Source organism: Candidatus Andeanibacterium sp. (genome assembly GCF_057143545.1).
On sequence record NZ_DBNHSF010000077.1, the window covers coordinates 1 to 51,628 of the forward strand.

The following is a 51,628-nucleotide window of genomic DNA, read 5'->3' on the forward strand; positions in this document are numbered from 1 at the left end:
GTCGACCGCGGTTGTCCCCGCCAGGGGCGGGGGCGCAACGCCGCCGGGCAAGTCATTGGCCAGGATGACCGGGAGCGGGGCGCCTTCTGCGGCGAGCGTGAAATTCCCGCCCTGGTCGGCGAAGCCGACCGCCATGACGGGTGCATAATTGGCAGGCAGGCGAATCGGTATGTCTGGCATTGGTTCAACCTCACATTCAGGAAGAACCAAATCGGTTATACAGCAATTGCGCTGTAGGAAAATGAAAAATCTCCGAAGACGCTTGGCGAAGCGCAGCAATTGGTCGAAGGTCTTGCCATGAACGACAATGGGGAGGGTCGCCAGGAGGGCGTGCAGCCGGCCGGTGCGGGCGGCTTCGTGATGGCCATGGCGGGCCGCCGCGACGGCTACCAATTGCCGCTCGCCCTGCATGAGGCGGAATTGCTCGAATGCCTTGTCACGGATCTCTATTTGCCAGGTGCCCCTGCCGCTTGGGTGCCCGACCTCCTTCGCCGGCGCCATCGAGCGGAACTCGCCGGGGTGCCGGTGAAGAACGTTCCGGCCAGCTTCGGCTTGCTGGCGCTGGGTCAGGCGCTTCGCCTGCCGATGGACAAGATCTATTCACTGACGGACGGTTTGATTTCGCGGGCCGCAGCGAGGCAGGTCCGCAAGCGGGGAACCCACCTCCTCGCCTATTCGTCCTACCTGCCGGATCGGGCCGTGCTTCTTCCCGGCAAGTTGGCGATCGACTTCGAATTCCATCCGCTTCCGGATCTCAGCCTCGAGATTCTGCGCAACGATTTCGAACGCCATCCTGAAATCGCCTGGTCGTTCGAACGGGAAGCGCAAATGTTCGCTACATCGCCCGCCGCGAACCGCTGGCGCGAAGCCGACCACGTGATCTGCGCCAGCACGATGACGGCCAGGTCGCTGGAGTATGCCGGGTGCCCGAAGGATCGGATGTCGATTGTACCCTATGGCATCGACCCGCCGCCGGCAGGCGCACCGCCTCGACATCCGTCGGACCGGACCGAGTTCCTGTTCGTCGGGCAGGGAATCCAGCGGAAGGGGCTTCACCATCTGATCCTCGCTTGGCAACAGGCTGCACCTGGCAAAGCTCGCCTCACGATCGTCGCCTACCTGATCGATCCGGGCATCGAAAGTTTGCTCCAGCAGGCTCAGCAAAATGGGCTGGACGTCCGTCTTCTGAACCGAAGGAGCCATGCGGAGCTGGTGCAGCTCTATCGCGACAGCGATGTATTCGTGATGCCGTCGCTGGTCGAAGGGTTCGGGCTCGTCTATCTCGAAGCGCTCGGCCAGGGGTGCCATGTGATCGCCAGCCGCAACACCGGCATGCCCGATCTCGACCTTGGCGATGGAGCGGTCACGCTGGTCGATGCTGGCGATTTGGAGCAACTTGTCGAGGCGGTCAGGCATGCCATCTGCATGAAAGCCGAAGGCCGGCTCGATCCTGCCGCAATTTCGCAAAGTCACCAGCGGCGAAGCTGGGCGGATTTCAGGCGAGAAATCGGGGACCTTTGCCGGGGATTGATCCCCGCGAACTGAGAAGGGCGGCCTAAAGCGATTTCGAGCCGGATGGATTCATCGGGCGACCTGGCAATCGCGGCAAGACAAGGGCCTGGAGCGCCCGGCCTTGATGCAAACAAGGTCGATCACGCCTAGGTCCCGGCCAGGAACGGGCCCGAGATCTCCGGCGTGATCCGCTGCGCCCGGCCGGTTGCCCGGTCGATCATCGCCCAGGTCGAACGCACTTGGACCAGCATCTTCCCGTCGGCGCCGGTGAAATCGACACAGCGCACAAAGCGCGCGCCCCTCGGCGGGTCGGGGATGAAGGTGTGTGCGGTCACGCTATCGCCTGCGACGATATTGCCGCGATAGTCGATCTCGTGGCGGGTAACGAACCAGACGTATCGCTCGACCTGCTCGGCCGGGGCAACTGCGTGCCAATGGGCATAGGCAATCTCCTGCACCCATTCGAGCCAGACCATATTGTTGACGTGGCCGTTCTCGTCGATGTGTTCGGGCCCGGCGGTGAAGCTGAGGGTGAAGGAATTGCTCATGCTTACTTTCGGCCTGCCACTTCGCTGCTTGAGGCCAGCCCCATCTGCCACAGGATAAAGGCATACTCCTCTGCGGTCTCGGTCAGCGACTGGAACCGGCCCGACTTGCCGCCATGGCCCGCGCCCATATTGGTCTTCAGCAGCAGCTCGTTATCGTCGGTCTTGAGTTCGCGCAGCTTGGCGACCCATTTGGCCGGCTCCCAATAGGTCACCCGCGGATCGTTGAGCCCCGCCGTCACGAGCAGCGGCGGATAGGCTTGGGCCGAGACCAGGTCGTAGGGGGAATAGCTGCGGATCAGTTCGAAAGCCGCCTTGTCCTCGATCGGATTACCCCATTCGGGCCACTCGCCGGGGGTCAACGGCAGGGTCGAGTCGAGCATGGTGTTGAGGACATCGACGAACGGCACATGCGCCACCGCCGCGCCCCACAGCTCGGGGTCGGAATTGAGCACCGCGCCGATCAGCTCGCCGCCCGCCGAGCCGCCCGAAATGCTGATCCTCCCGGCTTCGGTGTAGCCGCGTTCGACCAGGCCCTTGGCGACATCGACGAAATCGTGGAAAGTGTTGGTCCGTCGCTCAAGCTTGCCTGCCTTGTACCAGGCGCGGCCCAGATCGTCCCCGCCGCGGATGTGCGCGATGGCATAGGCGAAACCGCGATCGACCAGCGACAGCCGTGTGGTCGAGAAGCCTGGCTCGATCGCTATGCCATAGGCGCCATAGCCATAAAGGTGCAGCGGGCCGGGTGAGGCGCGGTCCTTGCGGTAGACCAGGCTCACCGGGATCGCCGTTCCGTCGCGCACCGCGATCTCGAGCCGTTCGGTCGCATAGAGCGAGGCGTCATAGCCCGACGGGATCTCCTGCACCTTGAGCACCTCGAGGCGCTTGTCGGCGAGGTGATAGTCGTAGTCCGTCCGTGGCGAGACCATGCTTTCGTATGACAGTCGCAGCTTTTCCACGTCCCATTCGGGATTATTGGCAAGCCCGGCGACGTAGCTCGCCTCGGGAAATCCAATCGGTTCGATCCGCAAGAAATCGTCATAGAAGCGGACCTGCACCTGGTCGAGCCCGGCCAGCCGCCCCTCCGTGACGTAGAAGTCGCGGAACAGCTCGAACCCGGTGAGATAGAAGCTGTCCGATCCCTCGATCAGCGTAATCCAGTTTCCGGGATCGGTCAGAGGCGCGGTCGCCAGCCGGAAGTTCTCGTGGCTGTCGTTGGTGTGGATGTAGAGCACGCCGTCCCGCTCATCGACATCGTATTCGACGCCCTTCTTGCGTGGCCGGACGAGGATCGGCTCGGCCAGCGGGTCCGCTGCCGGAACCAGCCGCACCTCGCTCGTCTCGTGATCGCTGGACGAGATGATTACCCATTGTTCGTTGGCCGAGAGCGAAGACCCGACCCGGAAGCCTTCGTCATCCTCGTGATAGAGCTCGATGTCCTCCTCGTTCGGTTTGCCGAGCCAGTGCAGCCGCGCATTGTCGGTGCGCCATTGCTCGTTGGCGAGCGAATAGACCAGGCCGGTATCGCCGGCGACCCAGACCAGTGTAGAGAGCGTGCCCGGGATCTCGTCCGGCAGAAGTTCGCCGGTAACGAGGTTCTTGATCCGCGCGGTGTAGCGCTCCGAACCATTGTCATCGACCGAGAACGCCAGGAGCCGGCCATCCTGGCTGACCGAAGCGGCCCCGAGGCGGAAATATTCCTTGTCCTTAGCCAGCGCGACTTCGTCGAGGATCAACTGGTCCTCTCCACCGGCAATCGGCCTGCGCCAATGCTTGCGATATTCTGCGCCTTCCTCGAATTCGACCCAATAGAGCCAGTCGCCATCCTTTTGCGGCACCGACCTGTCGGCTTCCTTGATCCGCCCGCGCATCTCCTTGAACAGTGCGTCGACCAGCGGCCGGTGCGGCGCCATCCGCGCTTCGAACCAGGCGTTTTCGGCGTCGAGATGGGCTATCACGTCCTTGTCGGTGACACTCGGATAACCTGGATCGCGCAGCCAGGCGTAATCGTCCGAAATCGTGATCCCGTGATGGGTCGCGAGCGATGGCTTCTTGGCCGCTACGGGCGGCGCAACAGGTGTGGTATCGGGCATTGCGCTGCCCTATGTTGGGTGAAGGCCGACCGCAAGCTGGGACCGCAATCATGCCCGACCCGATCCACGACAACCGCCTTGCCGATCTGCGCAAGGAGCTTGCCGCACGCGGGCTCGACGGATTCGTGGTGCCGATTTCGGACGAACACATGAGCGAATATGTCGGCGCCTATGCCCAGCGGCTCGAATGGCTGACGGGGTTTCGCGGCTCGGCCGGGACGGCGGTGGTGCTGGCCGACAAGGCCGTGATCTTCACCGACGGGCGCTACACGCTGCAGGTGCGCGACCAGGTCAATGGCGAACATTGGGATTATGAATCGGTCCCGGAAACCAGCCCCGCCAAATGGCTTGGAGCCAACGCCCCGCAAGGCGCGAAGATCGGCTACGATGCCTGGCTCCATTCGAAACCCTGGGTGAAAGCCGCATCCGAGGCGCTCGAAGGGCGGGGCGCAAGCCTTGTCGCGGTCGAGAACAATCCCGTCGATGCCGTGTGGCCCGACCGGCCCAAGCCATCCGCTGCCCCGGCCGAGATCCACCCGGAGAGCCTTGCCGGCAAGTCAAGCGCGGAAAAGCGCGCCGCAATCGCCGAATGGCTGAAGGACAAGCAGCTCGATGCGGTGGTCATTGCCGCGCTCGATTCAATCGCCTGGCTGCTCAACGTCAGGGGGCGGGACATCGAACGGACCCCGGTGACGCTGGCTTATGTCCTGGTCCATGCAGACGGGACCGCGGAGCTGTTCATCGCGCCGGAAAAGGTGATCCCGGAAGTTGCCGCGCATCTTGGCAACGCTGTGAAAATCCGTGGCAAGGACGAATTCGTCCCGGCATTGGCATCGTTCGAAGGCAAGCGCATTGCCGCCGATCCCGCAAATTGCGTTGCCGGCATCTTCGCAGCCCTCGAGCGGGGTCGGGCCAAGGTTGTCGAAGCGCAGGACCCTTGCATCCTGCCCAAGGCGATCAAGAACGAGGTCGAGCGGGCCGGAACGCGCGCCGCCCATATCCGCGACGGGGCAGCGGTCACGCGCTTCCTGCATTGGCTGGCGAAGGAAGGCCCCAAAGGAGGCCTGACCGAAATCGCCGCGGCCGAACAGCTCCACCAGTTCCGCCGCGAGGCCGGCGACCTGCGCGATCTCAGCTTCGACACGATTTCGGGCTCCGGACCCAATGGCGCGATCGTCCATTACCGGGTGAGCGAGGCGACCAACCGGACCTTGCTGCCGGGCAGCATCTACCTCGTCGATTCGGGCGGGCAGTATCCGGACGGCACGACCGATATCACCCGCACGGTGTGGATCGGCCCCGGCGAACCGACCCGCGAAATGAAAGACCGCTATACCCGCGTATTACGCGGCCATATCGCGCTCGCGCGGCAGAAATTCCCGGTCGGCACGATCGGCAGCCAGCTCGACACGCTGGCGCGGCAGTTCCTGTGGAACGGCGGAGTCGATTATGCCCATGGAACCGGCCACGGGGTCGGCAGCTATCTCGCGGTGCATGAAGGCCCGCAGCGCATCGCCAAGCCGCGCGGCGGGCAGGCGGGCGGCGAACAGGAATTGCTGCCCGGAATGATCCTTTCGAACGAGCCCGGCTATTACAAGGCCGGAGAGTACGGCATCCGGATCGAGAATCTGGTGCTGGTCGAAGAGCGCGAGGTGCAGGGTGCGGAAGGCGATTGGCTGGGGTTCGAGCAATTGACCCTGGCACCGATCAATCGCGACCTGATCGATTTCGAAATGCTGCGAAGGCAGGACAAGGCCTGGTGGAATTTCTACCACGCACGGGTGTGGGAGGCGCTCTCGCCGCTGCTCGAAGGCGAGGTGCGCGACTGGCTCGACGAGCAATGCGCGCTTTTGTAGCGGACCGTTTGTTCATGTAATGTTCCGAGCGATTCGCAAGGAATGGAAACCATGCTCGGCTATTGCACCATCGGCAGCAACGATCTCGAAGGCACCGGCAAGTTCTATGACGGAATTGCAGCCATCCTGGGAACCGGGCGAGCCTATGAAGGCGAACGGTTCATCATGTGGGGCAAGCCCGGCCAGGGCGCGATGCTCGGAATTATCAAGCCCTACGACGGAAAGCCGGCGACGGTCGGCAATGGCAATATGTTCGGGCTCTATGCACCGAGCGAAGAGCTGGTGAACCAAGTCCACGAATATGCCCTCGCCAATGGCGGAAGCGACGAGGGCGCACCGGGTCCCCGTGGCGATTCCTTCTACGCCGCGTATTTTCGCGATCCCGAGGGCAACAAGCTGATCGTGTTCAAGACGCCAGCGGACTAAGTGAGGCCATTGCCGGTCGCAGAGCTTGCGACTGGCTGAACGCCACGGTCCGGTTGCGACAAATTGCGACAATTTCCCTGTTTCCAGGCATCATGGCGCGACATAGCAGTCTTATGAACAGTGCGTTGAGCTGCGGGGCCTCGTATCCCTCCCCCTCCTTCCGGGCTCCGCAGCTCTCGTCTATGAGACCGGATATTGGAGCACGAACAATGCAACGAACGATTATCTTCCTCTCGGCCGTGGCGCTGACCACAATGACCTTCTCGATTGCCGATGCCGCCATGGCCCAACCCGCCGAGCGGCCCGACCGCGAGCCGATGACACGCGAAGCGGTTGAAGCTCGCAGCAATGAAGCCTTTGCGAAACTTGACGTGAATCGCGACGGCCTCCTCAGCAAGGCCGATCGCGAAGCCAAGGCCCGCGAACGCTTCGAGGCCGCCGATACCGACGGCAATGGCCAGTTGAGCTTCGAAGAGGCGACTGCCGCGCGCGAAGGCGGACGCGACGCACTGCGCGAACATCTCGGCGAAACACGCCGCGGATCGCGAATGGGCGAAGGCCCGATGATGGGCGGCCGCGACGGTCGCGGTTTGCACAGCCTGGCGGGCATTGTCCGCCACGCCGATGGCAATGGCGACGAGCAGATCAGCCGATCCGAATTTACTGCGGCCGCGCTTGCCCGGTTCGATCAAGCCGATGCCGACGGCGACGGAACGATCAGCCGCGAAGAGCGCCGCGCCGCTCGCGGCAAGATGCGGCAGGGGCGCGGGCGCTTCGGCGCCTGACGTCACATCAATGGGGGCAATTGCATGACCGTGCAGGAAACCGCCCAGATCCGCGTCCTGCTGGTCGATGACGAAGCCAGCCTGCGCGAACCCCTGGCAGAATATCTTTCCCGCCAGGGGTTCGACGTAACGGCGGCATCGAGTGCCGCCGAAGCGCGGAGCAAGCTCTTGAAATCGACGCCGGACCTTGTCCTGCTCGATATCATGATGCCGGGCGAAGACGGGCTTTCGCTGTGTCGCCACCTGTCGGAAGCCAAAAACCTTCCCGTGATCATGCTCACCGCGAAGGGCGAAGCGACCGACCGGATCGTGGGCCTCGAAATCGGCGCCGACGATTATGTCGTCAAGCCGTTCGAGCCGCGCGAACTGGTTGCGCGGATCAAGAGCGTGCTGCGTCGCGCGAGCAAGACCGGACCCTCCGCACAGGAGGATGCGCTCTATGAATTCGAAGGCTGGACCCTCGATCCGGTCAAGCGCCGCCTGACCGATCCCGAAGGGGCACTCGTCCCGATCTCGACCGCGGAATTCCGCCTGTTGCTCGCGCTGCTGTCCCATCCACGGCAAGTGCTCGACCGCGACCGGCTGCTCGACATGGTCCAGGGCAGGGAAGCGCATCTGTTCGATCGGGCGGTCGACAACCAGGTCAGCCGCCTGAGGCGCAAGATCGAGGAAGACCGCAGCGACCCCAGACTGATCCAGACGGTGCGGGGCGGCGGCTACATGCTGGCTGCCGATGTCGGCCGGATCGCGGCCGAATCATCGTGAAGCTGCGCCTCGCTCCCCGCAGCCTACTGGGCCAGATGCTGCTGGCGGTTGCCCTCGGCCTGCTCGTTGCTCAGTTCATTGCGGCGGCCCTCCTGCTGCGCGCGCAGGACCAGCGACGCGAGGAGCTGCTCCTCAACTCGGTCGCATTCCGCTTGATCATCCCCGAACGCGACCGGACCCGCGCGAGATTCGGCGACGATCCGCCGCCCCGGATGCGGTTCGGGATCGAACATTCCGACACCTTCACTACGGTTCAGGGCGATGCCCGTCACGAACGGCGCGAAGTTCAGCTTCGCGAGATTCTCGGCGAGCAGGGATATGTTGCGCACGATGTCATGGTCGTGACCCGCCGGGCCCAGGATGATCCGGTGATGTCGGATTGGCTGTCCCGGAGGCCGGAGCGGGCACCTCCGCAAATGCGCAACCAGGAATGGCTCGTCGCCGGGCTAAAATCGACGCCCGACAGCGACTGGGTCATCGCCCGCGTGCCCGTACCCGAGCGCGAAAAGGGAGCGCTGGGCGGGATTATCGGGCAGACCTTGATCCTCTACTTCGTGCTGGTCGGCGGCATGGCCTTGTGGCTCAAGCGGATTACCCGCCCGCTTGCCGCTCTTACCGCCAGGGTCGAACATTTCGCCAAGACGCGCGAGATCCACGGACAGGTCGAACCGGCCGGGCCGTCCGACACACGGCGACTGATCGAAGCGCATAACGAAATGGAATCTCGGATCGCCGCCCTGCTCGACGAGAAGGACGTCATGCTCGGCGCAATCGGGCATGATCTCAAGACGCCGCTCGCGGCCTTGCGGGTGCGGATCGAATCGGTCGAGGACGACATTGAGCGCCAGCGCATGGCCGCCAGCATCGAAGACATCACCAGGACGCTCGACGACATCCTTTCGCTCGCTCGCGTGGGCAAGCCGACCGACCGGCCCGAAAACACCGAGATGGCCGCATTGGCGGCCTCGGTGGTCGAGGAATTCGAAGACATGGGCGAAGATGTCGTGCTCGGCGAGACGACCCGCATTGCCCTGCCGGTGCGCGCGACCTGGCTGCGCCGGGCCCTGCGCAACCTGATCGCCAACGCGCTGCGCTATGGCGGCGGCAGGGCGCGGGTTTCGCTCCACCGTGAAGACGATTTCCTGGCGATCAGGGTGGAGGATGACGGCGAGGGAATTCCCGAAGACGAGATCGATGCGATGCTGGAACCGTTCCGGCGCGGCGATCCTTCGCGCAATCGCGAGACCGGCGGGGCCGGCCTCGGCCTGACACTCGCCAGGGCGATCGCCGACCAGCACAAGGGCAGTCTCAAGCTTGCCAACAGGGTCCGGAGCGACGGTTCGATCGCCGGCCTCATGGCCGAGATCAGGCTGCCGGTCAGTAGCTAGCCGCCGACCGATACGGGTATGAGCATCTGGTTTTCCAGCCGGTAGCGGAAATAGAACCACTTCTCCTTTTCCGAATTCACTTCGTTGCGGAATGCGGTGATCAGGTTCTTGCCGTCGGTCTTGAGGTAGATTGCCCCATCGACTTCGACATTGGTTCGCGCAAGCTCGCGAATCAGGTCCGAGATCTTGACCATTCTCGCTTGCGTCGCGTTCTGGACCTGCTCGTCGATCAGCCTCCTGAGGCTGATCGCAAGCTCCTCGTCCTCGCGTTCGCGGGTCGAACGCTGGAGTTCGGTCGAAAGCAATACCGGCGAAAACCCACGCCCCTGCCGGCCAAGCCGTCCGAGCAGATCCGGCCGGGGATGGACATGGCCTTCCTGGTCGCCCGAGGAGATGACGAACGCCGCCGGATTGACCGCGCTCAGGAATTCGTCGGTGACATCGGCCGCCCCGTGATGACAGACCTTCATCACGTCGGACCGGAACGCCTTGCGCGCTTCGGCGACAAAGATGTCGCGCTCGACGATCGTGCCCGGCCATTTGTCGATCCCGGTATGCTGCATCAGCAGGAATTTTTCGGCTGGCGCGTTGAGATCGCCGCCGAACAACACGCTGAAGCCGCCATATTCGAGCCGCAGAATGACCGAATGCCCGTTCTTGGTCTTGCCGTAGCTGCCGCCCAGCACCCGCAGCTTGTCGCCGTCGCCATCGTTCTCGACCCACGGGCCGAGCACCTCGATCGTGTAGTCGCGCGCGTTCGAGGGAGCGAATTCGGGCAGCCAGCTGCGGCCCGCCTCCTGCTTGCCGTGCCTCGTGGAAACCATCGAATATTTGTCGACCGCCGCGCGCGACAGCGCATGGTCCATCATCGTCGGATAGACGAAATCGCCCGGCGGGCCGGCAAAGGCGGCGCGGGTCGCCTGGTTGTCGACCGCGAGGTCGCGGAGATAGGCATGCTTTTCGCCCGCCTTTTTCGTCTTGCCGCCTACCTTCTCGTAGGTTCCCGGCACCGCGCGCTCGACCAGCCCGCTGTGATAGAGATGCTTGAACCTGGCCTTGGTGTCGCGGAAGATCTGGACGAAACCGCCATAGTGGTCCTCGTCGGGATGGGTGACGATAGCGGCGTGGAATTTGAGATTCTGGTCGTTCTGGACGATCTTGAAGCGATCCTGCAGGAATTCCGCCATATGGTGCTTCTTGCCGGCATCGATCACCAGGATCCGCTCGCCACCGTCGCGCTCGGGTGTGATCAGCACGCAGCCATCGCCCTGTCCGACATCGACGAAGATGATCTCCAGCGGCCGGGTCTGGGCGGTCAAATTGGTCCTGATCTTGAGTTGTTGGGGATTGTTGCCCGAACTGCCCCAAACGACGAATGTCCAGCCGCCGCTCGGCGGCAGGTTGGGATCGAGCGTGAGATAGTCCCCCCACAACACCTGCCGGACCTTGGTGCCGCCATGGGTGAACAGGAAGATCGGCTTGTCGTCTGGCGACAGGCCAACAAACACATGCGCCATTGCTTCGCTCCTTCGACAATAACAGAGCGGCCCAATTCAATTCTTTTATTGACCAGTACTTGTAGCACGACTGGAGCGCGATCGCCCAATCGAACCTGTTTCAGCGCATCAGCCCGCCGACGAGGTTCCTGACAAAGCGTCCGGCGAGGCTGCCGCCGAATTCGGTCGCGATCGTACCGGCGGCCGAAGTCGCTGCGGTGCGCATCGGATTGGCGCGCGATTTCTTGCCGAGTACCGCCGCGGCGGCAACCGACGCAGCCGATCCTGCCGCGGCACCCATCGCGCTCTTGCCAACCCTTTCCCACAGCGAAGTCGTCCTGCGGCTGCGCTTGCGCACCTCGTCCTCGCCCTTCTCTGCGACTTCCTCGGCGGTCGCGGCCGCGTCTGCCGCCTTGGCGAGCAACACCTCCTCGGCGCTCTCGCGATCGATCCGCTCGTCATATTTGCCGTCATGCGGGCTGACCGAGTTGATGATCGCGCGCTCCTTGGCGGTGAGCGGGCCAAGCCGGCTGCGCGGCGGCTTGATGAGGGTGCGCTGGACGACCGAGGGGGAGCCGTCTTCCATCAGCGTCGAAACGAGCGCCTCGCCCACCTTCAACTCGGTAATCGCCTGCTCGACATCGAGGTCGGGATTGATGCGAAAGGTCTCGGCAGCCGCCTTGATCGCCTTCTGGTCGCGCGGTGTGAAGGCGCGTAGCGCATGCTGGACCCGGTTGCCGAGCTGACCGCCCACTTCTTGCGGTATATCGATCGGGTTCTGAGTGCAGAAGAACACGCCCACGCCCTTGGAGCGGATCAGCCGGACGACCTGCTCGATCTTGTCCTGGAGTGCCTTGGGGGCATCGTCGAACAGCAGGTGCGCCTCGTCGAAGAAGAACACCAGTTTGGGCTTCTCGGGGTCGCCCACTTCGGGCAGGCTCTCAAACAGCTCCGCCAGCAACCACAGCAGGAACGTGGCATAAAGCTTGGGGCTGCGCATCAGCCGGTCGGCTGCAAGCACGTTGATATAACCGCGCCCCTGCTCGTCGCAGGCCAGAAAATCGTCGATCTCGAGCGCCGGCTCGCCAAAGAATTGCGCCCCACCCTGGCTGTCGAGGGTGAGCAATTGCCGCTGGATCGCGCCAACGCTGGCCTTGGTCACATTTCCGTATCTCGTTGTCAGTTCGCCGGCATTTTCCGCCGTATGGGCCAGCATCACCTGCAGGTCTTCGAGATCGAGCAGCAGCAGGCCCTGTTCGTCGGCAAAGCGGAAGACGATGTTGAGCACGCCCTCCTGGGTCTCGTTGAGGTCGAGCAGCCGCGAAAGCAGCAATGGCCCCATTTCGGAAACGGTGGTCCGGATCGGATGGCCTTGCTCGCCATACAGGTCCCAGAAGATCGCCGGATTGTCGGAATAGGCATAATCCGACATGCCGAGTTCCCTGGCCCGGCTTTCGAGCTTGTCGGCATGCTTGAAGGTCGGCGAGCCGGGCATCGCGATACCGGCCAGGTCGCCCTTGACGTCGGCGACGAAGACCGGGACACCTTCGGCCGAGAAGCTCTCGGCCAGGCCCTGCAAGGTCACCGTCTTGCCGGTGCCGGTTGCACCGGCGATCAGCCCATGCCGGTTGGCCTTGCCGAGATTGAGAACCTGCCGCTCGCCATTCGCGCCCAGACCCAGGAATATCTCGCCCATCGCGGTCGGTGCCTCCGTTCGATTTCGAAAACGATGTGGCGGATGGACCGGGGCGCGGTCAAGCGCTCGACTTCGCAGCCAAACGCACTAAAGCCGGGGCGATGGCGGCCCGGCAACCCTTTGTCCTGCTCGACGATGCGCGCGAGAACGGCGCAAGCGACGCTCAATTGTTCGAAAACCCGCGAGAAATCTTTGTTGCCCGCAGGCCCGGCGAAGTCGCGCAGGTGCTGGACGCAGCCAATCGGGCTCGCGTGGATACCGGCGGCACACTGGCTGGCTACATCGCCTACGAGGCCGGGTTGGCACTCGAGTCCAGGCTTTTGCCGCTTGCGGAACGGAGCAGCGGCGCTGCCGGACCGCTCGTCTGGCTGGGATTGTTCGAAAAGGCCGAGTCAATCCCAGCGGCCCAAGTGCCGGCCTGGCTGGCGGAACACGCCGGAGCGGGGCCCGCACCGTCGATCGGGCCGATGCAGCCGCAGATCAGCACCGGTGCCTATCTCGAACAGTTCGATGTGCTGCAGGAAGCGATCAGGGCCGGCGATATCTACCAGGCCAATTTCACCATGCAGATGGCCGGTTCGACCCGCGGCGATCCGCTGGCGCTTTATGCCGCGATCCGCCCGGCCGGGAATGCCGGCTATGGCGGGATCATTTTCGACGGTTCGCACTGGCTGCTTTCGTTCAGCCCCGAGCTGTTCTTCACGCTTCGCGGGCGATCGGTAAAGGTCAAGCCGATGAAGGGCACGCGCCCGCGCGGACGAAGCCCGGAGGATGACGGCCACCTTGCCCGTGAACTGGCGGGATCGGTAAAGGACAAGGCCGAGAACCTGATGATCGTCGACCTGATGCGCAACGACCTGTCGCGTGTGGCGGTCGCCGGATCGGTGACGGTCGATGACCTGTTCGCGATCGAGAGCTATCCGACGGTCCACCAGATGGTTTCGACCGTGCGCGCGGAACTTCAGGAGGGCATGGACGCGATCGATGTGATCCGTGCGATCTTCCCCTGCGGGTCGATCACCGGTGCGCCCAAGATTCGCGCGATGGAGTTGATCGACGAGACCGAGCGCGATGCGCGCGGCCCCTATTGCGGGGCGATCGGCCGCATCGATGCCAATGGCGATGCCGCCTTCAATGTCGCGATCCGGACGATCCGCCTGACGCCGGAGGAAAATGGCCGGGGAACGGCGGTGCTGGGCGTCGGCGGTGCGATCGTCGCCGACAGCACCGGCATGTCCGAATGGCGCGAGGCCCTGATCAAGAGCGACTTCGTGCGCCAGGCAGCCGCCGGGTTCGACATCATCGAGAGCATGGGTTTCGACCCGGAAAAGGGCATTCCGCTCCTCGAACTCCATCTCGAACGGATGAAGGCGAGTGCGGAAGAGCTTGGCTTTGCCTATGATCGCCATGCCGCGCGCAACCAGATCCAGGCGCTGTGTTTCGAACTCGATGAGCCGGCCAAGCTGCGCCTCTTGCTGTCACGCAGCGGGGCAACGACGCTCGAAGTCCAGCCTCTAAGCGCCGGCGCCTTGCCTGACCCTGTGCGCTGCGGCCTGGTGAGCTTGCCGGTCTCCGCGGGCGACTGGCGCTTGCGCCACAAATGCACCGACCGGGCGTTCTACGAAGTCTCGCGCGAACTCGCGATTGCCGCCGGGGCCGACGAAGCAGTGCTGGTCCGCGACGACGGGCTGATCACCGAAGCGACCCATTCGAACATCTTTGTCGAGCGCAACGGGAAATTTCTCACTCCGCCGGGAAGCCTGGGGCTGCTCCCTGGGGTCTTACGCCGCCATCTGCTCGACGAAGGCAAGGCGGAAGAGGCTGAACTGCGGGTCGAAGACCTTGCGGACGGCTTCCTGCTGGGCAATTCGGTGCGCGGTCTTATGAAAGCGGAGCTGTTGGCAAGATGAGCATCCACGCCGTCTCCGAAGCGCTCGGACGGATCGAACCTTCGCGTACCACCGCGATGACCGACCGGGCGACCGAATTGCGCGCCGAGGGCAAGGACATCATCTCGCTTTCGGTAGGAGAGCCCGATTTCGCGACTCCGGCACATGTGATCGCGGCGGCCAAGGCGGCGCTCGACGCAGGCGACACCAAATACACGCCGGTCACGGGGACGATGCGGCTCAAACAGGCTGCTGCGCTCCATTTCCGGCGCGACCTGGGCATCGAGACCGATCCCGAGAATGTGATCGTCACCGCCGGCGGCAAGCAGGCGATCTTCGAGGCCATGCTGGCGACGGTGAGCAAGGGAGAGGAAGTGATCATCCCGGCGCCGTGGTGGGTGAGCTATCCGCAAATCGTGCGCTTTGCCGGCGGCGATGTCGTCCCGCTCATCACCCACGCGAAAGACGATTTCCGCTTCACCGGCGGCGATCTCGAAGCCCTGATTGGCCCGCGCACGCAATGGCTGATGCTCAACAGCCCGGGGAACCCGACCGGCGCAGTCTATCCCGAGGCCATGCTGCATTCGATCGCCGAGGTCCTGCGGCGCCATCCGCGGGTGATGGTGCTGAGCGACGATATCTATGCGCCGCTGATCTATTCGGGCGAACGGCACGCGACGCTGGCCAATCTCTGCCCGGACCTTGCCGACCGCATCTGTACCGTTTCCGGTGTGTCCAAGAGCCATGCGATGACGGGTTTCAGGATCGGGGTCGCGACCGGCCCGGAATGGCTGATCTCCGCCATGGGCCGGCTGCAATCGCATGCCTCTGGCAATCCCGCCTCGATCAGCCAGGCGGCCGCCGTGGCCGCATTCGAAGGACCGCAGGATTTCCTTGGTGAGTGGCGAGAACGGTTCCGGGTGCGGCGGGACATGGCGGTCTCGGCGATCAACGCGACACCGGGCCTGTCGACGCCGGTGCCGGACGGCGCCTTCTACTGCTTCATCGACGCCAGCCCGCTGATGGAGCGCTTCGGCGACGACGAGGCGCTGGCGCTGCATTTGCTCGACCATGGCGTGGCCGTGGTCGCTGCCTCGGCCTTTGGCGGCAGGGACGGCTTCAGGATCAGCTTCGCGGCCGACGATGCGGTTCTCGAGGAGGCGATGCGAAGGATCGCCCGAGCACTTCAATGAAGCCGCTGGCGTGAGCGAGGAACGCCTCAGCGAACGCGCGCTGGCGCTGGTCGAGGAGAGCTTCATCGCCGCATCCGGACCGGGCGGCCAGAACGTCAACAAGGTCGCCACGGCGGTCCAGCTGCGGCTGAATGTGTTTGCCCTGGGGCTGTCGCCGGCGGTCTTTTCCCGGCTGAAATCGCTTGCTGGCACGAGGATGAATGCGCGCGGCGAAATCGTGCTGACCGCGCGCCGTCACCGTACCCAGGAGGCGAATCGCGAGGATGCGAGAGCCCGGCTGACCGAACTGCTCGAGCAGGCGCAGCTGGAACCGAAGCAGCGCGCCAGGACGCGGCTCAATCGGGTGGGCAAGGAGCAGCGCCTCAAATCCAAGAAGAAGCGAGGCGAGGTGAAGTCCAATCGTGGCAAGGTCGATTGGTAGCGCAACCTGCTCCGCGCTTGACTTTGCGGCGCTTTGGCAGCAAAGGCCGCGCCCTGAAGCGGCGGCGTGTACATCGCCGCCTTGTTGTTTGAGGCCCGGTTTCCCGCTTTGGGTCGGCGCCAATTATGAAAACCAGGATCGAGCCATGGCGAAACCCGCAACCGTCAAGATCAAGTTGGTCTCTACCGCAGACACCGGCTTCTATTATGTGACGAAGAAGAACCCGCGCAACATCACCGAGAAGATGAGCTTCCGGAAATACGACCCCGTTGCGCGCAAGCATGTCGAGTTCAAGGAAGCCAAGATCAAATAGTCTGAATTCCGGGAGCGTACGGAGTTCATTGGCAGTTCAAGGCTTCGTGACTAAAGGTCGAAGCATGAACCGGAACACTCCCACATTCCGCGCGTTGTCGCGTCCTGTAATGGCGGCCTTACTGGCGGCCGCGGTGCCGGCGGCCATGATCGCACCGGCGATCCCGGCGGCGGCAGCGGATGCGAGAATCGACAGGGCGGTCGCGGCCTTGCGCGGGATTTCCACGCTCAAGGCCGATTTCGTCCAGACCGATCGCAACGGCCAGCGGGTAACCGGAGTGCTGACCCTCAAGCGCCCGGGCAAGATCCGCTTCGAATATGAAGAGGCGGTCAACGTGCTGATCGTCTCGAACGGGAGTTCGCTGAACTTCATCGATTACGATGTCCGCCAGGTCGAACGCTGGCCGATCAAGAATTCCCCGCTCGGCGCCCTGCTCGATCCCAATCGCGACGTCGCGCAATATGGCTCGCTGGTGCCGACCAACAGTCCCGACGTGATCAGCATCGAGGTGCGCGATCCGGACAAGCCCGAATTCGGCATGATGAACCTGATCTTCGTGAGCAAGCCCAGCGCGCCGGGCGGCCTCGAACTGGTCAGCTGGGTCCAGCTCGATGCGCAGAACAAGCGCACCACGGTGCGGCTGACGAATCACCGTTACGGCGTCTCCGTTCCCGAATCGACGTTCAGGTGGCGCGACCCCCGCGTAACGACTCGTCGCCCCGGCTGAACCTCCTGCCCCCAACATGTGGGGTGCATACGACGAGGTGACCCCAACCGTTCATTCAAGAGCAAGCAGCTCTTGCCTAGATTGCCCAGAACACGACGACGCGAGGCGGGTTTCCCCCCTGTTACCCCAGCCTCCCACAAGCGCGGCGTGAAAAGCGTGACGAACGCTAAAAGGAACCTCCGTCCCAATGCCCCCGGGACGGAGGTTTTCTTTGGCCTGCTTGCTGCGACGGGGGAACGCACCTAAAGCCTCGCCGCATGGTCACGATTGCCACCTGGAATATCAATTCGGTGCGGCTGCGGATGCCGATCGTCGCGCGGTTCCTGAAGGAATATTCGCCCGACATATTGTGCCTCCAGGAAATCAAATGCCAGGAGCCGCAATTCCCGTTCGGGGCATTCGAGGAGCTGGGCTACTCGCATTTCGCGATCCATGGCCAGAAGGGCTATCACGGCGTTGCGACGGTCAGCCGCATTCCGCTGAAGGAATCCGGCCGCCACGACTGGCAGGATAATGGCGAGGCACGCCATGTCGGGGTGGAGCTGACCGGCCCGGGCAAGGGACTGGTGCTCGAAAATGTCTACGTCCCGGCCGGCGGCGATATTCCCGACCGCGAGGAGAATCCGAAATTCGGGCAGAAGCTCGATTTTGTCGCGCGCATGACGCGGTGGGCCGAGAAGATCGATGCGCCCACCCTGATCGTCGGCGATTTCAACATTGCTCCGCTGGAATGCGACGTGTGGAGCCACAAGCAACTGCTGAAGGTTGTCAGCCATACGCCGATCGAGGTCGAGACGCTCCAACGGTTCAAGGACGCACATGGCTGGGTCGATGCCGGGCGCGAGCTGATCCCTGCTCCCGAGCGTTATTACAGCTGGTGGTCCTATCGCGCGAAGGACTGGAAGACCGGCGACCGGGGGCGAAGGCTCGATCATATGTGGGCATCGCCCGATGTCGCGAAGCAAGCGATCGCGCACCATGTGCTGGAAGAAGCGCGCGACTGGGAACAGCCGAGCGATCATGTCCCGCTGATCATGGAGTTCGATCTCTGAGCGCCAATACGCCATCCCCGCAACGGCGCGCAGCGCAGGCGATCGACGCCTTGCGCCATGGCTGGCCGCTGCTGATGGATGACGGTCCCGTGCTCCTGCCGGTCGAGACCGCGATTGCGCCGGAGGCCCGTGGGTCCGCGATGCTCATTTCGGCTGCGCGGGCGGCGACCCTCAAACTCGCCAACCAGCGCGAGGCAGGCGAACCCCGCCGGCCGGTGCTGATCAGGGGCGCGGAACCATTCACGCTCGAAGCCGCGCGAGCGATTGCCGACCCGGCGCTCGATCTCGCCTCGCCCTTGAAGGGGCCGTTCAAGGCGGAGCATATCGACTGGCCCGAAGGAGCGGCTGCCGCGCTCGAACTGGCCAGGCTCGCGGGAATCCTTCCCGCCTTCCTGGTCGATCCGGACAATGCCGGAGAGGCCCAGCCGGTGTCCTCCGGCGATGCGGAGGTCCTTGGAACGCACTCGCCGCTGGTTGTCGCGAGCCGTGCCCGCCTCCCGACCAGCGCAAGCGAGAACGCGGAGATTGTCGCCTTCCGCTCGGTCGATGACATGCGCGAACACGTCGCGCTGGTGTTCGGCAAGCGCAGCGGCGAAAGGCCGCCGCTGGTCAGGCTGCACTCCGAATGCCTGACCGGCGACGCGCTGGGCAGTCTCAAATGCGATTGCGGGCCGCAGCTCGATTCAGCGCTTGCCGAACTGGCGGAGCAGGCAGCAAATGGCGGGTGGGGAGTGCTGCTCTATCTGCGCCAGGAAGGGCGCGGAATCGGCCTGGTGAACAAGCTCAGGGCATATCGGCTGCAGGACCAGGGCTTCGATACGCTCGAGGCCAACCGGCGGCTCGGCCTGCCGGAGGAGGCGCGGGATTTCGAGGTCGCCGCGGAAATGCTGGCCCTGCTGGAGATCGGCTCGATCCGGTTGTTGACCAACAATCCGGCAAAGCTGGAGGCGCTCGCCGCGACCGGCGTCGAGATCGTGGAACGGGTTCCGCACCAGACGCCGGAAAATCCGCACAACACCAGGTATCTCGCGACCAAGCGCGACAAGGCTGGGCATTTCTTGTGAGTGAATGGAAAATCCGGAGCGAGCGGCCGGACGACGTGAAGGCAATCCACGAGCTGACCGAACAGGCGTTCGCCGATGTCCCCTTCAGCGACGGAAGCGAGCCCGATATTGTCGACCGCCTGCGCAATGCCGGAGCGCTGGCTGTGTCCCTGATCTGCGAGATCGAAGGAAGACCGGCAGGTCACATCGCCTTTTCCAAGGTTTCCATCTCCGACGGAAGCAAGGGCTGGTACGGCTTGGGGCCAATTTCGGTGAAACCCTCGCTCCAACGTCAGGGCATCGGCACCGCCCTTGTCCGCGCCGGGCTGGAGGATTTGCGACAGCTGGACGCCAGTGGCTGCGTGGTGCTGGGTGATCCCGGATTTTACGGTCGCTTCGGCTTCCAGAACGATCCCCGGCTTGCACTTGCTGGACCCGCCGCACGGTTCTTCCAATGCATCGCGCTCGCAGCCAAACAGCCTCGGGGCATGGTTTCCTACCATCCGGCGTTTGACGGTTAACCCTGAATCTTGCGCCAATCGCAGCATCGCGTCATGATGATAAAGCGGTCTTCGCTGCACAGGGATTGAAGATGAGCCTTTTCCTCAATGCCATTGCACCCCTCGCGCTCGCGACTTCAGGCGCGGTCGAACAGGCCGAGCTGCTGCTCGCCCAGCGCCAGCCGGACGAAGCTTTCGAGGTAATCGAAACGGCGGCCGGCGAGGGAGACGCCGAAGCGATGACCCTGCTCGCAACCTTCTACGAGCATGGCATCCACGTCCGCAGCAATCCGGGAAGGGCGGCGCAACTGTTCAAGGAAGCGGCCAAACTCGGAAATTCCGACGCCCAGTGGCGGCTGGGGGTCCTGATCGATGCGAGGCGCGGAGTGAGCGCTCCCCAGTCCACGGCGATCAAGCTGTTCCAGGCGTCGGCAAAGCAGGGCAACGCGAAGGCGCATGTCAGCCTCGGCATCATGTATTCGCTGGGCCGCGGAGTGGAACAGGATCACAAGCGTGCGCTCGACCATTTCCGCAGGGCGGCACGAATGGGCGAGAGCCATGCCTTCAACGAGATCGGCGTGGTCTATCTCGCCGGCGAAGGCGTTGACGCCGACCCGGTCGAAGCGACCGCCTGGTTCTTCGTGGCAATGCTGATGGGCGATGAATCGGGGGCCGAAAACCTCGCCGAGATGTTCGACCGGCTCGATGAGCGGGCGGTCAGGCGAGCGTCCTATCGCGCGGCGCAGATTGCCGAGGAATACAAGCGTGGCGGATCCCACGAGTCAGTCGGAGTCGACATCGGCTGATTCGGCGCGATCGCGCTCCTGACGGCCAACTCGCGCCGCTCTTGTCCCTATTTCGGCTTCGGCGGCCTGCCCCGCCTTGGCCGTTCGCTGACCGGAACCTTCACTCCCCGCGCGGCGAGCGCCTCGCGCAGCAGAACCTCGATCTCGGCATTGGCCGATCGCAGGTCGCTTGCCGCCATCCGTTCGATCGCGGCATGGAGTGCCGGATCGAGTCGGAGGGGAAAGGCCTTTTTCGAGGGGGGCGCCATCGCGCTGCACCTTGGATTACTGATAGAGCGTGCCTGTATTGACCACCGGTTGCGCCTCGCGATCGCCGCACAGGACCACCATCAAGTTCGAGACCATCGCCGCCTTGCGCTCGTCGTCGAGCTCGATGATTCCGTCCGCGGACAGCTTTCTTAGTGCGTCCTCGACCATGCTGACCGCGCCCATCACGATCTTGGTGCGCGCGGCGATGATGGCTTCGGCCTGCTGGCGGCGCAGCATCGCCCCGGCGATCTCGGAGGCATAGGCGAGGTGGGTCAGCCCCGCTTCATCGACCACGATGCCGGCAACCTTCAGCCGATCGTTGAGCTCGGCCTGGAGTTCCGAGCTGATCACCTCGGCGCTGCCGCGCAGGGTGGTCTGGTCCTCATCGCTCATGTCGTCATAAGGATGGCGCGCGCCGACCGTGCGCAAACCGGCCTCGATCTGGATGTTCACGAACTGCTTGTAATCGTCGACATCGAACACCGCTTGGGCGGTGTCCTTGACGCGCCACACCACGTTGCAGGCAATATCCACCGGATTGCCGCGCAGATCGTTGATCTTGACCCGCTCGGAATGGACGTTGTGCGCGCGGACCGAGATCTTCTTGCGACCCATCCACGGCCAGATCCAGTGCAGCCCGGTCTTGCGGTCGGTCCCGCGATAATCGCCGAACAGGGTGATCACCACGCCCTGGTTGGGCTGGATCATGTAGAAGCCGAACAGCACGAACAGGAAGGCCAGGATGTGGCCGATGATCATGCTCACTCCAACGAGCGGTCCGGGAGCTCCCCTGTCGAAAAGCGAAAGCTCCCACGCAAACAGCGCCGGAATCGCCAGCAGGGCGATCAACATGAGATAGCCGTTATAGCTGCTGGCCGAGTGTTCCCGGCTGGTCGTCATCGACCGATCCTGATCGGGCATCGCGAATCTCCTTGCGATATTATTATGATATCATATATAGCGAGGGCAATTCCATCTGCAAGCCAAATCGTTCCAACCCGTTTTGGCTTCGCTGCGGCGATGCGGCCGCTTTGCCATTTGCATGCGGGAATTTGGTGACTAGATTTGCGCTGGCGCGGGGACACAATCGACCTCGCGAGTTCTCAATCGGAGAGGGATCACAATGAGAAAATTCGCATCCATGGCCATCCTTTCGATCGGCGCATTCGCGCTTGCCTCCTGCGGCGACACCGAAGACGCGTCGGCCGATGCCGAAGCGGAGAATGTCGAGATCAGCGCCGATGAACCGCTGGCGGGCGCCGGGGACCCGGTCGAGGATCCGAATGCGTTGGCGGACGACACCTCGCTGACCGAAGAGGTCAACGCCGCAGCCGCCGGCGAAGCCGCGGCCGATGCAGCGGCAGATGTGGTTGCAGCTGCCGAAGACGAAGCCGGCAGCATGGAAGAAGCCGCCGGAAACTAGGCGGTCCTATTGCCGGGGCCTGGACCGGGCGCGTCATGTGGGTGCGCCCGCCCTTGCCGGCAACGCACATCTCTATGAGACAGTCCAAGCACGCAGCCTGCATCTTCGCGGCCGTCGCCATGCTTGGCGGCTGCGAGCCGAGCGATCCCGGTCCCGGACCAACCGCGATGACGGTCGAGGAAGGGCAGGCCCTGAACGAAGCTGCCGAGATGCTCGATGAGCGGCGGCTTCCGCAAACGCGGACCGAGCCTCCATCGACGCAGGCAACCAGGCCGCCGGACGAAGCAGCGACCCGCTAGCCGTCAAAGGGTGGGATTGGCTCGATTACGCCGAATTTCTCGGTACTCGGCGCGCGACCAAGGGGTTCGTATTCGAGCACGGCGGGCGCGACATGCGTGTCCGGCAGGCGATCGAGCAAGTCCCGGATCAAGGTGAGCCGCCCGCGCTTCTGGTCGTTGAAATCGACCAGCGTCCAGGGCGCGAAATCGGTATGGCTGGCGCTCAACATCGCTTCGCGCGCCGCAGTATACTCATCGTATTTGCCGCGTGCGGCGAGATCGATCGGCGAGAGCTTCCAGCGCTTGAGCGGGTCTTCCAGCCGTTCGGCCAGACGCTCCTCCTGTTGCGCCTGATCGGTGGTCAACCAGTATTTGAACAGTAGGATTCCGTCATCGACGAGCTGCTTCTCGAACTGCGGCACCTGGTCCAGGAACGCCGCAACCTGCACTTCGCTGGCATAGCCCATGACCTTCTCGACCCCGGCGCGGTTATACCAGCTGCGGTCGAACAGCACGATCTCCCCGGCGGTGGGCAAATGCGCGACATAGCGCTGGAAATACCATTCACCCATCTCGCGCTCGCTCGGCCTCGACAAGGCGACTATCCGGCACTGGCGCGGATTGAGCTGCGAGGAGACTGCCTGGATTGCGCCGCCCTTGCCGGCCGTGTCGCGTCCTTCGAATATGACCAGGATGCGAGCGCCGCTTGCACGCGCCCAACGCGCCATCGATACCAGTTCGAGCTGCAAGGGCTCGAGCAGGTCTTCATATTCCTTGCCGTCCAGCTTCTCCATCGCGAGCCAGACTAGAGGAACGCAAGCAAGGCACAACCCAGTGCAACGCGATAGATCACGAACACCAGCATCGAGGCCTTCTTCAGGAAATTCATCAGGAAGGCCATGGTTGCAAAGGCGGCCAGGAATGTCAGGCCGCCGGTCACCAGTGCATCGAACTGCAGCTGCGATGAGGCATCCGCGAGATCGAGCGCGGCAAGCACGCCGGCCCCGGCGATGGCCGGAATGCCCAGCAGAAACGAGAATCGCGCGGCCTCGACCCGCTTGTAGCCCAGCGCTCGGGCCGCGGTCATGGTTGCGCCCGAGCGGCTGGTTCCGGGGATCAGGGCCAGCGCCTGGGCAATCCCGACGATGAACGCGTCGCGCATGGTGAGCTCTTCATAGCTCTTCTCCTGCTTCCCGAAATGGTCGGCAATACCAAGGAGCAAGCCGTAGACGATGAGGTTGGCGGCAACCAGGTCGGTGATCCGGAAGCTTTCCCAATAGCCGCCGAGCTTGAGGAATATGCCAAAGGCGATCGCCGGGACTGTCCCGATCACCACCCACCAGAACAGCCGTTTCTGCTGCGGCTCGGTGCCGATCCCGATCGCCGCAAATCCGCCCTGGGCGAGGCCCTTCACGTCACGAAAGAAATAGATGATGATCGCCAGCAGCGATCCGACATGGACCGCGACATCGATCAGCGGCCCCTGGTCCGGCAGGGGGGTAAGTTTCGGGATCAGGATCAGGTGACCCGACGACGAAATCGGGAGGAATTCGGTGATCCCCTGGACCAGCGCGACCAGGAGCTGCTGGAGGAACGTCATCGCAAGCTTCTGTCCTCAGGTGAAACGGCCAGGCAGGCGCGCTGCCATCCGGCCATGACTTGGCAGCGGGGCAACCCAAGTCAAGCCGCCCGCCGCCGGTGTCCCCGCAATTGCGACTGCCAGGGCCTTACCAGATGCGTACGCGCTGTTCGGGCGGCAGGTAAAGCTCGTCGTCCTCGGTGACGTCGAACGCTTCGTACCATGGGTCGAAATTGCGCAGCACCAGATTGGTGCGGGCAATATCTGGCGAGTGCGGATCGGTCTGCAGGATCTGGCGGGTGAATTCCTCGGTCCACTTGCTGCGATTGCCGATCGCATAGGCGATGAAAAAGCGCTGGTCGCCGGTCAGCCCGTCGATCACCGGGGCTTCCTCGCCGCCGAGCGAAAGCTTGTAGGCATAATAGGCGATCGTCAGCCCGGCGAGGTCGGCAATGTTCTCGCCGAGCGTCAGTCGGCCGTTGATACAGGTTTCGCCGTTGTCGATCGGACAGAAGGCATTGTACTGCTCGACCAGCATCGCGGTCTTCGCGTCGAATTTCGAGCGGTCTTCCTCGGTCCACCAATTCTTGAGCGCCCCGGTGCCATCGAACTTCGAGCCGGTGTTATCGAACCCGTGGCTGATTTCATGCCCGATCGTGGTGCCGATGATCCCGTAATTGACCGCCGGATCGGCATTGAGCGCGAAATTCGGCGGCTGCAGGTATCCGGCCGGGAACACGATCTCGTTACCGGTTGGCGAATAATAGGCGTTCACCGTCTGCGGGGTCGCATGCCATTCGGTTTTGTCGACCGGCTGGCCGAGATCCTCGACCATTTCGTCCCACGCCCAGGCATTGCTGGCAATCTGGTTGCCGATCGGATCATCGGGGCGGATCGCCAGGCCTTCATAATCCTCGAACTCGTCGGGATAGCCGATCTTGACCCTGAAAGCGGCCAGCTTGGCCTGGGCCTGCTGCTTGGTTGCATCGGACATCCAGGCAAGGTCGTCGATCCGCTGCTGCATCACCTTTTGGAGATTGCCAACCAGCTCGATCATCTTGTCCTTTGACGCCTGCGGGAAATGCCGCTGGATGTAAAGTTCGCCGACCGCCTCGCCGAGCTGGCTCTCGACAACCGAGATTGCGCGCTGTTCGCGGGGCCGTTGCGCGGCGGTTCCGGACATGAAAGTGCCCCAGAATTCGAAATTGCGCCGGTCGATTTCGCTTGGAAGGAAGGGCGCGTAATTTTGCATCAGATGCGCGACCATCCAGGCCTTCCAGGTGTCGAGCGGGACCTTGCCGACATAGTCGACCATCGCCGGAAAGCCCGCGCCAAGTTTGTTCATGTCTTCGGACGACAAGCCAAGAGTGGCCGCTTCTTGCGCATCGGGACGCATTTCGTCGACGATCAGGGTTTCGGTATCGCCGACCAGCAACTCGTTGAGATAGGACTGCAACGGGAACGTGTCGGACCAAGTGACCATCTGGCTGCGCGGGACGACATTGTAGAGCAATTCGGGATTGCGCGAGAGGGTGCGGTCGAAGGCCAGCGCCGCAAGCCCGTACTCGACACCGTAGACCGCTTCCGCGGCGGCAGCCGGATCGGAATATCCGGCCTTGCCGAGCAGGAAGGCAACATAGTCCTTGTAGTGCGCCTGCATCTCGCGGTTGTTTTCGCTGTCGACGAGATAGTTGTCGCGGTCCGGCAGGGCATAACCTCCGATCCAGATATTGAGTATGTTGTAGTCCGGATTCTTCTGGTCGGGATGAATGCTGACAAAAAACGGATCCGGGATGCCCGGCAGGGCGAACAAGCGAGCCAGTTCTTGGTAGGTCGAAGCGGCGTAAATCTGCTCGAGCAGCGGCTGGATCGGTGAAAGGCCGCGCGCATTGATCCCCTCGACATCGACAAATGCCGCATAGGAATCGCCAACTCGCTGCGCGATACTCCCTTCGGGAGCGTTCTCGGCCGCCATGTCGGCCACGATTTCCGCGACGCTCCTTTCCGCCTTGAGACGCAGGTCGCGGATCACGCCGTGATAGGAATATTGCGGCGGGATAGGAGTGACCGCATCCCATTTGCCATTCACATAGGCCCAGAAGTCGTCGCCCGGGTCGATCGCAGGATCGAGGTCGGCAGGGTCGAAGCCCATTTCAGGCCAGGTCATCGGCTCAGGTTCGACCAGCTCTTGCGCCGCAGCGGGGCCGGAAAGCGACAGGGCAATCGCCGATGTTCCGGCAACCAGAAGGGATTTGATCATGGGAAGTATACCTCGGCTTCCATGCGTCGGGCCCTGAAGGGAGGGCACGCAAGACATCGAGACAGCTCCTTATACGCTATTGCCCAAGAGGGGCTGTCCCTAATCGGTTTCAGTTGTTACTTCGTCGAAAAGCTCGTCGATATCGCGGCTCTCGCCTGAACTTACATCGTCGAACTGCAACGACGCAAGCCGGGCATAGAGGCCGCCGCCCGACGTCAGATCGGCATGGGTGCCTTCTTCGACAATCGCGCCATCCTCCATCACCACGATCCGGTCGGCCGAACGAACGGTGGCGAGCCGGTGGGCGATGACCAGCGTCGTGCGATCCTCCATCAGCCGTTCGAGCGCCTGCTGGACGAGCCGCTCGCTCTCGGCATCGAGTGCGCTGGTCGCTTCGTCGAGCAGCAGGATCGGTGCATCGCGGAGCAAGGCCCGGGCAATTGCGACCCGCTGGCGTTGCCCACCCGAGAGCCGCGCGCCGCCTTCGCCTAGGAATGTATCCAGCCCCTGGGGCAGGTCCCTGAGAAAGGCTTCGGCATTGGCGGCCCTTGCCGCCTCCCAGATTGCCTCATCGCTCGCGTCCCATTTGCCGTAACGCAGATTGTCGCGCGCGCTGGCACCGAACAGGATCGCTTCCTGCGGCACGAACGCGATGCGCCGGCGAATTTCGGCGGGGTCGGCGCTGGTGAGCGGAACTCCGTCGATCTTCACGGTTCCGCTCTGCGGATCGTAGAACCGCTCCGCCAACTGAAACAGGGTCGACTTGCCGGCACCCGATGGCCCGACGATGGCGACAGTCTCACCCGGCTCGATCGTCAGCGAAAAATCCTTCACCGCCGCCGTTTCGGGCCTGGTCGGATAATGGAAAGTGACGTTCTGGAACGAAAGGCTGCCGCGCGGCGGCTGGGGTAACGCTTGGGGCCGCTCTGGCGCCCTGATGGTTGGCTGTTCCTTGAGCAGCTCGTTGAGCCGGCTTGCCGCGCCCGCCCCGCGCAGGAGATCCGCATAGACTTCCGAAAGCGCCGCGAATGCGCCCGAGACCATTACGCCGACTACGACGATCGCGGCGATGGTTCCGCCCGAGATCTTCCCGGAGGCGACACTCAATGCACCATTCCACATGAGCGCGGTGATCGCGCCGAAAACCACGGTGATGAACAGCGCGGTCATCGCGGCGCGCAGCATGATCCGCTTCTTGGCGGTATCGAAAGTCGCTTCGACCGCCCCGGCGAAGTTGCGCGACTCGCGATCTTCCTGGTTGAAGGCCTGGACGATCTTCATCGCACCCAAAACCTCGGCCACCTTGGCCCCGACATCGGCCACACGGTCCTGGCTCGCCCGCGCGACGTTTCGGATCCGGCGCCCGAACAGGCGCATGGTAATCGCAATCAGGAAAGCTCCACCGACGAGATAGGCCGATTGGACCGGCGCGAGGATGAACAGCAGGATGATCCCGCCCAGCCCGGTGATGAAATTGCGCAAGGCCACCGAAACGGTAGTTCCCACGACCTGCTCGATGATTGCGGTATCGCTGGTCATGCGCGAGGAGATCTCCTTGGGGCTGTTCTCCTCGAAGAAGCCGGGAGACAGGCGCAGGAGGTTGTCCTGGACCTTGAGCCTGAGGTCCGCGACCACTCTCTCGCCCAGCCAGCTGACAAAATAGAACCTGATCGCGCTGGCGAGGCCCAGGACCACGACGATCATCATCAGATACTGGAAGGAGTGGTTGATCGCTTCGATATTCGAGCCTTCGCCGAACGCATCGTCGATGATCGACTTGAAGCGATAGGGAATCGCCAGCGTCGCCGCGGAGGCAGTTAGCAGTGCCAGGAATGCGAAACCGACTTGGCGCGGATATTTGAACGTCTCCCGCCAGATCATCCGCAACGGGCCAAGATCCTTGGCCGGCTTTTCCACTACTGACGTTTTTTCGGGCCTCTGCGCCATGCGCGGCGACCTAGCCCAATGTCAGTCCCGATTGAAGCAAAGATCGCGCCGGCCGACCCGTCTCGGACCCCGGACTCTTCTTGTTGCATTGCAACATAGGTGGAAAGGCTGCATTATGTTCCCGCCAGAACGTCCATTACGCGGATGAGTCGATCTTCGCTGGAGACAAGCACTTGCTTTACCATGCCTATGAATTCCAGCGTGCGATGCTGTCCGGGGCCAGCGCCTGGGCCGCGGTCGGGGCGGAATTGCTGACCAACCCCCGCAATCCGTTCGGCTATAGCGGCATGGCGCCGGTGATGGCCTCGGCGCTCGAAGTGTTCGCCCACGCCTATGCCCCGCGCGGCAAGCCCGACTGGGACATTGCCCATGCCTATGTCGGTGGTCGCGAATATCCGGTCGGCAATTCGGTCGTCCTGCGCGAGCCATTCTGCGAATTGCGGCATTTCCGCCGCGAAGGCCTGCCCGCCGACGCGCCCAGGATCCTGCTGGTCGCCCCGATGAGCGGCCATTACGCGACCCTTCTCCGAGGCACGGTTGCGCGGCTGGTCGAAAACCAGCACGTCTATGTGACCGATTGGGCCGATGCGAAGCTCGTCCCGATCGCCGCGGGACCGTTCGATCTCGACGACTATATCGATTACCTGGTCGGATTTCTCGAAGCAATCGGCCCGGACACCCATGTTGTCGCGGTCTGCCAGCCTTCTGTTCCGGCCTTTGCCGCCACCGCGATCATGGGCAAGGACAAGCATCCTTGCCGTCCGGCCAGCCTGACCATGATGGGCGGGCCGATCGACACCAGGGCATCGCCCACCGGGGTCAACGATGTTGCCGTCGAGCGGCCATTGAGCTGGTTCCGCAACCACGTGATCGCGACCGTGCCGCTCGCCTATCCGGGCGCGGGCCGCAAGGTCTATCCGGGCTTCCTCCAGCTGGCGGGCTTCATCGCGATGAATCTCGGCCAGCACATCATGAGCCATTACAACTACTTCAATCACCTGATCGAAGGCGACCAGGACAGCGCGGCCGCGCATCAGGCATTCTACGACGAATATCTTTCAGTCTGCGACATGACCGCCGAATTCTATCTCCAGACCGTCGAGGAAGTGTTCAAGAAGCACTCGCTGCCGAGGGGCATTTTCAATCACCGCGGCAAGCTGATCGACCTTGGCGGCATAACCGACACGGCCCTGCTGGCGATCGAAGGCGAGCGCGACGATATTTCAGGGATCGGGCAGACGAAGGCTGCGCTCGATCTGGCCACGAACCTGCCCGCTGCCAAGAAGCGATACTATCTGGCCGAGGATTGCGGTCATTACGGTATCTTCAACGGCGGCAAATGGCGGCGGCTGATCGCACCGGTGGTGGAAGACTGGATCAGGGCGAATCCCAAGGCGGGGAAATCGCGGCTCGAGGCAGTCGCTTAGAGCACTTCGAACAGGCCGGCAGCACCCATGCCGCCGCCGACACACATCGTCACCACGACATGCTTCGCGCCACGACGCTTGCCTTCGATCAGCGCGTGTCCGACGCAACGCGCGCCGGTCATCCCATAGGGATGACCGATCGAAATCGAGCCGCCATTGACATTGAGGATCTCGTCGGGAATGCCGAGTTTGTCGCGGCAATAGATCACCTGCACCGCAAACGCTTCGTTCAATTCCCACAGCCCGATATCGTCCATCTTCACCCCGAAGCGATCGAGCAGTTTCGGGATCGCGAAGACGGGCCCGATTCCCATTTCGTCCGGTTCGGTGCCTGCCACCGCCATGCCGACACAACGACCGAGCGGATTGAGTCCGCGCTTCTCGGCGAGCTTCGCCTCCATCACCACGCAAGCCGACGAACCGTCCGACAACTGGCTGGCATTGCCGGCTGTGATGACGCCGCCCGGCACGACCGGGTTGAGAGCCGCAAGCCCCTCGAGCGTTGTCTCCGGCCGGTTGCCTTCATCCTTTACGATCGTGACCTCGTGGCGGGTCACTTCGCCGGTTTCCTTGTCGGCGACTGCCATCGATGTCGTGACGGGAACGATTTCGTCGTCGAATTTGCGCGCTTCCTGCGCCAGCGCGGTGCGCTGCTGCGAGGAAAGGGCGTATTCGTCCTGCGCTTCGCGGCTGATCTCATAGCGCTTGGCGACGATTTCCGCGGTTTGCAGCATCGGCATGTAGGTCGCGGCGTGCATCGCGATCAGGTCGCGATCGAATTCGACCCGCAGGTCCTTGGTCTGGACCATGCTGATCGATTCCTGGCCTCCGGCCGCGACGATATCCATATTGTCGAGGACGACCTGCTTGGACGCCGTCGCAATCGCCATCATGCCGGAGGAGCACTGGCGGTCGATGCTCATCGCCGGAACGCTCACCGGAAGGCCTGAACGCAGCGCAACCAGCCGCGCGATATTCGGGGTCTGGCTGCCTTGAGGCAGGGCGCAGCCCCAGACAACATCGTCCACTTCCTGCCCTTCCACCCCCGCGCGTTCGATGGCCGCCCTGAGCGAGTGCGAACCAAGCGTCGGACCGGGCGTGGCATTGAACGCGCCTTTGTAGGCCCTGCCAATCGCCGTGCGGGCGGTTGAAACGATGACTGCATCACGCATGGATAGTTCCTCTCACTGCTTCATTGTCCTCGGACCGGCCCAAATCAGAAATAGAACATGCTGATCCATTCGGCGACGAAGCCCGGCTTGTCCTCGCCTTCGATCTCGAGCGTGATTTCGGCGGTATGCTGCCATTGGTTGGGCCGCTTCTCGACCATTTCGAGCAGCTTGAAATGGGCCCTCACGCGCTTGCCCGAACGGACAGGCTGGAGGAAACGCACGCGATTTCCGCCATAATTGAGCGCCATCTTCAGCCCCTCGGGCCGTTCGATATCGCTCTTCTCGGTTAGCACCGGGATCAGCGCGAGGGTCAGGAATCCGTGGGCGATCGTCCCCCCGAATGGCGTCATCCTGGCCATGTCGGGATTGACGTGGATGAACTGGTGATCGCCGGTCGCATCCGCGAATTTGTCGATCATTTCCTGGTCGACCGTCAGCCATTCCGAAGTGCCGATCACTTGACCGGCTTTCGCCGCGAGATCCTGGGGGGTCATCCTGTTCTCCAATACTCTTATTTTGTGGTAATGGCGCAACGGCAGTCGCAGTGCAATGCAGGCGGCGACCCCCGACGGCCAAGCATATTGCCAGGCCGGGCCCCCGCACGGCATCTTGAAGGATGTGTGAGGCCTTGGCGGAGTGAAATCAGGTTTCGCTCGTTACCATTTTTGAGGCCCGGAAACTGGCCGATTGCCTTGCAAAATCCGTCTCCTGCCGCCATGGGGATCGTTCGCGACAATTTTGCTGCCCTGCTCGGCGGGGTGAGTCGCGCTTCATAGCCGGAGCGCCGCTGATGTTCGGCGCGCTTCGGGGGCAAGACAGGAATGGGAATTTGATGGGTTATCCCTCGCCTCAAGGTTTGTACGATCCGCGCAACGAACATGATGCCTGCGGTGTGGGCTTTGTCGCCCATATCAAGGGCAAGAAGTCGCATTCGATCGTCAACCAGGCGCTGGAGATCCTGGCCAATCTCGATCATCGCGGCGCGGTTGGCGCCGATCCCCTGCTCGGCGACGGTGCCGGGATCCTGATGCAAATCCCCGATCCGCTGTTCCGCAAGTGGGCGGAACGCGAGGGCAAGTCGCTCCCGCCGGCCGGCGATTATGCGGTTGCGATGTGCTTCCTTCCACATCACGACAAGGCCCGCAAAGTCGTGGTCGAACAATTCGAGAAGTTCATAGCCAAGGAAGGCCAGGAGCTGATCGGCTGGCGCGAAGTACCGACCGACGAGACCGGCCTCGGCACTGCAGTGCTCGATTCCATGCCGATGATCCACCAGTGCCTGGTCGCGCGCGGTTCCGAAACTTCCGACCAGGATGCGTTCGAGCGCAAGCTCATTACAATCCGCAAGCAGCTGCAGAACCCGCTGGCCGAACTCGCGGCAAGGCATGACCTGCCCGAGATCGCGCAGCTTTACATGCCGAGCTTCTCGAGCCGGACAATAGTTTACAAGGGGCTGTTGCTCGCGAACCAGGTCGGCAGCTTCTATGTGGACCTGCGCGATCCCGATTGCGTCAGCGCGATAGGCCTCGTTCACCAGCGCTTTTCGACCAACACCTTCCCCAGCTGGAAACTCTCCCACCCCTATCGGATGATCGCGCACAACGGCGAGATCAACACAGTCCGCGGCAACGTAAACTGGATGAACGCCCGCAGGCGGACGATGGAATCCGAATTGCTCGGCCCCGATCTCGACAAGTTGTGGCCGATCATCCCGCACGGCCAGTCGGACACTGCCTGTCTCGACAATGCGCTCGAACTGCTGCTGGCGGGCGGATATTCGCTCGCTCATGCGATGATGATGCTGATCCCCGAAGCGTGGAACGGCAATCCGCTGATGGATCCGGCGCGCAAGGCATTTTACGAATATCACGCCGCGTTGATGGAGCCATGGGATGGCCCCGCGGCGGTGGCATTCACCGACGGACGGCAGGTCGGAGCAACGCTCGACCGCAACGGTCTGCGCCCGGCGCGCTGGTGCGTGACCAGGGACGATCTCGTCTGCATGGCGTCGGAAAGCGGCGTGTTGCCCTTCAAGGAAGCGGACATCGTCCGCAAATGGCGGCTCCAGCCGGGCCGGATGCTGCTGATCGACCTCGAGCAGGGGCGGATCATCGAGGACGAAGAGCTCAAGGCCGAGCTGGCCAACGCCCATCCCTATGCCAAATGGCTCGACAAGGCGCAGTACAAGCTGGCGGACCTCGATTCCGTCGAGGGCCAGAAATCGGGAGACGCGCAAAGCCGCGAGGAATTGCTCAAGCGCCAACAGGCCTTCGGCTACACTCAGGAAGATATTTCCCGCTTCCTCGAACCGATGATGCTTGAGGCCGACGACCCGGTCGGCTCGATGGGGACTGACACTCCGATCGCGGTGCTTTCCAACCGGAGCAGGCTGCTTTACGATTATTTCAAGCAGAACTTCGCGCAGGTCACCAACCCGCCGATCGACCCGATCCGTGAAGAGCTGGTCATGAGCCTGCTGTCGATGATCGGACCGCGCCCCAACCTGTTGGGTCATGATGCCGGCACGCACAAGCGGCTCGAAGTCTCGCAGCCGATCCTCACCAACGAGGACATTGCCAAGATCCGGTCAGTCGAGGAATCGCTCGACGGCGCCTTCCGGACCGAAACGGTCGACATCACCTGGGATGCGGCGAGCGGGGCCGAAGGCCTCGAGGCCGCGATCAAGGAAATGTGCTGGGTCGCAACCGAGGCCGTGCTGGCGGACAAGAACATCCTGATCCTGTCCGACCGCAAGCAGAGCATCGACCGCATTCCGATGCCGGCCTTGCTGGCAACGGCGGCAGTACATCACCACCTCGTCCGCCAGGGGCTGCGCATGCAGACCGGACTGGTCGTCGAGACGGGCGAAGCGCGCGAAGTGCATCATTTCTGCGTGCTGGCCGGTTATGGCGCGGAGGGCATCAACCCCTATCTTGCGTTCGAAACCCTCGAACAGACCCGCAAGGACAAGCATCCGGACCTTAGCACCGGGGAAGTCCAGAAGAACTACATTAAGGCGATCGGCAAGGGCATCCGCAAGGTCATGTCCAAGATGGGCATTTCAACCTACCAGTCCTATTGCGGTGCGCAGATTTTTGATGCCGTGGGCCTCAACCAGGCCTTCATCGACAATTATTTCACCGGCACGGCCACCATGATCGAGGGAATCGGCCTCAAGCAGGTCGCCGAGGAGGCCGTGCGCCGCCACGCCGCCGCTTATGGCCATAACCCGATCTACAAGCACATGCTCGATGTCGGTGGGATCTACCAATACCGCCTGCGTGGTGAGGACCACGCCTGGACGCCGCAGAACATCGCCAGCCTGCAGCATGCGGTGCGCGGCAAGAACCCGCAGAATTACGAGGAATTCGCGGCCACGATCAACGAGCAGTCGGAGCGGCTGCTGACGATCCGCGGATTGATGGAATTGAAGCCGGCGGACCGGCCGCTCGACATTTCCGAAGTCGAACCGGCGAGCGAGATCGTGAAGCGCTTCGCAACCGGCGCGATGAGCTTCGGATCGATCAGCCGCGAAGCGCATACGACGCTGGCGATTGCCATGAACCGCATCGGCGGCCGTTCGAACACCGGCGAAGGCGGCGAAGAAGTCGACCGCTTCACGCCCATGGCCAATGGCGATTCGATGCGCAGCCGGATCAAGCAGGTTGCCTCGGGCCGGTTCGGTGTGACCGCGGAATATCTCGTCAATTCGGACGATATCCAGATCAAGATGGCGCAGGGCGCAAAGCCCGGCGAAGGCGGTCAGCTGCCCGGGCACAAGGTCGACAAGATCATCGGCAAGGTGCGGCACTCGACCCCCGGCGTCGGCCTGATCTCGCCGCCGCCGCATCACGACATCTATTCGATCGAGGATCTCGCCCAGCTGATCCACGACCTGAAGAATGTCCAGCCCAAGGCGCGCATTTCGGTCAAACTGGTCTCCGAAGTCGGCGTGGGAACGGTCGCGGCAGGCGTTTCGAAGGCACGCGCCGATCATGTCACCATTTCGGGTTACGAAGGCGGAACCGGCGCATCGCCGCTCACCAGCCTGACCCACGCCGGCAGTCCGTGGGAAATCGGCCTGGCGGAGACCCAGCAAACATTGCTGCTCAACGATTTGCGTACGCGCATCGCGGTGCAGGTCGATGGCGGCCTGCGCACCGGGCGCGACGTGGCCATCGGGGCGCTGCTTGGCGCCGACGAGTTCGGCTTCGCGACCGCCCCGCTGATCGCGGCGGGCTGCATCATGATGCGCAAGTGCCATCTGAACACCTGCCCGGTCGGGGTCGCGACGCAGGATCCGGTCCTGCGCAAGCGCTTCGTCGGCACGCCGGAACATGTGATCAACTACTTCTTCTTTGTCGCCGAGGAACTGCGCGGGATCATGGCCGAAATGGGCTTCCGCACGGTCGAGGAGATGATCGGCCGGGTCGACCGGATCGACATGAAACGGGCGATCCGTCACTGGAAGGCGGAAGGCATCGACCTCTCCAAGCTGCTGCACCAAGTGCCGGTGGGCGAAGGCCAGAGCCTCCACCAGACGATCGAACAAGATCACGGCCTTGAGAGGGCTCTCGACAACGACCTGATCAAGGCCTGCCAACCGGCCATCGAGAGCGGCCAGGCGGTCGTGATCGATCGCGAGGTTCGCAATGTCGACCGTACCGTCGGTGCGATGCTGTCGGGCCGGATTGCCGAAAGATACGGTCATGCCGGACTCAAGCCAGACACGATCAGGATCAACCTGACCGGCGTCGCCGGGCAGAGCTTCGGCGCGTGGCTCGCCCATGGCGTAACGCTCGACCTGGTCGGCGATGCCAACGATTATGTCGGCAAGGGCCTCTCGGGCGGGCGGGTAATCGTTCGCCAGCCCGATGTCGGGCGCAATCCGACCGAAAACATCATTGTCGGCAACACCGTGCTCTACGGCGCGATCGCGGGCGAGGCCTATTTCAACGGCGTTGCCGGGGAACGCTTTGCCGTGCGCAACTCGGGCGCGGTCGCCGTTGTCGAGGGCACCGGCGACCATGGCTGCGAATACATGACCGGCGGTATCGTCTGCGTGCTTGGCAAGACCGGACGCAATTTTGCTGCCGGGATGTCTGGCGGCATCGCCTATGTCTATGATCCCGAAGGGGAATTCAAGGATCTGTGCAATCTGGCCCAGGTCGAGCTCGAAGCAATTTCGCCCGGGCCGAGCGACGAGGATGGCACCGGCCGCCCCCAGCAGCGGCCGCTGAGCGTCGACGATTGCGGCATGGGCGATCCGCTCTATCACGACGCGGAGCGTCTCAGGATCCTGATCGAGCGGCACAAGCTCCACACCGGTTCGGCACGCGCGGCCGAATTGCTCGCGGACTGGGACAATGCTCTGGGCAAATTCGTCAAGGTGATGCCGACCGATTATCGCCGCGCGCTCAAGCAGCTCGAGGCCGAGCGCGAGGAGGCCGCCTCGGTGGCGGCCGAGTAAGGGTTACAGCAGATGGGCAAGGAAACGGGCTTCCTCGAAGTCGACCGCAAGGATCGCACCTATGACGATCCCAAGAGCCGGGTGAAGCATTACAAGGAATTCGTGATTCCGCATTCCGAGGCTGCCCTGCGCGAGCAGGCCTCGCGCTGCATGAATTGCGGCATCCCCTATTGTCACACCGGTTGCCCGGTGAACAACATCATCCCGGACTGGAACCACCTGATCTACGAGGGCGACTGGAAGAACGCGCTCGAAGTGCTCCATTCGACCAACAATTTCCCCGAATTCACGGGTCGCATCTGCCCCGCGCCATGCGAGGAGAGCTGCACGCTCAACATCATCGACCAGCCGGTAACGATCAAGTCGATCGAATGCGCAATCGCCGATCGCGGCTGGAAGGAAGGCTGGATCGAGCCGCAGGTCCCCGAGAAACGCACCGGCAAATCGGTCGCCGTAGTCGGCTCGGGGCCGGCCGGCATGGCCTGCGCGCAACAACTGGCGCGGGCCGGCCATTCGGTGACGCTGTTCGAGAAGAACGATCGGATCGGCGGATTGCTGCGCTATGGCATTCCCGACTTCAAGATGGAAAAGCACCTGATCAACCGCCGCTGCGTCCAGATGGAAGCCGAAGGGGTGACCTTTAAGACATCGACCGAGATTGGCGTCGATGTCTCGTTCAAGAGCCTGAAGGAAAATTTCGACGCGATCGTGCTGTCGGGCGGGGCGGAAGACGCGCGTCCCCTGACCATCCCCGGCGCCGAATTGCCCGGCGTGCGCATGGCGATGGAGTTCCTGACCCAGCAGAACAAGCGCAACGCCGGCGACGATGAAGTGCGCGCCGCCCCGCGCGGATCGCTGCTGGCAACCGGCAAGCACGTCGTGGTGATCGGCGGCGGCGATACCGGTAGCGACTGTGTCGGCACATCGAACCGGCAGGGCGCGAAGAGCGTCACCCAGATCGAAATCATGCCGCAACCGCCCGAGCACGAGAACAAGCTCCTCACCTGGCCCGACTGGCCGATGAAGCTGAGGACCTCGACCAGTCACCAGGAGGGGGTTGAGCGCGACTGGTCTGTGCTGACCAAGGAAGTCCTGGGCGAAGACGGCAAGGTGACCGGGCTCAAATGCGTCCGCGCCGACTGGTCGGAAGGCCGGCTCAAGGAAGTACCGGGGAGCGAGTTCGTGATCAGGGCCGACCTGATCCTGCTCGCCATGGGTTTCCTGGGGCCAAGGAAGGCCGGGCTGATCGATCAATCGGGAGTCGAACTGTCCGAGCGCGGCAATGTCGCTGCCAACACCGACGACTACCGGACCAGCGAGGACATGGTGTTCGCGTGCGGCGACATGCGGCGGGGCCAATCGCTGGTGGTCTGGGCGATCCGCGAAGGCCGCCAGTGCGCCCGCTCGGTGGATGAGGCCTTGATGGGCGCGAGCGAACTGCCGCGCTAGGTCTTTCGGATATTGTGGCAGCGGATTGCGGAGCCACATCTGCCCGCTGGCGCGCCCGACCGATTACGAGTCACCAGTCGATCGCCCCGCGCCCATGCGCTTCGAGGAAGGCATTTGCCTTGCTGAACGGCTTCGAGCCGAAGAAGCCCGAATGGGCGGAAAGCGGGCTCGGATGCGCCGCCGCCAGGATCAGGTGCCTGCCATCTGCCTGGAGCCCGGCCACCCGCTCGGCCTTCCGGCGCGCATGGCTGCCCCAGAGGATGAAGACGCATGGCTGCTCGCTTGCGGCAACGGCGGCCACGGCGGCATCGGTGATCGCTTCCCAGCCCTTGCCCTGGTGCGAACCGGCCTGGCCCGCCTCCACCGTCAGCGCGTTGTTCAACAGCAGCACCCCCTGCCGCGCCCAATGTTCGAGATTGCCGTGCGGCGGGATTGCAACGCCGAGATCGTCGGCCAGCTCCTTGTAGATATTGACCAGCGAGGGCGGCGCCCGCACGCCGTCGGGCACGGAAAAGCACAGCCCGTGCGCCTGCCCCGGCCCGTGATAGGGATCCTGGCCGAGGATCACGACCTTGACCTTGTCGAGCGGGGTAAGTTCGAACGCCCGCAACCGCTGGCCCCTGGGCGGGTAGATCGTCTTGCCGTTAGCCTCTTCGGAGCGCAGCCAGCCGCCCAGCCGCCGCGCCTCCGGGGCTGCGAGGACCGGCCCCAGGGCCGCTTGCCACGAAGGGGGGATTGCACTCTCGCCCATGCCCCTGCCTAACTCCAGAATCGCCCTGCCGCCAGCCGGGGCTTTCGCATTTGCACGGATCGGCCTAGGAAGCGGCGATGACCGTATATTTCCACGAAGAAGACCTGCCCGGCGACGTGTTCGCGCCGGGGCCGATTGCCGTCGACACCGAGACGATGGGGCTGGTGACGCCGCGTGACAGGCTATGCCTGGTCCAGCTTTCGGATGGCAAGGGCGACGAGCATCTGGTCCGGTTCGGGAACGGCAGTTCGTTCGATGCACCCAATTTGAAGGCGATCCTGTCCGATCCGGCAAGGCTCAAGCTGTTCCATTTCGCGCGCTTCGACCTTGCGGCGATCGAGCATTACCTGGGCGTAACCGCCGCGCCGGTTTTCTGCACCAAGATCGCGAGCAAGCTTGTGCGCACCTTTACCGATCGCCACGGGCTCAAATACCTGGTCAGCGAGCTGCTCGAGACCGATATATCCAAGCAGCAGCAAAGCTCGGACTGGGGTGCCGCCGAATTGACCGAGGCACAACGCGACTATGCGGCCTCGGACGTACGCTATCTCCACCGGCTCCGCGAAGTCCTGGTCGAGCGGCTCGATCGTGAGGGGCGGATGGACATGGCCCAGGCCTGTTTCGATTTCCTGCCGACCCGCGCCCGGCTCGACATTGCCGGCTGGGCCGACAAGGACATTTTCAGCCACGAGTAAGACTCGACTGCGCCAGAAACCCTCCATGACAGCCGACGCCGACAGACTGAGAAACAAGCGCCAGCAATTCGCGGCGCCCGGCGGCGCGCACGATCGCTTGGTCAAGCGGCTGTCGCGCTGGCTGCCCGCCGGAATCGGGGTGATCGCCGCGCTCATGATCTTCGTGCCGTTCACCCCCCGGAACGAACTGAGCTTCCTGCTCGATCGCAACAAGGTCGCGATCGCCGAGAACCGGCTGAGGCTCGAAAACGCGATGTATCGCGGGCAGGATTCGCAAGGACGGCCGTTCTCGATCACGGCCGGCGAAGCGGTCCAGCGGTCCGCCAGGGAGCCGGTCGTGGAAATGCACGACCTGGAGGCGCGGATATTGCTCAAGGAAGGACCGGCGTTGCTCGCCGCCAGGGACGGTCATTACGATATCCACGACGAAGTGGTCGCCATCGACGGGCTGGTTCGCTTTACGGCCGCCGATGGCTACCGCATGACCGCGCGCGATGTTTCGATCAGGCTTGAGGAAAATACCCTGATCGGCGATGGCAAGGTCGAAGGCGCGATTCCGGCCGGGACATTCTCCGCCGACCGGATCGTGGCCGATCTCGAGGAACGCACGATCACGCTGGACGGCAATGCCAGGCTGAGAATGGTTCCGGGCGAATTGAGGATACCGTGATGTTGAATAGAACGATCGTCTCCGCCTCGCTCCGCCGGACCGCGATTGCCTTCGCGCTGACCGGCGCCGCCCTGTTGGGCCTGCAGCAATCGCTGGCCCAATCGGGTTCGCCCTTCAACACCAGCGGGCCGGTAGAATATGCCGCCGACAGGATCGAATTGCAGGACCGGCAGAACCGCGTCGTCCTGTCGGGCAATGTCGCGATCGCGCAAGGCAATCTCAGGCTACAAACGGGCCGCGCCACGCTGTCTTTCACCGACAATGGCAGCCTGCAATTGCAGCGGCTCGACGCGACGGGTGGGGTTGTCGTGACGCGCGGCAATGAATCCGCCCGGGGTGCCGTGGCGGTCTACGATTTCAATCGCCGGCTGATCACGATGTCCGGCGGCGTCGCGCTGCGCCGGGGCAGCGACACCTTGAACGGCAATCGGCTGGTGATCGATTTGCGGAGTGGTCTGTCCAGCGTCGACGGCGTCGGCAGCACCGGTGACAGCGGCAGGGTGACCGGGACGTTCACAGTTCCAGACAATTAGGCCATGGCGGGGAGCCAATCGGCCGAGTTCGAACAGCTTTGCCGCTTGCTGCTCGGCATGCTTCGTCCCCAGGCCGACGCGAACGACCTGGCATCCCTCACCGGGTCCGAATGGGAAGTGCTGGCAAGGCTTGCCATGGAACAGCGGCTCGCCCCGCTGCTCCATGCCGAATGGCGCGGGGGCGAAGGCGGTTATCTCCTGCCGGAGAAGATCCAGGGGATCTTCGCCGAGGCCCACCGGCAGCAGGCCTTGACCGCGCTTGCGCAACGTTCGGACCTGTTGCTTGCTGTCCAGCTGCTTGCGGATGCGGGAATAGGCTGCGTCGCGCTCAAGGGTGCGATGCTGGCCTGGCATGCCTATCCGGCCGCGGGACAAAGGCCACTGCGCGACCTCGACCTCCTGATCGCGGAAGATGATGCCGACCGGGCCTGGACGGTATTGCACAGTGCGGGCTTCGCGGCGCCGCTTGGCAAACCCGGCGAAGGCCGTGGGCAGACCGTCAAGCACCTGCCGCCGCTCGTTGCGCCGCAAGGCAGCGAGATCGAGCTGCATCTGCGCTGCTGGGAGGAGAAGGATGCGGTTCATCGGCCGATGCCGTCTGCACAGGACCTGCGCATCATGCGGAATTCGAGGAAATACGCCGCCGACGACCCGATCAGCTATCCCTCGCCGGACGACCTGCTGATGCATCTCGCAATCCATGCGACTGCGCCCTACCCGCTCGATGCCGGACCGCTGATGCTGGCCGACATCGATTTCCTGGTCCGCCGACATCCGCCGGATTGGGAGAGCTTCTGGGAACGGGCCGCAGCGCAGGGTTGGTCTCGCCACGCCGCCTACGCAATTGCCCTGACCGATCGCTGGCGAAAGCCAGGCCTGCTGATGGCAAGCCACTGCCCGCAATCTGTCCCGGAAGATCTGCTCGACGCGGCGCCCGCGCTCCTGTTCCAGCCATATGCGGAACGCGCCGCGACCCAGTTCCGAGCAATGATGGAACGGCCCTCGAGGGCAATTCTCGAAAAGGCCAGGACCCTGGTGCGCAAGGGGGGCCTGCGCTGGCTTGGCGGAAGAATTCTGCGCACGATCGGCGATGCGGCCAATCCGGAAATCCGCAACCGGGCCAGTTCGATAAGTGCGGTTTCGAACTGGCTGAATGCGTAGGTGGGCAAGTCCCCCGCCCGACTTTGCCAGACAAGGCAAAAGAGCTAATCCCGTTGCATGTCGAAGGGTGGAGAGCGCAAACGTGCCCTGGTGACGGGCGTAACCGGGCAGGATGGCGCCTATCTCGCGAGGCTGCTCCTCGACAAGGGCTACGAGGTTCACGGCATCAAGCGGCGCTCGTCATCCTTCAATACGGGGAGGATCGAGGACATCTACGAGGATCCCCATGCCAAGGACCCGCGCCTGGTCCTTCATTATGGCGACCTGACCGACGCAACCAACCTGATCCGTATCGTCCAGCAGGTGCAGCCTGATGAAATCTACAATCTCGGGGCGCAGAGTCATGTCCTCGTCAGCTTCGAAACGCCCGAATACACCGCCAATGCCGATGCCGTGGGCGTGCTGAGGCTGCTCGAAGCGATCCGCATATTGGGGTTTGAGGAAAGGACGAGGTTCTACCAGGCATCCTCTTCCGAGCTTTACGGCCTGGCCCAACAGGTCCCGCAGGATGAAAACACGCCGTTCTACCCCCGCAGCCCGTATGGCGTGGCCAAACTCTATGGCTACTGGATCACGGTGAATTATCGCGAGGCCTATGGCATCCACGCCAGCAACGGAATCCTGTTCAATCACGAGAGTCCCTTGCGCGGGGAGACTTTCGTGACCCGCAAGATTACCCGCGCGGCGGCGGCAATCAGCCTCGGGCTGGACGAAAGGCTCTATATCGGAAATCTCGATGCCGAACGCGACTGGGGGCATGCGAGCGAATTCGCCGAAGGCATGTGGCGCATCGTCCAGCAGGACGAACCCGGCGATTATGTCCTTGCGACAGGGGTGGCCCATAGCGTGCGGCAATTCGTGACCTGGGCGTTCGAAGATGCCGGCATCGATCTGCGCTTCGAAGGCAGCGGAAGCGAAGAAAAGGGCATTTGCGAGAGGACAGGCAAATGCCTGGTCGAGGTCGATCGCCGCTATTTCCGCCCGACCGAGGTCGACCAACTGATTGGCAATGCAAGCAAGGCGAAGCGCAAGCTCGGCTGGGAGCACAAGACCCCGGTTCGGGAGCTCGTCCGGGAGATGGTCGCGGCCGACCTCGACCTGCTGCGTCCGGGCCGGCAGGATCGCCAGGCATGAACCCGCCGCCGCACGATTGGGCGCTTGGATGAGGCTGCTGTTCATCGGTCTCAACTACGCGCCCGAACTGGTCGGGATTGGCCCCTATACGGCAGGAATTGCCGAAGCGCTGGCCGACCAGGGGCACGAGGTACGGGTAATCTGCGGCCAGCCCTATTATCCCGAGTGGAAAAAGCGGCGCGGCTACAAGGGATGGAGCACCGGGCGGGAGAATGGCGTGACGGTCTCGCGTTGTCCCCATTTCGTCCCTTCCGACCCGACCGGGCCGAAGCGCATTTTCCATCTGCTCAGCTTCGCCATGGCGGCCATTCTCCCCGCCATTTCGCAATTGCGATTCAGGCCGGACATTGTCCTGGCGGTCGTACCAACTCTCGCCGCCCTCCCGCTTGCGATCCTGCTCGCCCGGCTGACGGGAGCGAAATTGTGGGTCCATGTGCAGGATTTCGAGGCTCAGGCAGCCGAGGCGACCGGATTATTGCGACGAGAAGGTCTGGTGGCGAGGCTGGCGCACAGCTGCGAAGGCTGGCTGCTGCGCCGCGCGGACATGGTGTCGTCGATCAGCCCGCAAATGTGTGCGCGCCTGTTCGAGATCGGGATCGCGCCTGAACGGGTCTACGAATTGCGCAACTGGTCGAACCACATGGCGGCATTCATGAGGCCGGCATCCGGCGATTACCGCTCCGAATGGAACCTCGGCGAACGCGGGGTGGTGCTCTATTCGGGCAATATCGCCAACAAGCAGGGACTTGAGATGGTGATCGAGGCCGCCCGGCTTCTCGCTGGGCGCAAGGATCTGGTCTTCCTCATATGTGGCAACGGGCCAAGCCGACCGTCGCTCGAGCGGCGTGCCGAAGGCCTGGAGAACGTCCAGTTCCACGATCTCCAGCCGGCCGAGCGGATCGGCGAGCTTCTGTCGCTCGCCGCACTACACGTACTGCCGCAGATTGAAGCAGCCGCCGACCTGGTCCTGCCGTCCAAACTGGCCAACATGCTCGCTTCGGGCCGGCCGGTGATCGTCACCGCGGAAGAGGACACCGGACTCGCCAGCGAGATCGCGGGGTGCGGCCTGGCCGTGCCGCCCGGCGACCCGCAAAAGCTGGCCGACGCGATCACCAAATTGCTGGAGAGCCCGGTTGCGGCGGAGGCGATGGGCAGGGAAGCCGAAAGGCGGGCCTATGAGCGCTGGTCGTTCGACCGTATCTTTGCCAGTGCCGAGCGCGAATTTTACCGCCTGACCGGCGCTCCGGCCCGCGGCTGATGGCGCTCAACTTCTCTCGCCTCGGATCGGGCCTGGTCGGGAATCTGAGCGCGCAGGGCACCGCAACCATTGCCTATGTCCTGGTCCAGCTCGTTTCGGTGCCAATCCTCGCGCAAAGCTGGGGGCTTGAGAAATACGGGATCTGGCTGATCCTCTTTACCCTCCCGGGCTATATCATCGCGAGTCCGGCGGGGCTCGTCGGCGCGGCGGCAAACGAAGCGACGACCGCATTCAACCAGGGCCGCGAAGAAGACGCTCGCCTGGCTTTCCAGACAATGACCTTGGCGCTCGGGGCAATCTGCCTTGTCGCGCTGGTGCCAGGATGGCTTGTGACCTTTGGATCGTCCGGCGAATGGCTCGAATTTGCAACGCAACAAGTCGGATACGAGGCGATCCCGGCTACCTTCCTTCTGGTCGCCTATGGCTGCCTGGTCCTGTTCGGAGCTGGTTTCGAAACGCCGTTCAGGGCCGTGGGGGCCTATGCGAAGGCCGCCTATCTGCAGGCGTTCATCGTCCTGTTCGAGGCCGGGATCGCGCTCGGCCTGGTGCTGGCTGGTGGCGGACTGGGCGATGCCGCGGCCGGATTCCTGGTCGGACGCGCGATCGGCACGGGAACCACCGTCGCGCTGGCTTCCAGTGTCGCCCCCCAGTTCATGGCAGGAGCCTGGCGATTCTCGATGAGTGAGCTTCGCAGACTCGCCGGACCTTCGATAGCGCTTGCCATGGTGCCGATCGGCTTTGCCTTGTCGCTCCAGGCGACGGTTGCAGTGCTGGCCGCAGCGGCAGGGCCAGCTGCAGTACCCGCTTTCACCGCCGTCCGAACGCTGGCCCGCGCGGCAATCCAGGTCACCAGTGTGGTCAGCCGGGCGACGATTCCCGAATACACCATTGCCGATGCGCGCGGCGACCGGGCACGGAAGCTCGACCTGTTGTCGATAAACATTGCAGCGGCCCTGGCAATCCTGCTCCCGGGCCTTCTGGCCATGCTGTTGCTCGGTCCCTGGTTTGTCAACGCATGGACCGGTGGCGAAATTACCGCGTCATTGGCGCTCGTCGCAGCACTTGGGGCAAGCGCGGTACTGGGCGGGCTGTGGCTGGTAGTCTCCAACCTGATCCTCGCGACCAACCAGCAATCGGCCTATGGCTACGCCTTCGCAATCATGTCCGCACTCGCACTCGTGCCGGCCTATTTGCTCTCGCAGTCGCTCGGCGCTTCGGGCGCGGCTGCGGCGATGCTGCTGCTGGATGCGGCGATGTTTGTGTGGGTGCTCCTGCAGGCGCGCAGGCTCGGGCATGCAAGGCCGGGCGACCTGCTAGCCGCACCTCGCCGGGCCCTGGCGCTGGTTCGGTCGCGCTGGCCGAGCCTGTTTATCGGGAGCAACAGGGACTAGGTTACCGACTCATCAAGCGCATCCAGGTTTTGCGGCGGCGAGTTTGACGAGGGCCATTTGGGAATCCCATGATGAGTTTATGGCCTAGGCTGCCCTTCTCAGTTCGCGGGGATCCTTCTCGTCCGGCATGAACAGCTTCAATTCTTCGCTCATCATGCGATTTCGCCCGCCCTGCTTGGCTTCGTAGAGCAGCTGGTCGGCGCGGGAATAGAGATCGCGGAACTCCATCATGGCCATGGCTTCACCCGGCACATTGAGCAGGCCCATGCTGGCCGTCACTATCCGGTCGAGGCCTTCCACTTCGCTCGCGACATGACGCGCGACTGCCCTTCGCCGGTGTTCGGCGCGCTGGATGACATCCTTGCCGCGCAAGAGCATCATGAATTCCTCGCCGCCCAGCCGCATCACGAGTGTGTCATCATCGGGAGCAAGCGCATGGGCTGTTGCGCGCAGGACTTCGTCGCCGACCAAATGGCCATATTCGTCATTGATCGATTTGAAATGATCGAGGTCGAGGATCGCCATGGTCTGGAAGCCCTCGCCGTAAAGTTCATCGAATCGCGGTTCGATCGCGCGGCGATTGTATAGTCCCGTCAACGGGTCGTGCTCGGAAATGTCCGCCATGGCCAGCGCCTTGGCTTCGGCATTGTCGCGCTGCTGCCTCAAGATGTTGGCGCGATCGGCAACGCCAGTCGCGATGATGGTCACCTCGATCGCAAGGGCAAAGAACAGCAGCTGGTCGAGTTGCGAGGGTGCAGCATACAGGCCCACCCCTCGCAGGATACGCTCGATGCACACGACGATGATCGGGGCCCAGGCGGCGGTAAGGAATTTGGCGGCGCGGCTTCCGCGCGACAGGCTTTGGACGAGCGCGACGACATAAATCGCGATGACCGGCACGAAGGAATAGTAGTAGGCAACATTGGTGAAGCTGTGAATCGCCTCGATATGGAGCGAGAAGATGCTTGGCACCAGAAATGCCCAGACTGCCGCAACGGTCAACATCCGGCGCACCCTGGGGGTCAACGCCCAGGGCTCGATATAGCTGGCGCAGAACAGGGCGGAAATGCCTACGCCGACGGCAAAGCTCACCGGGGTAAGGATCGACAGCCAGGTGATCGAAGTGGGAATGAAGACCGTCAGCAACCCGCCCGAAGTCATGACGTAAAGCGTCATCGAGGCGACCATCGCGGCATGCAGCAGGACGAACGGGCTGCGGAGAGCCCGATAGAACATGATGTTTGCAAACAGCGGCAGGAAGAGGAGGCCCGTGATCATCGCCATTACGGTAATCTCGGGCGCCGACCAGCCCGAGCGATAGGGATTGCTGGATATCTTCGCTTCGCTGAGGATCGTTGCGTTGAACGGCCTGACCAATCGCACCGCGACCGAACTGGTCCGGTCGGTGATCTCCGGCAGCGGGACGGTGAACACCGGCCCGACCGCGATCGTTTCCGTCTCTTCGGGGGCGTAACTCACCGACCGGACGGCACCGTCGGTATCCCGGGCGTAGATCGACAGTTCGTGGAAATAGGCAATCCGCGTCACGAAGTCGGTCGGCAGATCCTGCTCGCGCCAACTGTCGGCATCGAACAGCAGCCAGGCGACCGTGCCGTTGGCTCCCCAATCCTTGTCCTCGCATTGCCAGCGTCCCGGATCGCCCAGCATCTCCCCGGGCGTCGTCGCCACATCGCTGAAGGCGACACACCGGGCAGGTTCGCTGGTCGCACTCGCCTGGGCTGCCGTTCCCGACAGCAGCAAAAATGTGAACAGGCAGGAACCCAGCAGGGCTATCAAGCGCGATATCATGCGCCAAAGCTAGGATTTCAGGCTTTCGCGAAGGTTAAGCCAGCGGCGGGAAAAGCGCGAAAATTGTGAATATCACTTCACATAAGGGCACTCTTTAGGCCCAATTAATCATCGTCGGCTGCGAAAAGCGACAGGTCGATCGATTCTCCAACCGCCCTGAGCCCGGCATCGCTGCCATGCAAAAAATCGCCCATGTGATAGCCATCGCGCATAGTCGAGGGATCATCGGGCTCTGCAAAGGCCAGATCGATTCGCGTGATTGCATCGAAAGTGCCGCTCGAGAGCATCCAGTCGGTGATCTTCTGCCGCGCCGCTTCGCCTTCTTCCGACCAGTAGCTTGCGCCCTTGTAGGGGCCGATCGGCGAGCCGATCACCTTGATCCCCTTGGCATGGGCGCGGGCGACCAGCTGCTTGTAGCCGGCGATCATCTGCTCGGCATCGATCTGCGGCTGGTCGAGCGTGAAACCGCCGATCCCGCCACGCTGCGGGCCATAGCGATTGCCGATATCGTTCACGCCCAGGAACACGATCATGTATTTGACGTTGGGCAGGCTCAGCACGTCCTCGTCGAACCGTGCGAGGCCCGCTTCGCCCATGCCGGGGGAGAGCAGGCGGTTGCCGCTGATCCCTGCATTGGCGACGGCCCATTCGGTGCCGGCCTCCTGCAGCCGCTCGGCCAGCACGTCGGGCCAGCGGCGGTTGGCGCCGGGCGTCGCGCCCACCCCGTCGGTGATCGAATCCCCGAAGGTCACGATCGTGCCGGGCGAATCCGGCGAATCCACTTCGACCACGGTGAGGAAGGCGCGGTATTGCGCGGTCGAGACCGGGGTGAATTCCTTGCCGACGAAATTGCCAGGCGGTGAAACCGCGAGCGTATCGACCCCGGTCAGGTGGCAGGTGCACGGCCCGGTATCGCTGGGCAAATAGAGCTCGACCTTCAGCCGCGCGAGATCGGGCAGGTCGACCTCGACAATGTCGCTCGCCAGCGGCGAACCGCGCGGAATCACTGCCCCCTTCTCGCCGCCGAAGGTCAGCGCGCGGGCCGTGCCCGGCACCTCGTTGTTAGCATCGTCGATCTGGACGATCCGCGCTTCGCCGATTGCGAGCGGGGCGGGGCCGTAGCGGTTCGAGAGCCGCACCCTGAGGCTCGTCCCGCCTTCGGAGAGGCGGATGATCTGGGTGATCGTGACATTGTCGTAGGACGCCGCCGCGAACGGCCCTTCGGTCGTGAGCGGGGCATGCGGCGAGGCGGTCCAGCTGGCGACCCATTTTGCCTGTGCCGGTGCCGCCAGCGCGAATGCCGCGAGACCCGCGGCGAGAAATGCCTTCGTCTTCATGATCACCCCTCGTAAACCCAGTAGTTTGGCCCCCAGCGCGCTTCGAGTTCGGCGAGGCATTCCTTGTGAATCTCGCGCACCCGCGCTGCGGGCATGAATTCTGACCTGTCGATTTCCTCGATCCTGAGCGTCGATTTGTCTTCGTAAAGATGTTCGCCCTTGAGCAGCGCTTTCTCGTTGTAGGGCCAGATGAAGGCCTGCAGCGAATGGACGAGATAGAGCCCGTCGTCCTTCAGCCCCGCATGCCCGACCTTGGCCAGTTCGGCCCCGGTCGACATCTGGTGGAACCACATCTCGTCGGCGATCCCCCAATCGGCGACCGCGACCAGGTCGCCCGAATTCCACAGCACGATCTCGCCGATGCTCGAATAGAAATCGAACACGCCCTGGCGGCCCTTCACCTGGAACGGACTGTCGCCCCAGGTGATGTGATAGACTGGATCGTCGGCCATCATGTCGGGCGCGGTGATCTCCTCGAACATGCTCGCGCCTTCCAGGTGCACATGGCGGCAGAAATTCTTGAGGATCGCCCTGTGCAGCGGATTGTCGAGCCGGTCGTGCAGCTCGATCGACGGGTCCATGCAGCGATAGACCTCGGCTTCGTATTTCGATGGCATTTCTATCCTCTCCGATTCCGGCTTGATGCCATGGGAAGCGCGCCGACCCAAGGGTCAATTGAAGAATGGGACACGGGTGACAAAGGTGACACCGTGTCACCCATGTCCTGTCGACCCTGAACCGAGCAATTCCGCCTATTCCGGCCGCAAGCGTCGGGGTGACACTCCCAAGGGAAGATCGACTGCAATGCAGGCGGGACGAGACATTGGCATGCCCCGCCTTTTCATTCCCGCGATGCAGGAAGATCGATCGTTCGCTGACGGCCCGTCGCGGACACGCGGATAGCGACAAGAAGCCAACCCGGGCAGAATGAAACTGCAGCATCAGTGAAGCTGCAAGCCTATCCCGATTGAAGACGTGACGCGGTTCAGTAGCGCTGGCTATATATGCTTATGGAATTGCCGCTTGGAAACCTCGCTGTCTGGCTCAATTTTGCCGGAATCTCGGTTTTTGCAGCATCGGGTGCGTTGGCCGCTGCCCGCAAGCGGCTCGATTTCATTGCCGCCTGGTTTTTCGCGCTGGTCACGGCAACCGGAGGCGGAACACTGCGCGATTTGCTGATCGGAGCGCCGGTATTCTGGATGCATGATTCCATGCCGGTCATACTGTGCACCATCGTTGCGGTTGTCGTATGGGCGGTTCCCTTGCGCTGGTGGCCCAATCGAATGCTTGAATGGCTGGATGCGGCAGGCCTCGCGGCCTACTCGGTATATGGAGCCGCAAAGGCCATGCAATTCGGTGTTTCTCCGGTTCCCGCAATCGCCGCTGGCGTGATTACCGCCTGCGTCGGAGGCGTCATCCGCGACATTACAGTCGGAGTACCCTCGATATTGCTGAGGAACGAGATCTATGTCACCGCATCGGTATTGGCGGCGATTGCGTTTGTCGCTCTTACAACGGCAGGAATCGCGGCTCCGTGGCCATCGGCGGCCGGTTTCGCGGTGGGCTTCCTGTTGCGCGGAATTGCCATTCGTTGGCGGATCGCCTTGCCGCTGCACAGGGGACATTGAGCGAAAGAGGTCAGGCCGCGATGGTGTTCGCTATTCAGCCATCGCGGACGTCTTGCTATTCGCCCGAGCGCTTCTGCCGCATTCTCTGCATCGCCAGCCCGATTACCGTCCCGGCAACGATTGCCGCGGTAAGGTCGACCAGGACCGTGAGCACGGCGGTGAGGAACAGCAGGCCCAGTTCCCAGCGCGGCAGGGCCATGCGCTCGCCCCAGCGGTGCGGTTCGGACATGTTCCACGCGGTCACGATCAAGAGGCCCGCCAGCGCGGGCAGGGCAAGTTCGCCCGCAAGCGGGGCCAGCACCAGCATTGCCAGCAGGATCACCAGCGCATGGATCATCCCCGCCACCGGGGTCCGCCCTCCGGCGTCGACATTGGTCGCGGTGCGGGCGATCGCGCCAGTCGCGGGCAGCCCGCCGAACAGCGGCGAAGCGATATTGGCCGCGCCCTGCGCGATCAGTTCCGCGCTGCTGCGATGGGTGCTGCCGATCATCCGGTCGGCGACGATCGCCGAAAGCAGCGATTCGATGCCCGCGAGCAGGGCGATCGCGATCGCTGCCGGGGCAAGGTCGACCAGCAATTGCCACGAAACCGGCGGCAGCGAAGGCCAGGGCAGGCCGTGCGGCAATTCACCGAAGCGCTGCGTGACGGTCTCGGCGGAGGGGACGGCGAGGAAGGCGACCAGGCTGGTGAGGAGCACGACCACCGCCCGGGCGCGGAATTGCGGGGCGTAGCGGCGCACCACGAGGATCCCCACGATCGTTGCCAGCCCGAGCAGCAGCGACGGCCAGTCGAGCGTTGCCCGCGCTGCCCATAGTTCCACGAGCTTGTCGATGAACTCGGCATCGAGCGGCCCGGTCTCGAGGCCCGCAAGGTCCTTGAGCTGGCTTGCCGCGATCACCACCGCGATGCCGATGGTGAAGCCTTCGATCACCGGCTCGGGGATCAGCCGGATCAGCCGCCCCGCCCCGAGCAGCCCGCCCAGCACCAGCAGCACGCCGGCCATGAGGGTCGCCAGCATCAGCCCGTCGAGCCCGTGCTTGGCGATGATCGTATAGACGACGACGATGAACGCGCCGGTCGGCCCGCCGATCTGGACCTTGCTCCCGCCCAGCGCCGAGATCAGGAACCCGCCGACGATCGCGGTCGCCAGCCCGGCCTCGGGCGGCGCGCCGGAGGCGATCGCGATCGCGATGCTGAGCGGAAGCGCGACCAGCGCCACCGTCGCGCCGGCAATGGCGTCGCCCCGGAACTGCCTGCGATCGTAGGTCGCGAGCGTGGTCAGCAATTTGGGTTTCATTTAAGGCGGTCGCCCCGACGTCTGGAGAATTCGAAACCTATAGGGGGTTGCCGTCCTGGTCGCGATAGATTTCGCGCCGACCGACATGGTTGGCCGGGCCGACCAGCCCTTCCGCTTCCATCCGTTCGATCCATTTGGCGGCAGTGTTGTAGCCTACCCCCATCTGGCGCTGGAGCCATGAGCCCGAAGCCTTCTGGTTCTCGA

The 51,628-nt window shown here is 63.3% G+C and carries 47 protein-coding genes; 28 read left to right on the plus strand and 19 right to left on the minus strand.

What is annotated here, in order from left to right; translation table 11 throughout:
• Positions 1–180, minus strand: a 180-nt coding sequence (locus tag AC16XC_RS04775; protein WP_484033501.1) for a hypothetical protein, incomplete at its 3' end; no start/stop codon positions are given.
• Between the two features lie 117 nt (positions 181–297).
• Between AC16XC_RS04775 and AC16XC_RS04780 the strand changes: the two genes are divergently transcribed.
• Positions 298–1,545 carry a glycosyltransferase family 4 protein gene (locus AC16XC_RS04780; RefSeq protein ID WP_484033502.1) on the plus strand — a complete coding sequence of 416 codons (1,248 nt, stop codon included), beginning with the start codon at positions 298–300 and terminating at the stop codon, positions 1,543–1,545.
• Between the two features lie 113 nt (positions 1,546–1,658).
• On the opposite strand, the gene AC16XC_RS04785 is transcribed toward AC16XC_RS04780, so the two are convergent.
• Positions 1,659–2,060 carry an acyl-CoA thioesterase gene (locus AC16XC_RS04785; RefSeq protein ID WP_484033503.1) on the minus strand — a complete coding sequence of 134 codons (402 nt, stop codon included), beginning with the start codon at positions 2,058–2,060 and terminating at the stop codon, positions 1,659–1,661.
• A 2-nt stretch (positions 2,061–2,062) separates the two neighbouring features.
• Positions 2,063–4,150: a S9 family peptidase gene (locus AC16XC_RS04790; protein WP_484033504.1), complete on the minus strand. Its 2,088-nt coding sequence runs from the start codon at positions 4,148–4,150 to the stop codon at positions 2,063–2,065.
• A gap of 50 nt (positions 4,151–4,200) precedes the next feature.
• On the opposite strand from AC16XC_RS04790, the gene AC16XC_RS04795 reads away from it, so the two are divergent.
• From AC16XC_RS04795 to AC16XC_RS04815, 5 genes are all read left to right on the plus strand, one after another.
• On the plus strand, positions 4,201–6,006 hold the full coding sequence (locus AC16XC_RS04795; RefSeq protein WP_484033505.1) for an aminopeptidase P family protein: 1,806 nt from the start codon (positions 4,201–4,203) through the stop codon (positions 6,004–6,006).
• Between the two features lie 42 nt (positions 6,007–6,048).
• Positions 6,049–6,432, plus strand: coding sequence for a VOC family protein (locus tag AC16XC_RS04800; RefSeq protein WP_484033506.1), 384 nt, complete (start codon positions 6,049–6,051; stop codon positions 6,430–6,432).
• A gap of 209 nt (positions 6,433–6,641) precedes the next feature.
• Positions 6,642–7,217 carry an EF-hand domain-containing protein gene (locus AC16XC_RS04805; RefSeq protein ID WP_484033507.1) on the plus strand — a complete coding sequence of 192 codons (576 nt, stop codon included), beginning with the start codon at positions 6,642–6,644 and terminating at the stop codon, positions 7,215–7,217.
• 24 nt (positions 7,218–7,241) lie between these two features.
• Complete coding sequence (locus AC16XC_RS04810) at positions 7,242–7,982, plus strand: response regulator (protein WP_484033508.1); 741 nt, start codon at positions 7,242–7,244, stop codon at positions 7,980–7,982.
• Positions 7,979–9,370: an ATP-binding protein gene (locus tag AC16XC_RS04815; protein ID WP_484033509.1), complete on the plus strand. Its 1,392-nt coding sequence runs from the start codon at positions 7,979–7,981 to the stop codon at positions 9,368–9,370. The genes AC16XC_RS04810 and AC16XC_RS04815 overlap by 4 nt, the downstream gene beginning before the upstream one ends.
• Here AC16XC_RS04815 and AC16XC_RS04820 read toward each other — a convergent pair.
• Together AC16XC_RS04820 and AC16XC_RS04825 are read right to left on the minus strand one after the other, a co-directional pair.
• Positions 9,367–10,887: a ComEC/Rec2 family competence protein gene (locus AC16XC_RS04820; RefSeq protein ID WP_484033510.1), complete on the minus strand. Its 1,521-nt coding sequence runs from the start codon at positions 10,885–10,887 to the stop codon at positions 9,367–9,369. The genes AC16XC_RS04815 and AC16XC_RS04820 overlap by 4 nt on opposite strands.
• 100 nt (positions 10,888–10,987) lie before the next feature.
• The gene (locus AC16XC_RS04825; RefSeq protein ID WP_484033511.1) at positions 10,988–12,562 is read right to left on the minus strand and encodes a helicase HerA-like domain-containing protein; all 1,575 of its coding nucleotides are present in this window, start codon (positions 12,560–12,562) and stop codon (positions 10,988–10,990) included.
• Between the two features lie 101 nt (positions 12,563–12,663).
• On the opposite strand from AC16XC_RS04825, the gene pabB reads away from it, so the two are divergent.
• From pabB to AC16XC_RS04870, 9 genes are all read left to right on the plus strand, one after another.
• Complete coding sequence (gene pabB, locus AC16XC_RS04830) at positions 12,664–14,472, plus strand: aminodeoxychorismate synthase component I (protein WP_484033512.1); 1,809 nt, start codon at positions 12,664–12,666, stop codon at positions 14,470–14,472.
• Positions 14,469–15,644, plus strand: a complete 1,176-nt coding sequence (locus AC16XC_RS04835; protein WP_484033513.1) for a pyridoxal phosphate-dependent aminotransferase — start codon at positions 14,469–14,471, stop codon at positions 15,642–15,644. Before pabB ends, AC16XC_RS04835 begins: the two co-directional genes overlap by 4 nt.
• Before the next feature lie 10 nt (positions 15,645–15,654).
• Positions 15,655–16,065, plus strand: a complete 411-nt coding sequence (arfB, locus tag AC16XC_RS04840; protein WP_484033514.1) for an alternative ribosome rescue aminoacyl-tRNA hydrolase ArfB — start codon at positions 15,655–15,657, stop codon at positions 16,063–16,065.
• A gap of 145 nt (positions 16,066–16,210) precedes the next feature.
• Positions 16,211–16,378 (plus strand): 50S ribosomal protein L33, encoded by a 168-nt coding sequence (gene rpmG / locus AC16XC_RS04845; protein WP_366960010.1) that lies wholly within the window; start codon positions 16,211–16,213, stop codon positions 16,376–16,378.
• Between the two features lie 109 nt (positions 16,379–16,487).
• Positions 16,488–17,105 carry a LolA family protein gene (locus tag AC16XC_RS04850; RefSeq protein WP_484033515.1) on the plus strand — a complete coding sequence of 206 codons (618 nt, stop codon included), beginning with the start codon at positions 16,488–16,490 and terminating at the stop codon, positions 17,103–17,105.
• 257 nt (positions 17,106–17,362) lie between these two features.
• Positions 17,363–18,157: an exodeoxyribonuclease III gene (locus AC16XC_RS04855; protein WP_484033516.1), complete on the plus strand. Its 795-nt coding sequence runs from the start codon at positions 17,363–17,365 to the stop codon at positions 18,155–18,157.
• Between the two features lie 74 nt (positions 18,158–18,231).
• The gene (gene ribA / locus AC16XC_RS04860) at positions 18,232–19,221 is read left to right on the plus strand and encodes a GTP cyclohydrolase II (protein ID WP_484033517.1); all 990 of its coding nucleotides are present in this window, start codon (positions 18,232–18,234) and stop codon (positions 19,219–19,221) included.
• Positions 19,218–19,721, plus strand: coding sequence for a GNAT family N-acetyltransferase (locus tag AC16XC_RS04865; protein WP_484033518.1), 504 nt, complete (start codon positions 19,218–19,220; stop codon positions 19,719–19,721). Before ribA ends, AC16XC_RS04865 begins: the two co-directional genes overlap by 4 nt.
• A 71-nt stretch (positions 19,722–19,792) precedes the next feature.
• Complete coding sequence (locus AC16XC_RS04870) at positions 19,793–20,506, plus strand: tetratricopeptide repeat protein (protein ID WP_484033519.1); 714 nt, start codon at positions 19,793–19,795, stop codon at positions 20,504–20,506.
• Positions 20,507–20,553: 47 nt separating this feature from the next.
• Here AC16XC_RS04870 and AC16XC_RS04875 read toward each other — a convergent pair whose 3' ends face one another.
• Entirely contained in the window at positions 20,554–20,754 is a 201-nt protein-coding gene (locus tag AC16XC_RS04875; RefSeq protein ID WP_484033520.1) for a type II toxin-antitoxin system antitoxin, read from the minus strand.
• A 16-nt stretch (positions 20,755–20,770) separates the two neighbouring features.
• Positions 20,771–21,676, minus strand: a complete 906-nt coding sequence (locus AC16XC_RS04880; protein ID WP_484033521.1) for an SPFH domain-containing protein — start codon at positions 21,674–21,676, stop codon at positions 20,771–20,773.
• A gap of 202 nt (positions 21,677–21,878) precedes the next feature.
• On the opposite strand from AC16XC_RS04880, the gene AC16XC_RS04885 reads away from it, so the two are divergent.
• Together AC16XC_RS04885 and AC16XC_RS04890 are read left to right on the plus strand one after the other, a co-directional pair.
• Positions 21,879–22,178: a hypothetical protein gene (locus AC16XC_RS04885; protein WP_484033522.1), complete on the plus strand. Its 300-nt coding sequence runs from the start codon at positions 21,879–21,881 to the stop codon at positions 22,176–22,178.
• A 74-nt stretch (positions 22,179–22,252) separates the two neighbouring features.
• Positions 22,253–22,477, plus strand: a complete 225-nt coding sequence (locus AC16XC_RS04890; protein ID WP_484033523.1) for a hypothetical protein — start codon at positions 22,253–22,255, stop codon at positions 22,475–22,477.
• Here the strand turns inward: AC16XC_RS04890 and ppk2 are convergent.
• From ppk2 to AC16XC_RS04910, 4 genes are all read right to left on the minus strand, one after another.
• Positions 22,474–23,250 carry a polyphosphate kinase 2 gene (gene ppk2 / locus AC16XC_RS04895; protein WP_484033524.1) on the minus strand — a complete coding sequence of 259 codons (777 nt, stop codon included), beginning with the start codon at positions 23,248–23,250 and terminating at the stop codon, positions 22,474–22,476. The genes AC16XC_RS04890 and ppk2 overlap by 4 nt on opposite strands.
• Before the next feature lie 11 nt (positions 23,251–23,261).
• Positions 23,262–24,056 carry an undecaprenyl-diphosphate phosphatase gene (locus AC16XC_RS04900; RefSeq protein ID WP_484033525.1) on the minus strand — a complete coding sequence of 265 codons (795 nt, stop codon included), beginning with the start codon at positions 24,054–24,056 and terminating at the stop codon, positions 23,262–23,264.
• A gap of 127 nt (positions 24,057–24,183) precedes the next feature.
• Entirely contained in the window at positions 24,184–26,295 is a 2,112-nt protein-coding gene (locus tag AC16XC_RS04905; protein WP_484033526.1) for a M13 family metallopeptidase, read from the minus strand.
• A gap of 99 nt (positions 26,296–26,394) precedes the next feature.
• On the minus strand, positions 26,395–28,242 hold the full coding sequence (locus AC16XC_RS04910) for an ABC transporter transmembrane domain-containing protein (protein ID WP_484033527.1): 1,848 nt from the start codon (positions 28,240–28,242) through the stop codon (positions 26,395–26,397).
• Between the two features lie 173 nt (positions 28,243–28,415).
• Here AC16XC_RS04910 and AC16XC_RS04915 point away from each other — a divergent pair, with 173 nt between their 5' ends.
• The gene (locus tag AC16XC_RS04915; protein ID WP_484033528.1) at positions 28,416–29,669 is read left to right on the plus strand and encodes a polyhydroxyalkanoate depolymerase; all 1,254 of its coding nucleotides are present in this window, start codon (positions 28,416–28,418) and stop codon (positions 29,667–29,669) included.
• Here AC16XC_RS04915 and AC16XC_RS04920 read toward each other — a convergent pair.
• Positions 29,666–30,841, minus strand: a complete 1,176-nt coding sequence (locus tag AC16XC_RS04920; protein WP_484033529.1) for an acetyl-CoA C-acyltransferase — start codon at positions 30,839–30,841, stop codon at positions 29,666–29,668. The two genes, AC16XC_RS04915 and AC16XC_RS04920, sit on opposite strands and share 4 nt — an antisense overlap.
• Before the next feature lie 44 nt (positions 30,842–30,885).
• Positions 30,886–31,335: a MaoC family dehydratase gene (locus AC16XC_RS04925; protein WP_484033530.1), complete on the minus strand. Its 450-nt coding sequence runs from the start codon at positions 31,333–31,335 to the stop codon at positions 30,886–30,888.
• Positions 31,336–31,673: 338 nt separating this feature from the next.
• Here AC16XC_RS04925 and gltB point away from each other — a divergent pair, with 338 nt between their 5' ends.
• Positions 31,674–36,311, plus strand: a complete 4,638-nt coding sequence (gltB, locus tag AC16XC_RS04930) for a glutamate synthase large subunit (protein ID WP_484033531.1) — start codon at positions 31,674–31,676, stop codon at positions 36,309–36,311.
• A gap of 12 nt (positions 36,312–36,323) precedes the next feature.
• Entirely contained in the window at positions 36,324–37,760 is a 1,437-nt protein-coding gene (locus AC16XC_RS04935; RefSeq protein WP_484033532.1) for a glutamate synthase subunit beta, read from the plus strand.
• A gap of 70 nt (positions 37,761–37,830) precedes the next feature.
• On the opposite strand, the gene ung is transcribed toward AC16XC_RS04935, so the two are convergent.
• Positions 37,831–38,511, minus strand: a complete 681-nt coding sequence (ung, locus tag AC16XC_RS04940; protein ID WP_484033533.1) for a uracil-DNA glycosylase — start codon at positions 38,509–38,511, stop codon at positions 37,831–37,833.
• A gap of 77 nt (positions 38,512–38,588) precedes the next feature.
• On the opposite strand from ung, the gene AC16XC_RS04945 reads away from it, so the two are divergent.
• Genes AC16XC_RS04945 through AC16XC_RS04975 form a run of 7 tightly spaced genes read left to right on the plus strand, consistent with a single transcriptional unit; the run spans position 38,589 to position 45,353 of the window.
• The gene (locus tag AC16XC_RS04945) at positions 38,589–39,206 is read left to right on the plus strand and encodes a ribonuclease D (RefSeq protein WP_484033534.1); all 618 of its coding nucleotides are present in this window, start codon (positions 38,589–38,591) and stop codon (positions 39,204–39,206) included.
• Positions 39,207–39,231: 25 nt separating this feature from the next.
• Positions 39,232–39,876, plus strand: coding sequence for an LPS export ABC transporter periplasmic protein LptC (locus tag AC16XC_RS04950; protein WP_484033535.1), 645 nt, complete (start codon positions 39,232–39,234; stop codon positions 39,874–39,876).
• Entirely contained in the window at positions 39,876–40,409 is a 534-nt protein-coding gene (locus tag AC16XC_RS04955; protein WP_484033536.1) for an LptA/OstA family protein, read from the plus strand. The genes AC16XC_RS04950 and AC16XC_RS04955 overlap by 1 nt, the downstream gene beginning before the upstream one ends.
• Positions 40,410–40,466: 57 nt before the next feature.
• Complete coding sequence (locus AC16XC_RS04960; RefSeq protein ID WP_484033537.1) at positions 40,467–41,570, plus strand: nucleotidyltransferase domain-containing protein; 1,104 nt, start codon at positions 40,467–40,469, stop codon at positions 41,568–41,570.
• A 57-nt stretch (positions 41,571–41,627) separates the two neighbouring features.
• Positions 41,628–42,704 (plus strand): GDP-mannose 4,6-dehydratase, encoded by a 1,077-nt coding sequence (gmd, locus tag AC16XC_RS04965; protein ID WP_484033538.1) that lies wholly within the window; start codon positions 41,628–41,630, stop codon positions 42,702–42,704.
• Between the two features lie 28 nt (positions 42,705–42,732).
• The gene (locus AC16XC_RS04970) at positions 42,733–43,962 is read left to right on the plus strand and encodes a WcaI family glycosyltransferase (RefSeq protein WP_484033539.1); all 1,230 of its coding nucleotides are present in this window, start codon (positions 42,733–42,735) and stop codon (positions 43,960–43,962) included.
• Positions 43,962–45,353, plus strand: coding sequence for a hypothetical protein (locus AC16XC_RS04975; RefSeq protein ID WP_484033540.1), 1,392 nt, complete (start codon positions 43,962–43,964; stop codon positions 45,351–45,353). The genes AC16XC_RS04970 and AC16XC_RS04975 overlap by 1 nt, the downstream gene beginning before the upstream one ends.
• Before the next feature lie 84 nt (positions 45,354–45,437).
• Here the strand turns inward: AC16XC_RS04975 and AC16XC_RS04980 are convergent, their stop codons facing one another.
• The 3 genes from AC16XC_RS04980 to AC16XC_RS04990 all read right to left on the minus strand — a co-directional run bounded on the left by AC16XC_RS04980 (position 45,438) and on the right by AC16XC_RS04990 (position 49,116).
• Entirely contained in the window at positions 45,438–47,114 is a 1,677-nt protein-coding gene (locus AC16XC_RS04980) for a sensor domain-containing diguanylate cyclase (protein ID WP_484033541.1), read from the minus strand.
• Between the two features lie 152 nt (positions 47,115–47,266).
• The gene (locus AC16XC_RS04985; RefSeq protein WP_484033542.1) at positions 47,267–48,499 is read right to left on the minus strand and encodes an SGNH/GDSL hydrolase family protein; all 1,233 of its coding nucleotides are present in this window, start codon (positions 48,497–48,499) and stop codon (positions 47,267–47,269) included.
• Between the two features lie 2 nt (positions 48,500–48,501).
• A complete protein-coding gene (locus AC16XC_RS04990; RefSeq protein ID WP_484033543.1) occupies positions 48,502–49,116 on the minus strand; it encodes a hypothetical protein in 615 nt (204 codons plus the stop codon).
• A 387-nt stretch (positions 49,117–49,503) separates the two neighbouring features.
• On the opposite strand from AC16XC_RS04990, the gene AC16XC_RS04995 reads away from it, so the two are divergent.
• Complete coding sequence (locus AC16XC_RS04995; RefSeq protein ID WP_484033544.1) at positions 49,504–50,127, plus strand: trimeric intracellular cation channel family protein; 624 nt, start codon at positions 49,504–49,506, stop codon at positions 50,125–50,127.
• Positions 50,128–50,182: 55 nt separating this feature from the next.
• Here the strand turns inward: AC16XC_RS04995 and AC16XC_RS05000 are convergent, their stop codons facing one another.
• Positions 50,183–51,424 carry a SulP family inorganic anion transporter gene (locus tag AC16XC_RS05000; RefSeq protein WP_484033545.1) on the minus strand — a complete coding sequence of 414 codons (1,242 nt, stop codon included), beginning with the start codon at positions 51,422–51,424 and terminating at the stop codon, positions 50,183–50,185.
• 37 nt (positions 51,425–51,461) lie between these two features.
• On the minus strand, positions 51,462–51,628 hold a 167-nt coding region (locus AC16XC_RS05005; RefSeq protein WP_484033546.1), incomplete at its 5' end, for a DNA translocase FtsK.

Excerpts from the sequence above, each read along its gene's own strand:
- AC16XC_RS04870 (WP_484033519.1), top strand. The coding sequence starts at position 19,793 with ATGAGCCTTTTCCTCAATGCCATTGCACCCCTCGCGCTCGCGACTTCA.
- ribA (WP_484033517.1), top strand. The coding sequence starts at position 18,232 with ATGGATGACGGTCCCGTGCTCCTGCCGGTCGAGACCGCGATTGCGCCG.
- AC16XC_RS04900 (WP_484033525.1), bottom strand. The coding sequence starts at position 24,056 with ATGACGTTCCTCCAGCAGCTCCTGGTCGCGCTGGTCCAGGGGATCACC.
- AC16XC_RS04885 (WP_484033522.1), top strand. The coding sequence starts at position 21,879 with ATGAGAAAATTCGCATCCATGGCCATCCTTTCGATCGGCGCATTCGCG.
- AC16XC_RS04950 (WP_484033535.1), top strand. The coding sequence starts at position 39,232 with ATGACAGCCGACGCCGACAGACTGAGAAACAAGCGCCAGCAATTCGCG.
- AC16XC_RS05000 (WP_484033545.1), bottom strand. The coding sequence starts at position 51,424 with ATGAAACCCAAATTGCTGACCACGCTCGCGACCTACGATCGCAGGCAG.
- ppk2 (WP_484033524.1), bottom strand. The coding sequence starts at position 23,250 with ATGGAGAAGCTGGACGGCAAGGAATATGAAGACCTGCTCGAGCCCTTG.
- AC16XC_RS04805 (WP_484033507.1), top strand. The coding sequence starts at position 6,642 with ATGCAACGAACGATTATCTTCCTCTCGGCCGTGGCGCTGACCACAATG.
- AC16XC_RS04975 (WP_484033540.1), top strand. The coding sequence starts at position 43,962 with ATGGCGCTCAACTTCTCTCGCCTCGGATCGGGCCTGGTCGGGAATCTG.
- gmd (WP_484033538.1), top strand. The coding sequence starts at position 41,628 with ATGTCGAAGGGTGGAGAGCGCAAACGTGCCCTGGTGACGGGCGTAACC.
- AC16XC_RS04785 (WP_484033503.1), bottom strand. The coding sequence starts at position 2,060 with ATGAGCAATTCCTTCACCCTCAGCTTCACCGCCGGGCCCGAACACATC.
- AC16XC_RS04855 (WP_484033516.1), top strand. The coding sequence starts at position 17,363 with ATGGTCACGATTGCCACCTGGAATATCAATTCGGTGCGGCTGCGGATG.
- AC16XC_RS04835 (WP_484033513.1), top strand. The coding sequence starts at position 14,469 with ATGAGCATCCACGCCGTCTCCGAAGCGCTCGGACGGATCGAACCTTCG.
- AC16XC_RS04925 (WP_484033530.1), bottom strand. The coding sequence starts at position 31,335 with ATGACCCCCCAGGATCTCGCGGCGAAAGCCGGTCAAGTGATCGGCACT.
- AC16XC_RS04825 (WP_484033511.1), bottom strand. The coding sequence starts at position 12,562 with ATGGGCGAGATATTCCTGGGTCTGGGCGCGAATGGCGAGCGGCAGGTT.
- pabB (WP_484033512.1), top strand. The coding sequence starts at position 12,664 with ATGGCGGCCCGGCAACCCTTTGTCCTGCTCGACGATGCGCGCGAGAAC.
- AC16XC_RS04905 (WP_484033526.1), bottom strand. The coding sequence starts at position 26,295 with ATGATCAAATCCCTTCTGGTTGCCGGAACATCGGCGATTGCCCTGTCG.
- AC16XC_RS04985 (WP_484033542.1), bottom strand. The coding sequence starts at position 48,499 with ATGAAGACGAAGGCATTTCTCGCCGCGGGTCTCGCGGCATTCGCGCTG.
- AC16XC_RS04890 (WP_484033523.1), top strand. The coding sequence starts at position 22,253 with ATGAGACAGTCCAAGCACGCAGCCTGCATCTTCGCGGCCGTCGCCATG.
- rpmG (WP_366960010.1), top strand. The coding sequence starts at position 16,211 with ATGGCGAAACCCGCAACCGTCAAGATCAAGTTGGTCTCTACCGCAGAC.
- AC16XC_RS04970 (WP_484033539.1), top strand. The coding sequence starts at position 42,733 with ATGAGGCTGCTGTTCATCGGTCTCAACTACGCGCCCGAACTGGTCGGG.
- AC16XC_RS04990 (WP_484033543.1), bottom strand. The coding sequence starts at position 49,116 with ATGCCATCGAAATACGAAGCCGAGGTCTATCGCTGCATGGACCCGTCG.
- AC16XC_RS04820 (WP_484033510.1), bottom strand. The coding sequence starts at position 10,887 with ATGGCGCATGTGTTTGTTGGCCTGTCGCCAGACGACAAGCCGATCTTC.
- ung (WP_484033533.1), bottom strand. The coding sequence starts at position 38,511 with ATGGGCGAGAGTGCAATCCCCCCTTCGTGGCAAGCGGCCCTGGGGCCG.
- AC16XC_RS04995 (WP_484033544.1), top strand. The coding sequence starts at position 49,504 with ATGCTTATGGAATTGCCGCTTGGAAACCTCGCTGTCTGGCTCAATTTT.
- AC16XC_RS04920 (WP_484033529.1), bottom strand. The coding sequence starts at position 30,841 with ATGCGTGATGCAGTCATCGTTTCAACCGCCCGCACGGCGATTGGCAGG.
- gltB (WP_484033531.1), top strand. The coding sequence starts at position 31,674 with ATGGGTTATCCCTCGCCTCAAGGTTTGTACGATCCGCGCAACGAACAT.
- AC16XC_RS04790 (WP_484033504.1), bottom strand. The coding sequence starts at position 4,150 with ATGCCCGATACCACACCTGTTGCGCCGCCCGTAGCGGCCAAGAAGCCA.
- AC16XC_RS04910 (WP_484033527.1), bottom strand. The coding sequence starts at position 28,242 with ATGGCGCAGAGGCCCGAAAAAACGTCAGTAGTGGAAAAGCCGGCCAAG.
- AC16XC_RS04880 (WP_484033521.1), bottom strand. The coding sequence starts at position 21,676 with ATGCCCGATCAGGATCGGTCGATGACGACCAGCCGGGAACACTCGGCC.
- AC16XC_RS04800 (WP_484033506.1), top strand. The coding sequence starts at position 6,049 with ATGGAAACCATGCTCGGCTATTGCACCATCGGCAGCAACGATCTCGAA.
- AC16XC_RS04810 (WP_484033508.1), top strand. The coding sequence starts at position 7,242 with ATGACCGTGCAGGAAACCGCCCAGATCCGCGTCCTGCTGGTCGATGAC.
- AC16XC_RS04850 (WP_484033515.1), top strand. The coding sequence starts at position 16,488 with ATGGCGGCCTTACTGGCGGCCGCGGTGCCGGCGGCCATGATCGCACCG.
- AC16XC_RS04955 (WP_484033536.1), top strand. The coding sequence starts at position 39,876 with ATGTTGAATAGAACGATCGTCTCCGCCTCGCTCCGCCGGACCGCGATT.
- AC16XC_RS04945 (WP_484033534.1), top strand. The coding sequence starts at position 38,589 with ATGACCGTATATTTCCACGAAGAAGACCTGCCCGGCGACGTGTTCGCG.
- AC16XC_RS04875 (WP_484033520.1), bottom strand. The coding sequence starts at position 20,754 with ATGGCGCCCCCCTCGAAAAAGGCCTTTCCCCTCCGACTCGATCCGGCA.
- AC16XC_RS04935 (WP_484033532.1), top strand. The coding sequence starts at position 36,324 with ATGGGCAAGGAAACGGGCTTCCTCGAAGTCGACCGCAAGGATCGCACC.
- AC16XC_RS04780 (WP_484033502.1), top strand. The coding sequence starts at position 298 with ATGAACGACAATGGGGAGGGTCGCCAGGAGGGCGTGCAGCCGGCCGGT.
- AC16XC_RS04795 (WP_484033505.1), top strand. The coding sequence starts at position 4,201 with ATGCCCGACCCGATCCACGACAACCGCCTTGCCGATCTGCGCAAGGAG.
- AC16XC_RS04960 (WP_484033537.1), top strand. The coding sequence starts at position 40,467 with ATGCTTCGTCCCCAGGCCGACGCGAACGACCTGGCATCCCTCACCGGG.